Raw genomic sequence first — 57,671 nt, forward strand, 5'->3', positions numbered from 1 at the left:
TATATTCATTGTCGAAAGATTCAGGAGCTACTATGGCACGCCGCGAATTGATTCAATACATCGATGACCTCGATGGAACTCCATTGGAGGAAAAGAACCACCGAGTCGTTCGCTTTTCCTTCCGTGGAAAGAACTATGTACTCGACCTTTCTCAAGATAATGCCGAGAAATTCGAAGAGGTCCTGGAGCCATACCTGAGTAAGGCAACCATCGACCACGAAACAGTCACGGCTCCTCGTCGTAAGGGCGCTTCCAATCCGAATGCGGCACAGTCTCGCGATCGTAACCGCAAGATCCGCATTTGGGCCCGTGAACAGGGCTTTGAAGTCGCTGATCGCGGTGCGCTGCCCAAGGCTATTATCGAGGCATACGAAAACGCCTAAACCGCTAGTTAGCGACAGTTAGAAGGAGTCAGATCTCAATTGGTCCTCTTCGAGCCTTTGGTCTATCTGGTCTCCTTCGTACTGAAGGTCTGGCACCTGCTCCTTTCATCAGTGCTGCAATTGCCGGCCTCCCTTTCGTGGACGGTCTCGATCTTCCTCTTGGTGGTGACAATTCGCTCTGCGATTGTGTATTTCGCGATTCAGCAGTTTGTCTCCAACCGGAAGTCCGCAAATCTGAGGCCAAAACTCCTCGCGGTCCGCAATTACTATTCGCGCAACCTCGACCCCAAGGCACCCGCCTACGCCAGTTTCGCCAGCTCTAGCATTCGGAAGGAGCACGGGCTCAGCACCACAGCCCTGCTCGTTCCCTCATTCATCCAGATTCCCGTATTCATGGGCCTGGTCAGCATGCTGCGGCAAATGCTGGGCTCCGCCGCCGCGCCTGGGCAGCCGGCCCGTTTCGGTGTCGGCTTCTTATCCCAGGAGGAAGTGTCCCAATTCCTCCACGCCACGCTTTTCGGGCGTCCCCTCCCGGCGTATCTAAATATGCGCCCGGACCGCTTCGAGGCACTGGGCATTAGTTACGACTTCCTTTTCGGATTTTGTGCCCCTGCCATTTTCGCCGCGGCTATTTTTACCGCCCTGAATCTGAGAATTTCGGCTAAACGCCTCGGCCGCACACTCGATTATTCGAATAAGGTCACGCTGTTACTGAACCGGTTCCTCAGGGCAATGATTGTTATCGCCCCCATGTCGATTCTCTTTTTCGGCTTCGTCGGCCCCACTGCAGTAGCTCTCATTGCCTATTGGGTGTGCAATAACTTCTGGACTCTGGCCCAGAATTTTCTCCTCACCCGCTACATTGAAGCAAAATATCCGCTTTCGCCGAAGTTTATAGCACTGCAGAATAGCCAGAAAGCCGAGCACAATACGGTTGCCACAGAAAATCGCGCCCTAAAAATTGCCAAACGCAAGGCTAGGCTCGCGGCGATTATCGCCCCTAAACAGACAAGTAGGCTACAGGCCGAATACAGGGCTAAGAAGGACGCCGTGGAGAAGCGTCGGCAAGCGAAGAAAACCCAAGAACACGCTCGAGCATTGAAGATTGCGCAGGCTCGCTGGGTGATTGGGCAGATGCGGCCTGCCGCACAGGATAGCTTCCCCTCGCTAAGCGGCAATGTTCCGCTTCACGACGGCCATGTGCCCTCGATGCCAGGCGCCCAAAGGGCACGAGAGGAAGCGCTGAAGAAGCAGAAGCGGGTGCAAGCCACCCCGAAGCCTCTTCTGATTACGATGATGCTGGCGCAACAAGCTGGCAAGGGGGCCAGGAATAAAATCCGCAAAGTGACGGGTACAGAGCCGTCGAAGTGGAAGCGCTTCCGGGACTAGGGCTCTCGGCGTCTAATACGCTGGCGAGGCAGACTGTTGACGGTTAGCTGGGGAGGTTCGCTAGCGGGGACTAGCTAGTGACAAGATCACGGGCAAGATCGCGAGCCATCTGCAGCGGCGTCAGGTCCTTCGACATTTTAGCCCCAGCCAGGCCACCGTCGAGATAGAGCATCAGCATGTTGGCGTGTGCAGATGGCATCGTACAGCTATTTTCCCCGAGCAGGGTATGCAGCTGCTGCCACATCCAGGTGCGGTGGGCCGCTGCGGTCTCGCGAATTTCTTGCTCCGACTCGGTTTCAGGGCGCGGGTACTCACTCGCTGCGTTCTGAAAGTGCGAGCCGCGGAAATCAATCGCCGGCTGCTCAGCGATGCACTGATCGAAGAAAGCAAGAATCTTCTCCGCTGGGGTGTCCAGCGTGGAGGTGCGCTGCTCCCAAGCCTCACGCCATTTCCGGTCAAGTTCCTCTAGGTAGGCGATTACGAGCTTGTCTTTGGAGCCGAAAAGCGAATAGAGACTCGCCTTGGCTACATCGGCCTCGCGCAGGATGCGGTCAATACCGACGACACGAATGCCCTCCGTAGTGAACAGAGACGTCGCCGACGACAACAAGCGCTCACGCGGGCTCGGCCGATTCCGACGACGCGAGGTAGCACGGCCGCTCTTTGCGCCCTTGCTCGTTGTCGCTTCCGCCACGGCAGTACCTCGTGTCCTCTCAGAATCAAACCGCACAAACAAACCAGTCGGTCTTAGTTGATACAAGCCTAGCTTAGCGCGTGCATTCCAGCCCTACCCAAAGCCCCACCTGTGAAATTTGCGTCGAGTTTCGGGCCAGCGCCGGGCGGGGTGGTGGCTACCGCGGTAGAAAACGCCGTAGAGACGCAAAATCCCGCATGGAAATTCTCATTCCATGCGGGACGCTTGCTGCCTGGGCCGGAAGTCCTTCCAGCCCGGAAAAGCTAGCTGCCTTTAGCGGCGCTTCGTAACCAGGCCGACGATGCCGAGAAGAATCACGGCACCAATCAGGCAGGTGATGAAGCTGAAGATCAGGCCACCGCCAGCAACATCGAAACCGACCAGGGTGAGTAGCCAGCCACCGAGGAAGCCGCCAATAACGCCGACGATAATGTTCAGCACAACGCCCATCTGAGCATCAGTTCCCATAATCTTGGAGCCAATCCAACCGGCGAGGCCACCGATGATGATCCAGCCGATGAAGCCAAGGCTCGGGGCGGAGGATGCTGCGAGAAGAAGCTCGTTCATTTTAAAGTTCCTTTCCTAAGAAAATCTTTCGTATAGAACTCCATTATAGGCTCTATCAAAGAATAGACCAGTTGACCTCGGCCCCAATCCCAAAAATTCGACCCGTCTTCCCCCACCTACGCCACGTTGTAAAAGTGGAATTAACTTCTCAAAACGCGCATAATAACCGCCATTTATGCAGACCCTGGCCATTATTTTGTATATAACAAAACCGGCCACCTGCAGTGCGGTAACCGGCAATGTTCGACTTATAAATATTCGATAACGGTTTCTAGGACTCCGGGCGAACCACCATCATCGGACACGGAGCTGCCTGCAGCAGAGCGCGCGACGTGGAGCCAAGAAGCATGCCCTTGAAGCCGCCGCGACCGTGAGAACCAACGACGAGCAGCTGAGCGCCCTCCGATGCGTCGGAGATTGCGCGGACAGGACGGTCACGGGTAACAACCTTCTTAACCTGAACATCCGGGTACTTCTCGGAGTACTTAGCCAGTCGATGGCCGAGGAGCGCCTTCTGCTCATCCTCCACGACCTGCCACTTATTCTGAGCGGCGGACAGGCCGGCAAGCGAGGCCTGAACCTGCATGTCCATCCAGGTGTGGACGGCAATCAGCTCAGCGCCACGGGCATCAGCCTCGCGGAATGCGTACTCAGTGGCCTTCTCCGAAACATCGGAGCCGTCAACACCGATGACTACCGGACCATACTTGGTCTCCTCCGTAACCAGGTTGTCCTCACGGACGACAACAACTGGGCAGGATGCGTGCGAGACGACAGCCGCGGAGACCGAGCCCATAACCATGCCGGAGAGACCGCCGAGACCACGGGAGCCCATGACAACCATGGTCGCCTGCTCGGAAAGATCGAGCAGCATGTCAATCGGGCTGCCCTCTTCAATCTGGTGGGAGACATCAACGCTCGGTGCGAAAGCAAGCGCAATCTCCTTGGCCTCATTAATCTTCTCTAGCGTCTCGGCCTCGAGGTCATCGTAGAGCTCCTGGGGAGGAACCATGCCCTCCGCGTAGAGGAACTGTGGCATGGAGTAGCTGCTGACCAGGCGCAGCGGCTCACCACGCTTGACTGCGGTATTTGCAGCCCACTTAACAGCAGTCTTCGAAGCTTCCGAACCGTCGATGGCGCAGACTATGATGTTCTGCCTTGGCATTGTCGCCTCCTTGGATTAGGCCCTCTGCAAAAAAGGAGAGCCAAACACGTTTGTTGTTTCACCCTCCACCCTACCCCCAACATGTGTTCCTCAACAGGGAGCAAAGGTGCCAATCTTGTCCGTTTCGCCGTGAGAAAACACTCCCCCGGTTCACAACCCGATTCCCGATCCGGTGTACTTGTTAAAGTCAATTTATGCGCCGTCAACCACTGCCTATTCGCGATGGGCTCAACCCCTCCCGCATCGCTGCCCCGGGCCGTCGGGGCGATGCTCCGACTCGGGCATGGGATCTTCTTTTTGATACTGTGACCGGGCAAAATCGCCGCCATCCGGAGGACGATGAAGTAGCGATTGCGCGTCGTTTTGAGCAGGGCCTGGTCGTCCGCGCCAACTCCCAGCCCTACTCCCCGGATGACATGCTGAAGCCCGGCGCGGAAATGTGGTTCTACCGTACCCCTGCTCCTGAAGTGACAATCGCAGGTCCGATGCCGATTGTCTTTGAGGATGAAAACCTAGTGGTCGTCGATAAGCCTTCTTTCCTGGCCACGATGCCCCGCGGCAGGCATATTACTGAGACTGCGGTGGTGCGGCTGCGGCGTGAGTTGGACAGCCCGGATCTGGTGCCGGCGCACCGGCTCGATCGCATGACCTCCGGGCTTTTGATCTTCACGAAGCGCAAGGAGGTACGCGGTGCCTACCAGGGGCTTTTCGCCTCGAATGGGGTGACGAAACGCTACCATGCGCTGACCTCACCCCGCGCGCTTACTCCCGGCGATTCTCTCCCGGAGGCACCGCTTACTGTCCGCACCCGGCAGCGCAAGATCGCCGGTGAGCTGCAGGCGTACACCCTAGAGGGGGAACCAAACGCACACACGCTCGTCGAGTCCATTTCGCTTGCCGACATCCCCCCTGGCGCAGAAGGTATTGCTGCAACGTTCGCCAAGGTTGCACTGTGGCAGCTGCGGCCCATAACCGGACGGACGCATCAGCTCCGGCTACATCTTTGCGAGCTGGGCTTTCCCATCCTCGGAGACCAGGTCTACCCGTCACTCCTCCCCGAGGAGGCAGAGGATACCGCGGCTCCCCTCCATCTGCTGTGCTCCGAGATGAGTTTCACCGATCCTTTTACGGGGGCGGATCGCACTTTCAAGTCCCGGCGCAGCGTGTTCAATCCGCTTAGTATGCACCTATATGTCAATAGGAAATGAGTTGTCCACCATGTCTGATTCCGGCCCCAAGGCCCATCCCCGCCGTCGCACTGTGGCTACGGCCCCAGTAGCGGCGCATTCGGCGCGGCTTACAAAGCGCTATGGTTCCGGTGATGCGGCGGTGGTGGCGCTGGATGCGGTGAATATTTCCTTTGCGAAGGGCGAGTTCACCGCGATCATGGGCCCTTCCGGTTCCGGAAAGTCGACGCTGATGCATTGCATGGCTGGTTTGGACTCGGCGACGGCGGGGCGCACCTACATTGGGGATACGGAGCTGTCCGGTCTGTCCGATTCTCAGATTACGGCGCTGCGCCGTGACCGACTGGGTTTCGTATTCCAGTCATTCAATTTGGTACCGACTCTCACGGCAGCGGAAAACATCACTCTTCCCGTTGATATCGCGGGGAAGAAGGTCGACCGCAAGTGGTTCAAGGAGGTCACTACTCGGCTGGGACTCGCTGATCGCCTGTCCCACCGGCCTGCCGAGCTTTCCGGTGGGCAGCAGCAGCGCGTAGCCTGTGCCCGGGCGATGGTCAGTCGCCCGGAAATCATCTTTGGAGACGAGCCGACCGGAAACCTGGATTCGAACGCATCCAGGGAGGTTCTCACCATTTTGCGGTCCGCAGTCGACGATATTGGCCAAACGGTTGTGATTGTCACCCATGATGCGACCGCCGCTTCCTACGCTGACCGTGTGGTTTTCCTTGCCGACGGGAAGATTGTCGACGAGCTGCGCAATCCTACCCCGGCGGCGATCCTATCTCGCATGGCCGACATTGAAAATCTTTAGGCGCAGCGGAATTTAGGCAGGTAGGAGATAGAAGTTTCACCATGGCTACGTCGCACGCAGCTCTTCGTAAAGTCGCCTGGAGGTCCACCGCGGCGCACAAGTTGCGCCTTGCGCTGACTGTCTTGTCCGTGGTGCTGGGCACCGCTTTCATCTCGGGAGCTTTCGTTTTTACGGCCTCTCTGGACAAGGCCTTCAAGGGGGCAGTTTCCACAGCATTCGACGGGATCGATGTCGTTGTAACCGCCCCGGCGAAGAATCCCACCGCGCTGAATAGGGATGTCGAAAAACAGCTCGCTGATTTTCCCGGGGTCCGCGCTCTCAACATCGGCGAACCGACCAGCAGCATCACGGCAACCGGTTCAGACGGCAAGCCTATCCAGACCAACGGCGTCCCGTCGATGGGGCTTCCGTACTATCCACCGGAGAAGTCGGTCAACCACACCGTCACCATCAAGCAGGGTTCCGCCCCCAGGGCGCCCGGTGAGGTCGTTATCAATAATTCGACGGCCACTCTCGGAAACCTTCACGTCGGCGACGAGATGAAAATCGTCACAGGGTTTAACCAGGCGACGGTGCATGTGGTCGGCATCGCTGAAACCTCCGGTGACGAAACCGGATGGCTCAGCGTATTTTTCACCGAAGAACAGTGGCGCGACATCTACACGAATGGGCAAAACGTGCAGATGGTGACGTTGGCAGCGGAAGGCAGCGAAGATGTCACGGGTGATTCCGCCACTGCTCTACGAGATGCCGTCGCCAAGCAATTCCCAGATTTAAAGGTCGAATTCGGTGAGGATCTTGCGGACAAAGCATCCGAACGCATCTCCACTGCCCTGAGCTTCGTCAACTACTTCTTGGTGTCATTCGGGCTGATCGGCCTCCTCGTCGGCACCTTCATCATCTCCAATACCTTCTCCATGCTGGTCGCCCAGCGGACCAAGGAGTTCGCACTGCTCAGGGCCCTCGGCGCCTCGCGCAGGCAGCTCTCGCGCTCCGTCCTGTTCGAAGCTCTTATTGTCGGCATCGTTGGCTCCGCCCTCGGTGTCCTCGCAGGCTTCGGCATCAGTGAACTGCTCTATTTGGCGATGAGCGCCTTTGGCATCGACATGCCTGGATCAGGACTGAGCCTTACCACTTCAGCCATCGTGGTTCCGATGGTCGTAGGCGTAATTATCACGATTCTCGCAGCTTGGGCGCCCGCTTCCAGAGCCGGCGCTGTTCCCCCCGTAGAAGCAATGCGCTCGGGGGATCAGACCACCGACCCGCAACTCGGCAAGCGCACCTGGGCCGGTGCAATCCTGGCTTCTGCGGCACTCGCCACGATCATGTGGGCAGTTCAGTGGCACTCGGCGGAGACGACCCCGCGTGCGATACTCGTCGGCATCGGCGCCGTGGCCGCGATTGCCGCCGTCTGGTTGGCCGGCCCTGCTCTATCAATTCCGCTGGTAGGGGCCCTAGGACGTATTTTGGGCGCTCCCTTCGGGGCCGTCGGCAAGCTGGCGGCGACGAACTCACGGAGGAATCCACGACGCACCGCAACGACATCGTTCGCGCTGACCCTGGGGCTTGCGCTGGTGGCGTGCATCGGAATGCTGGGCTCGTCTATGAAAGCCGCGGTCAGCGAGTGGTCCGAGACCAACCTAGCCGCAGATTATGTCCTCTCCCCGCCTCTCACGGCCCATGCGGCCCTCCCTCGCGGAGTGGCGGAGAAAGTCGCAGAGGTCGACGGTGTCACTGACACCGCTACGCTGTCTCTCGGCGGTTTTATGATCGCCTCTCAACAGGAGATCCCCCAGCTTGCCGACGCCATGAACGACGACGATGCATCATTTGGACCTGGTCGGGGAAACGCTACGTTTTTCGACGGCGACATCGGCAAGTGGTATACCACGACTGCAGTTTCGGGATCCATCGCGCTGAACGAACCCGGCTCCGAGGTAGCAGTCAACCAATCTACTGCCCAGCGACGCGGCTGGCGTGTCGGCACCGAGGTGGTTTTGCTCGGGCAAGGGGGCATGTGGCCAATGAAGGTCACCGGCATTTTCGCCGATACCGCTGACCCCGGCCAAGCCATCGTCGTCTCATCCGGGGCAGTGAAAGCTGTGGGTGCCGAGGCCAGCAAGCTCATTCCAATGCAGTTGTATGTCGATGTTGCGGCCACCGACGAGAGTGGCATTGAGGCGATGCGCGGCCCTATCAGCGACGCCGTGTCGGACTTCCTTATCGTACAAGTCATGACCGCTAAGGAGTATGCGGGCGTTGCAAACGCTTCAATCGATGTCATGCTGGGAATCGTCTATGCGCTGCTCGCGCTGGCTGTCATAACTTCGATTCTGGGAATCATCAATACGCTGGCACTCTCTGTCGTCGAGCGACGGCAGGAGATTGGCATGCTGCGGGCGGTGGGACTGCAGCGGGGAGCCATCCGTCGAATGATCCGGTTGGAGTCATTGCAAATTTCAATTTTCGGCGCGGTCATCGGTGTTGGACTCGGCCTGGGGCTCGGGTGGGCCCTTCTCACAGTTCTGGAGAAGGAGGGTCTGGATTCAATCGTGGTTCCGTGGCAGGCGTGTGAGCTTGCGGCCGCCGAGGGAGAAGGAGGGTCTGGATTCAATCGTGGTTCCGTGGGGGCAGATCGTGGCCATGCTCGTCGGTTCAGCGATTGTAGGCATCGTTGCTGCGGTCGCCCCTGGCCACCGGGCTGCTGCTACGCCACCATTGGCCGCCATCGCAGATGACTAGAAACGCACACGGAAAAAGGCCCGGCCCCTAAAGAACATCTCGGGGCCGGGCCTTTGCCTCTGGAGTGAGGATTTTAGGCGCTATGCCTGTGCGCCTGCAGCGGCGCGGGTACGCTCACTGCGCTTAACAGACTTGTTAAGCAGCACAAAGAACCATACGAAGCTGACGGTCAGGATGATATGTCCGAGACCGGCAATACCGGAGAACATCGGACCCCACGCTTCCGGGCCGGAGAGCATAGTGACCGAACCGTTCGCCGCCATGAAACCGGTAGTCCACACAAGGCCGACATTGTGCAAAATGAACCACCCTCCGAAACCTTTATTCGCGCTGAACCCGAATACCTTATCCAGGGCAAGGGCGATGAGGAAGAAGAAAGTGCCAAGCACAAGCAAATGTGTGTGAAGCGTACTCAACTGAGTGGAACCAGTAAAGTCCAAAGCCCGCGAGAATTCGCGATTGAATACACCAGCAATAAGACCAAGACCAAGGTAGACCGCAGCCGCGGTAAATAGTTTGCGCATACCCAGGAGCCTACCCAGAGTTCTGGGCTTTAAACAGTTCTGTCCCAACCTGTAGTCAATCAAAAGTTGCACCGGGTCAGGTGCGGATAATCAATCTAGAGACGAACCAAACGAGCCTTCCACGCTGCCGGAAGGCACTTGGCTAACACCGCAAAAAGCCCGTAGGCACCAGGCGTGACCTCGGCCTTTCCATTCATCGCCGCCCTGACCCCACGCCTTGCGAAATAGCCACTCGACTGCGATGGCATCAGCCTTAGTTTGATTGACCCCGTTTGCTTTACGACGCCCTCCACCGCCTCGGTCCTTACCTTTGCAGGGTGAGCAATAGTTACCGAAATGCCGCGTGGCCGAAGTTCCTCACGAAGTGCGAAAGCCCAGTGCCGGAGAAACGCTTTAGTGGATGTATAAACGCTAAGTCCTGGAGTCGGCACTAATGCAGATATAGAACCAATAATGAGAATTTTGGATTGCGCGCCCATGAAAGGAAGGGATGCGTACACGATACTGACGGTTCCCCAGATATTGGTCGATACCATGGAACGAGTAGCGGCGAAAAAACGAAGATCGTTAACGGAGTCAGAGACCTTGAACGCCTCTGCTACGCCGGCATTGGCGATGAGAAAGGCCACAGTTGCGCCGGATTCGTGCAGCAGCGCGGTAAACTCCGTTTGCGAGTCCGGGCCAGAAATATCTAGGCGAATTTGCCTGATTGGAATGCCTCCGCAAATATTTAAATCCACCTGTAGCGGACTACGCGAGACAACCCATAACTCATCCAAGTCGGGCCCATGTTGCACTAATGCTCGAGTAAGGCATTTACCAATGCCCTTCGAGCCTCCGGTTACGATACCAATTCGCATAATAATAACGCTACCGGTTTAAACATGGGTTATTACTGCAGCCAAAAATTGCGGGAATAACTGCACTTTTCCGTTTGTATATAACGGTCTTTGAAAAGACGGGTATGAAAAAAGGGGGGCGCAGCACCCACCCCACACAGGAATGAGCACCACGCCCCAAACAAAAACAATGCCGGCAGCGACCTACTCTCCCACACCCTCCCGAGTGCAGTACCATCGGCGCAGGTGGACTTAGCTTCCGGGTTCGGAATGGGACCGGGCGTGACCCCACCGCTAACACCACCGACAAAAAACTGGCCAACCCCCACCACACTGGGTAGGCGGTGTCATGCCAGACACTGAACAATAGACGCGAGCAAAACTGTTGATTTAACCAACTTTTTGTGTTGACGTTCGGCCAATTAGTACCGGTCACCTCCACACATTACTGTGCTTCCAGATCCGGCCTATCAACCCCATCATCTCTAGGGGGCCTCAAAAGAAACCTAATCTTGGAACAGGCTTCCCGCTTAGATGCTTTCAGCGGTTATCCCTTCCGTACGTAGCCAACCAGCCATGCCCCAGGCGGGACAACTGGCACACCAGAGGTACGTCCATCCCGGTCCTCTCGTACTAGGGACAGCCTTCCTCAAGTTTCTACGCGCGCGGCGGATAGAGACCGAACTGTCTCACGACGTTCTAAACCCAGCTCGCGTGCCGCTTTAATGGGCGAACAGCCCAACCCTTGGGACCTACTCCAGCCCCAGGATGCGACGAGCCGACATCGAGGTGCCAAACCATCCCGTCGATATGGACTCTTGGGGAAGATCAGCCTGTTATCCCCGGGGTACCTTTTATCCGTTGAGCGACACCGCTTCCACAAGCCGGTGCCGGATCACTAGTCCCTAGTTTCCTACCTGCTCGACCTGTCAGTCTCACAGTCAAGCTCCCTTGTGCACTTACACTCAACACCTGATTGCCAACCAGGCTGAGGGAACCTTTGGGCGCCTCCGTTACTCTTTGGGAGGCAACCGCCCCAGTTAAACTACCCACCAGGCACTGTCCCCAACCCAGATCATGGGCCAAGGTTAGATGCTCAATACGATCAGAGTGGTATTTCAACAACGACTCCACCACCACTGGCGTGATAGTTTCACAGTCTCCCACCTATCCTACACAAACCGAACCAAACACCAATACCAAGCTATAGTGAAGGTCCCGGGGTCTTTTCGTCCTGCCGCGCGTAACGAGCATCTTTACTCGTACTGCAATTTCGCCGGGTCTGTGGTTGAGACAGCAGGGAAGTCGTTACGCCATTCGTGCAGGTCGGAACTTACCCGACAAGGAATTTCGCTACCTTAGGATGGTTATAGTTACCACCGCCGTTTACTGGGGCTTAAATTCTCCGCTTCGACACCAAAAGTATCTAACAGGTCCTCTTAACCTTCCAGCACCGGGCAGGCGTCAGTCCGTATACATCGACTTATCGTCTTCGCACGGACCTGTGTTTTTAGTAAACAGTCGCTTCCCTCTATTCTCTGCGGCCACCACCAGCTCTACTACGTCGTTCACCAGCAGTGGCCCCCCTTCTCCCGAAGTTACGGGGGCATTTTGCCGAGTTCCTTAACCACAGTTATCCCGATCGCCTTAGTATTCTCTACCTGACCACCTGTGTCGGTTTAGGGTACGGGCCGTCAATTCACATCGCTAGAGGCTTTTCTCGACAGCATAGGATCACCAACTTCCCCGCAAACCGGGTACGCATCACGCCTCACCCATCATGTGGAACGGATTTACCTATCCCACGGGCCACACGCTTACACCACGACAACCATCACGTGGCACGGCTACCTTCCTGCGTCACCCCATCACTTGGCTACTACCAGATCAGGTCCCCAGCATCACACACACCAACCAACCCGAAGGAAGGTAACAGCGCATGATCAGGTGGGTTAGTATCACTGATTCACCATGGGCGCGAAAAAACGGGTACGGGAATATCAACCCGTTGTCCATCGACTACGCCTGTCGGCCTCGCCTTAGGTCCCGACTCACCCTGGGAGGATTAACCTGGCCCAGGAACCCTTAGTCATTCGGCGGAGGAGTTTTCCACTCCTCATTCGCTACTCATGCCTGCATTCTCACTCGCGCACACTCCACATGACGGTTACCCGCACGCTTCACAGCAACTACGCGACGCTCCCCTACCCAACCAACAAAACGTTGATTGCCGCGGCTTCGGCGGTGTACTTGAGCCCCACTACATTGTCGGCGCAGAACCACTCGACCAGTGAGCTATTACGCACTCTTTCAAGGATGGCTGCTTCTAAGCCAACCTCCTGGTTGTCTTCGCGATCCCACATCCTTTTCCACTTAGCACACCCTTAGGGGCCTTAGCCGGCGATCTGGGCTGTTTCCCTCTCGACTACGAAGCTTATCCCCCGCAGTCTCACTGCCGCGCTCTGACCTACCCAGCATTCGGAGTTTGGCTGATGTCGCTAAGATGATAGTCCCGCTAAACCAACCAGTAGCTCTACCTCCAGGAGGAAACACACGACGCTGCACCTAAATGCATTTCGGGGAGAACCAGCTATCACGGAGTTTGATTGGCCTTTCACCCCTACCCACAGCTCATCCCCTCAGTTTTCAACCTAAGTGGGTTCGCGCCTCCACAGAGTCTTACCTCTGCTTCACACTGGCCATGGGTAGATCACCCCGCTTCGGGTCCAGGACATGCCACTAAAAAACACACTAGTTAGTATTCGCTTTCGCTACGACTACCCCACAACACGGGTTAACCTCGCGACATGCCGCTGACTCGCAGGCTCATTCTTCAAAAGGCACGCCATCACCCCAAAAAAAGGCTCTGACGGATTGTAAGCACATGGTTTCAGGTACTATTTCACTCCCCTCCCGGGGTACTTTTCACCATTCCCTCACGGTACTATCCACTATCGGTCATAGCAGGTATTTAGGCTTACCGGGTGGTCCCGGCAGATTCACAGCAGATTCCACGAGCCCGCTGCTACTCGGGAAACACAACAACCACACACCAGAAAGATTTCATCTACCGGGCTCTCACCGTCTACGGCAGGACATTCCAATCCACTTCAACTATCCCCTGATAACGCGGCGCAAGGCTGGCAGACCCCACACATTGCATCCCCACAACACCACACACGCAACCCCTGCCAGGTATCACACGTGACGCGGTTTAGCCTCATCCACGTTCGTTCGCCACTACTAACGGAATCACAATTGTTTTCTCTTCCTACGGGTACTGAGATGTTTCACTTCCCCGCGTAACCACCAACCAGACTATGAATTCATCTGGCAGCGACCGCTCATAACAACGGCCAGGTTTCCCCATTCGGACACCCTCGGATCAACGCTCAGTTGGCAGCTCCCCGAGGCCTATCGCAGCCTCTCACGTCCTTCATCGGCCTACTATGCCAAGGCATCCACCATGCGCCCTTACAACACAACACAAATAACTAAGAACAAATCAAACAATCAAAAAACTGTTTTACTCGAACTTACAGAAAAACAAGATGCTCGCGTCCACTATCCAGTTCTCACACAACACCCACACCAACCACCACCAAGACAAAACCACTCAGCAGGGCCAGCATAGCCACACGGGACAAACCCACACACCACCACAACAACAGCAGCAGCAGCATGCACACAGTGCCATCCCAGACACCCAACAGCGCACCAACACACAAACCTTCTACAACAGTGACAATCACCAACCACGCCAGAACACCAACCACCGGCGCCCTGCAGCAGGATGTATCCACCCTCAAAAACAAAAAACAGCCACCCACACCAACACGATGCAAAAAGTGACTACAGAAAAATAAACTCCTTAGAAAGGAGGTGATCCAGCCGCACCTTCCGGTACGGCTACCTTGTTACGACTTCGTCCCAATCGCCAATCCCACCTTCGACAGCTCCCTCAAAAGTTAGGCCACTGGCTTCGGGTGTTACCGACTTTCATGACGTGACGGGCGGTGTGTACAAGGCCCGGGAACGTATTCACCGCAGCATTGCTGATCTGCGATTACTAGCGACTCCGACTTCACGGGGTCGAGTTGCAGACCCCGATCCGAACTGAGACCGGCTTTAAGGGATTAGCTCACCCTCACAGGCTCGCAACCCACTGTACCGACCATTGTAGCATGTGTGAAGCCCTGGACATAAGGGGCATGATGATTTGACGTCATCCCCACCTTCCTCCGAGTTGACCCCGGCAGTCTCTTACGAGTCCCCACCACAACGTGCTGGCAACATAAGACAAGGGTTGCGCTCGTTGCGGGACTTAACCCAACATCTCACGACACGAGCTGACGACAACCATGCACCACCTGTATACAAGCCACAAGGGAAACCACATCTCTGCGGCGATCCTGTATATGTCAAGCCCAGGTAAGGTTCTTCGCGTTGCATCGAATTAATCCACATGCTCCGCCGCTTGTGCGGGCCCCCGTCAATTCCTTTGAGTTTTAGCCTTGCGGCCGTACTCCCCAGGCGGGGCGCTTAATGCGTTAGCTACGGCACGGATCCCGTGGAAGGAAACCCACACCTAGCGCCCACCGTTTACGGCATGGACTACCAGGGTATCTAATCCTGTTCGCTCCCCATGCTTTCGCTCCTCAGCGTCAGTTACTGCCCAGAGACCCGCCTTCGCCACCGGTGTTCCTCCTGATATCTGCGCATTTCACCGCTACACCAGGAATTCCAGTCTCCCCTACAGTACTCAAGTTATGCCCGTATCGCCTGCACGCCCGGAGTTAAGCCCCGGAATTTCACAGACGACGCGACAAACCACCTACGAGCTCTTTACGCCCAGTAATTCCGGACAACGCTCGCACCCTACGTATTACCGCGGCTGCTGGCACGTAGTTAGCCGGTGCTTCTTCTCCATCTACCGTCAGAAACCCTTCGTCGATGGTGAAAGGAGTTTACAACCCGAAGGCCGTCATCCCCCACGCGGCGTCGCTGCATCAGGCTTTCGCCCATTGTGCAATATTCCCCACTGCTGCCTCCCGTAGGAGTCTGGGCCGTGTCTCAGTCCCAATGTGGCCGTCCACCCTCTCAGGCCGGCTACCCGTCGACGCCTTGGTAGGCCATTACCCCACCAACAAGCTGATAGGCCGCGGGCCCATCCCACACCGAAAAAACTTTCCACCACACCCCTACAATGTGGTCCTATCCGGTATTAGACCCAGTTTCCCAGGCTTATCCCGAAGTGCAGGGCAGGTCACCCACGTGTTACTCACCCGTTCGCCACTCGTGTACCCCAGCAAGCTGGAGCCTTACCGTTCGACTTGCATGTGTTAAGCACGCCGCCAGCGTTCGTCCTGAGCCAGGATCAAACCCTCCATAAAAACCTTCAAATAAGAAGAACAAAGAAAGGCCCAAAAACCTGACAAAAAACTAGAACAAACAAAAACCACCACACCACCACACACAAACGCGCAGCACCATGATGACCTCTGGCAAAAATGATCTAGAAAAAACAGCATCACCGCATCAACCGACGAGGAAAAACTACGATGACACCAAAAACAGTTATTCAACCACTAAACAATGATCAAACACCAACAGTAAACAACCAACGCCTACCATCAGCACAACCACCATCAGCAGAAGCACTCACGAACCCACAACAGGCCCGGAGGCACCCCACCAACAAACGCAGCGCACCAAAAAGCACACGATGATCATCACCAAAAAATAAAAAGTAAGTACATCGGCACACTATTGAGTTCTCAAACAACACACACCCACAACCAACCACACCCACCAAGAGCAGGCCGCCGTGAGCAGCAGGAAGAAACAATACCACACCCACCAACCGAACACCAAACAAACACTCAGTGAACAATCAATGAACAAAAAGGAATGCTTCCCCCACACCAACACCAACCAGAACACCACCCTCAGTGGCAACCCCCGGTCGCGCTGACTCCGAATACATTACACACACCCCACCAACAAACACAAAACCCCAGGCCAACACACACAAACAACGTTACCCCACAACAAGCCACACACCCACTACCGGCGCGTACCCGACCAGGCAGCAACAGATGCCAACCCCATCAACACCCCTGCACCAACGAAAATGCTCGACGTCCCAACTAACGTCGCGCCCACTCCCGCAACCGGCGGCAACAACACCTGCGCCAACCGATTGCCCATAAGCCGGACCGACAGAGCCTGAGCTCGCGCGCCTGATTCAATAAGGGTGCTTACCCATGTCATCGACATTGGCATTACAAAACCCCACGCCAGCCCACAGATGCCGGTCGCTACGACCAACATCCACGTTTCAGTTAGCCACGGCATCAGCAAAAGCGGCACGACCCCCAACGCGACGGACGCTAAAAGAACTCGATCCCTATCCAAGCGTCGCAAGACGGTGGGCATCGCCGCACGGGACAGTACCGCCATGCCACTTCGGGCACTCAAAATCGCCGTCACCTCCCCCACTGACAAACCGATCTCTCTACCAAGCACAGGCACATAAGCGGTAAGCAGGTCGATAGCCACAATTACCGCTATAGAAACGGACATTGCGGCAGGCATACCCGCGCGAGACAAAATGCTCCGCACCGCCGCTTTCTGTGCGGTCTTCTCATTCGCGGCCTCCTTAACCACCGCATCCTTAACCACCGCATCCTTAACCACCGCATCCTTAACCGCCGCGCTCCCAACCACGGCCCCATCTTCGCGCGATGCCGCTGCGGCAGCTTCGAATCGTCGATAAGCGCGAGCGATAGGCCAACCGCAGAAAAGGGCGACCGCGCCGACGGCGGCCATCCCCCACAGAGCGGCGGTGGTGGAGACGGATGCGGCATCGGACTGAGCAGTCAGCAGGCCGGCCACGACTATCCCCAGGAATTGCCCCACGGAAATGCCCAGCGTGAAGTAGGCGAAGAGACTATCGAGGCCCGCGACGCTGCCACGCAGGTGCGACACCATCCCCTGGGCAGCAATCAGCGTAGTCATATGGGCAAAACCCAAGGCGGTATAGCCGATTAGCAGCACCGGCAGGTTCGTGGAAAGTGCCATCACCGCCGACGCGACCACGGTGGAAATAAGGCCAGACTGCATAACCTCGGGGGCTCGACTCGAATCGACAAGTCGGCCGGCGGGCATCGCGATGAGGAGCGGGACAAGCGAAAACGCAGCGGTGAACCAGCCAATCGTGGCGGCGTCACCCCCAAAGTCGAGCACTCGCCACGACAGCAGGACACGACCGCCGTTGAAAACCGCCTGCCCCAGCACGGTCACAGCCACCAGTGCCCCGAACCAACGCCTCATTTCCCCTACCGACTCCTGACCACCACATCGCGAGACTCTCCCACGTCCCCACCAAAGCCTGCCTGACGACGGAAAAAACGACCCCGAAACACGGCGGCGGGGTTCGGTTCATTAAGGATAGTCTCTGAAATTCCTCATCTTCAGGGCTTACAATAAATTATTCGGGCATCCTTGGAGATGTACCGAAATGCTTATTTAGTTACAAAGAAACGGAAATTAGGAGCCATGCTTGAACGCACACTGGTGTTCGTCGATACGTCTTACCTTTTGGCGAGCTTTTACAACTCGTGGGAAACCGGAGCCCGCGGGCAATTAGAAATTGACCTTAGAGAAGTAGTTACAGTCCTAGACCGCATGATTTCCCAGCAGCTGAACCAGCCGGTTCAGCGACAGCTCTGGTACGACGGCATCCCGGAGTCCGGGCCACACCGCTACCAGCGCTCCCTCCGCACCATCGATGGCGTCCAGCTTCGCGCAGGTCAGCTCATTGAATGGGGAGATCGCCGTACCCAAAAGGCAGTTGATACCCGCCTTGTCGCCGACATGGTTGTCGCAGGTCTGCGACACCAGGTCTCCGATATCGTGCTCGTCTCCGGAGATGCCGACATGCTGCCGGGTGTTGCCGAAGCCGCTGCCGCCGGCGCGCGAGTTCACCTCTACGGATTCGGCTGGGATTCCATGTCGGGCGCGCTCCGCCACGCCTGTGACACCACCACGATCCTCGACCCGCGCGAGGACTTCGCTGACGCAATGCAGCTAAACGTCCTCGAAGGCCCCATCCCGCCGGTTGTTCGCCCGAATAAGCCCCTGGGAGACGCCGAGCCCATCGAGGACCTCGGCGCCACAAAGATTCCGGACACCCGAATCACCCCGCCCGGCGAGGACAAAGAAGAGGACAGCACCTCTCCTTCCCCTGCCGACGGCGCCTCGGTCGCCGACGCCGCCGCTCCGCAAGCTACGCCCGCGCCCCCCGGCGCAGCTGGCACCCCCGAGAACAATTCGGAAAGTGGCTACGACGTCCTGCCGCGCGACGAACGTGTTATCCCGGCCGAGCCGGGACACGTCGATGCCGAGTGCTACCGCCGCGACCTCGCCGCAGCCACGCCGACCGCGAAGGCGGACTCGCCGAAGTTCCACGAGGTGGAGCACGCCGCGAAGATGGGCGCCCGAGAAATTCCGGCGCAGGCAGAACACCGCGCTGAGGTCGAGAGAAACTCGGCCGGTGATAGAAATGGCGGCGTCGCCAAGCCCTCCGCACCCGAGTCCACGGTAAGCCCCGCAACGACAGCTCCTGGGCAGAGTGAGCAGTCGGGGGCGCGGGAGGCGTCGGCAAGCGAACAGGGTGAGCAGGGCGGACAGCCCGGCGTGACGAGCAAAGCTGCCCCGGATGAAAACAACAGCGCGGCCACGGCGGAGGAGAAAGAAGGCGACGCGGCACCGGCTTCGGCACCGAAGCCTTCGCCTCGCCCGAACCCCTCTATGATGGCGCCGCGTAGGAAACTGCGCAGCCGCTACGTGCCTCTGCCGAACGAGGTGTGGGCATCGGCGGGTTTCCAGACCCCATTCGATGTCGGCCAGCAGTACGCGAACTGGTGGTACGAGAACATCGCCACGGAGCAGGCACGCGATACCGCGCACTTGCTCTCCGGAGGAGGACTCCCGGCGGACATCGACAGGCCACTGCTGCAGTTCGCCTGCGAGACTCTGCACGAGTACACGCTGACCGAGACGCAGCGCGTGAACCTGCGCGACGGTTTCCACGCGGGTATCCGCGGGGTGCTTCTGGCCAGGAAAAACAACAACCTGGACTAAAGGCTTCGGCTAGGTTCGCCCGGCCGGGCGCGGCCACGCAGGTGAGCCCGGAGGTCACGAGGGATTGCGCCCCCCAGTGGCCTCCGGGCTTTTGTCTGCGGTTGTCTGCGCTGTGAGCGCTGCCCGCACTGTGCGCTAAAGTACCGTCTTCGCTTTAGGCGCCTTCGGTACCCTTGGCTCCCTTTCCTTCCCCTTCACCTGGCTCCAGCTCGGCCGGGACCTCCTCGGCCTCGTGCTTGCCGGACTCCAGGGCGGCGTTTTCCTTGCTCATCTGCGCGCGGATCTCAGCCAGGCGCATATCCGCGCGGGCATCTGCCCCCGAAGCCTCAATCTCAGCCATACGACCCTGGTGGGACGAAGCCGCGAGCTCCTGCGCGCCGAGAGCATTAGCGTAGCGACTCTCGATCTTCTCGCGGACCGAGTCGAGGGTCGGGACGTTCGGATTATCCGTGATTCCCTGCATGCCCTGCAGCGTATTCGAGGTCGTCTCCTGCATTTTCGCCTGGTCAGCCTGAGACTCGAGCTCGCGGATCTCGGTCTTCATCTGCTCGTAGCGGACCTGCGACTGCTGCGCCTGCTTCTGGGCCTCTTCCGCCGCCGAAACCGCCTGCGCGTGCAGCTGCGTGGTCTGCTCAAGCTCATTTTCGATGCTGACCAACTGAGAGGCGAACACTTCAGCGGTGTTCTCCATCTTCTGCGCAGTCGCCTCATCGCCCGATGCGCGGGCGGCATCCGCCTGCTGAAGCGCCTGGCGAGTATTCACCGTCAGCTTCTCGCGCTCCTTGTTCAGTCGCCCCAGCTGCATCTCCAGCTGGTTACGATTTCCGATTACCGCAGCGGCCTGCCGCTGAATCTCGTTATGGCGCTTGCGCTCGGCCTCTGCTGCCTGGGCGATCTGAACCTTCGGGTCAGCATTATCATCAATCTTCTTATCGAAAGAAGACATCATGTACTTCCAGCCTTTAGCAAAAGGATTAGCCATCTCGCATTCGACCCTTTCCGACGAAAATTCGGCGACGTATCGGATACACATCGACCTTCTGCTTGAAAATTGTACGTAAAACCAAAAATTCCCTCGACTGCAACACTTCAGCAGCAAGCGTTGTAAAGTCTTTATCCATGGCCCATCCCCCTTCAGACTCAAGGTTTGGCAGCGTTCGACACGCAATTTCCCGCCGAGGCGTAGCCCTGTGCATCGCCGCGGCTTCCCTCACTGTGTCAGCTCCTGCGATCGGACCTTCCTTGGCAGAGGACGCACAGGCGCAGGCGACGTCTACTCCGGCGAAGCCCAGCTCCTCCTCGCGCTCCTCGACCTCCTCGGAAAAACCTTCGGCAAAGAAGGAAAATGCTGAGAAGGGGAAGAAGGAGGAAAAGAAAGAGGAGACCACAAACTCCACCACCGCTGAATCCTCTTCCGCCAAGACTTCCGCTACGGCGACTTCCACGCTGAAGCCAGAGGCAAAGTCCGAATGGGGCCAGAGCGTCCAGGAACGCATGGATGCCGTAACCGAAGAGCTTGAATCGGGACGCAGCAAAATCGGGATTGGCATTTTGGACAGGAAGACGGGCGAATTCCTGTGTAACTCCCACTGCAACGATTCCTTCGAACTGGCTAGTCTGTCGAAGATGTTCGTTGCGGACGTCGTCGCGTACACCAACTACACGCGCCCAAAGGGCAAGGACATCGAGGCTGGCTCGGGAGACATGCCCGTCGACGGCAATCAGGACGCGATGGCCCGCGACGATATGATTCGCTATTCCGACAACGAGGCCACCGACCTTCTATGGTCCGGGTACGGCGGCACTGCCATTGTCGAAAACATCAAGGAGCGCTACGGACTCTCCGAAGCCACCCAGGCGAACCCCGACTGGGGCATGACCCAGAGCTCAGCCGCCGACATGGTCGCCTACTTTAACGGCATGCTCTCCGAGAAGGGTGGGCTTTCCGACGTAGAGACTCGCTACCTCCGGCAACTCATGTACTCCCTGCCGCGTTATTCCTACGGCGACGCGGACCAGAACATTGGGCTCAAAGAGGCCCTTCCCAAAGAGATGGTTGCCAATAAGTCCGGCTGGTTTGATCCCGAAATACGCACGACCGCGGGATTCTTTGGCGACGATGACCGTTACGTCATTGCAGTCCTGGGTTCCTACATCGAAGCGGAGGACCTGACCAAGGCAGTCACCGAGATCTTCCCCGACGGCGAGGCCTCCACGGAGGACGATTCCACGGTGCGCAACCAACCAATCATCTCGTCATCGTCGAATAGCTCGAAGACCAACCCGGCGATTTGGGCAATTCTCGCAGCGATTGTCGGATTCCTACTCGGCTGGATTGTCCGCAAGCAAACCTCCGAATAGTCCAATACGGAGAAACAGGAAGCCGGGGCAGGCGCAACATCGTTGCGACCCTGCCCCGGCTATTTCAGGGTAATCCCCTCACACCCGGACTAGTCCTCCTGGCCGTCCTGCGCTGCCTGCTCAGCAATCTGACGACGGACATCGTCCATATCCAGCGCGGATGCCTGCTGAACCAGCTCATCCAGAGCGGTCTCCGGCAGTACGCCGGAGTGCTGGAACAGGAGGATTCCCTCGCGGAATACGAACAGGGTCGGAATCGACTGGATACCGAGTGCAGCCGAAATCTCCTGGTTCGCGTCCGTGTCAAGCTTGGCGTAGGTAACCTCCGGGTGCTTCTCCGAGTTCTTCTCGAAGATCGGCGCGAACTGACGGCACGGTCCGCACCAGGAAGCCCAAGCATCGACCAGAACGATATTGCCCTTCTGGATGGTGTCCGCAAAAGTGTCGTTCGTAACGTCGATAGTTGCCATGAGTAATGCCCCTTAAAAATAATTTCACTGTCTCTGGCTACGAATCCATGAAAACGTCACTCGGATTCGCGCCACTTGTTTCCCTTCAACGCCCGGGAGCTGAAAAACATTCCGCCAAGAGTCCTAGCCCCCTTGTGGGATTGCTTCGGACGGCCCCTTTAAAGGACTTCCCCGCGCCAATAGCGCTGGCAGCGCCGACTGCACTGGTTCTCTAGCGGTTTACTCGGATAGTGTTCCGTTGCCTGCCGAGCCCCTCAATTTCGATAGTGATTTCCTGCCCGTCCTGCAGGTAGACGGGCGGATTCATGCCGTGGCCAACACCTGCTGGCGTTCCCGTGGAAATTACATCACCCGGGTTTAGCTGGACGAACTGCGAAATATAGGACACCAATGCCGCCGGTGAGAAGACCAAGTCCGCGATTGGCGCATCCTGCCGGAGCTCGCCGTCAACCCACGTGCGCACGCGCGCCACGCTCGAATCGAATTGCTCTGCAGTCAGCATCCAAGGGCCGAAAGCCGACGCGCGCTGCAACGTCTTTCCCTGAAGCCACTGCTCCGTCGCGTATTGGCGGTCTCGCTGGGTGAAGTCGTTCATAATCGCGTACCCGGCGATGGCCTTTCCCGCCTCAGATTCGTCGACCTGCAGGCACGTCGAGCCTACGATGACAGCCAGCTCTCCTTCGTAGTCCAGCTTCGCCGCGCCATCGCGAGGAACTCGAATATCGTCCTTGGCGCCAGCCACCGCATCCGCAAACTTCGCAAATAGCGTGGGAACCTCGGGGCGCTCATGCCCCATCTCCTCGATATGCGCCGCGTAGTTCAGCCCCACGCAGACAATCTTGCCCGGGCGGGTAATCAGCGGCGCGAAAGCCCACGCGGACTCCGCGACAACGTTGTCTGGGTTCTCCGCCGCCCCCTCGAGTAGCTCCTGCGCTTCACGACGCCACGTCGGACGTTCCAGAATGTCCCCAAGACACGAATCTGGAAACAGGACAGCCGAGCCGTCACCGAGAACGGCTGCGCGGGTTCCACCCTGATGCCGCAAGGTTGCAAGACGCATTGAGATACTCATTTCCTCATCATCGTTTGGGACTAAACACAATCTACCGCTCACTGCGCGCTGCGCTGAAAGACCCTCTGTCCCGGGGTGGTCAGGCGGACAACCCACGCAGGCCGGACAAAGAGCCACTTGGCTCCCGCCGCCAGAAGAAGCTTATGCAACCCCAGGCAAAGAATCGCGGCGATGATAGTCACCAACGGCGTCATGATGACCAGTTGCGGATCCGACGGCAAGATCAAGTCGAAGACGATCATGACCAATACCAGCATGGGGATATGCATCAGGAAGATGGGCAGCGTCCGTCCACCCACCTTTTCAAAGGGCGCCACCAAACGGGTGCCCTGGAGCAGAGCCATCAGATTCACCGCCGCTAAAGCGCCAACCGTAGACAGATAGAGCCGCATGAAGCCGACATTTCCATCATTGAAGCTCGGGTACGTGAACTGAACCCACAGTGCCCCCGACAGGAAGGCAGCCATAGTGACACCGAGGAAGAGGATGTTCCGACGCTGCACCATGCTGAATAGCCACGGCGCACCGTGCATACCCAACAGGTAGAAAAACAGCATCTTCGTGATGAAATCCCACGACCAGCTGACTGGCTCAAAAGGCGCAAAACCACTGAGAAGTCCCGCCGCTAGCAGCTGTACTGCCGGATGGACGCGTCGGAAAGCTCGGGTGAACACCGCGAACATGGCCAGCGCCCACAAGAACCACAGGTATGAGGTGGGCTCCACTATCGCGTGCAGCGTGTTGTAGATACGCGGCTGCCAGGACGAAGTGTCCATGATGGACGGTGGGTAAACTATTCCGTCGGCCTCGACGTGAGTGTAAGGCATTAGGAAGAGCACAAAATCGCGCAGCGGCACCCACAGAACATACAGGTAGACCATCACCCAGATGCGACGATTGGCCAACTTGTGCCACGACTCCGACAGCGCCTTACCGGCAAACAACCCGGAGAGAAGGAAAAAGAGGGGCATGCGGATTGGTCCGAGGAAGAAGTTGAACTGCTCCCAGCTAGCCGTGTAATAACCGTGCGCCTGCAGCTCGGTGATTGCGTGGCCGAGAACAACCAGCAAAATGCACAGCCCCTTGGCGGCATCGACCCAGCCGACACGCTGTTTACTACCGCGGGGCCCTTTAGAGCGCTGCTTGGAGGTCGGCGCCAGCGCGGAGGTCGCGACGGAGGCTTCCGCTTTTCCCGAAGAATTACTGGCGGGGTTTGCAGCCATGGGCATGGTCTTTCAACCCCGCTTTCTTCAAGTCCCGAAATCTGGCACCCATAGGGCTGCAGGGCACCAGACTCTCCGATTTAAATACAGTACATTCGAGAAGTTTACTAGGCAGCGCTCACACCGTGAGCCTTTAGGCTTCCTTCGCGATGTTGGCGAACCGGGAAAAGTGCAGCTGGTGCGCTACCGCGATACTGCCCGTCGGACCACCACGATGCTTCGCGACGATGATGTCGGCCTCACCCGCACGCTCGTGCTCCGCCTCCTGGGAGTCCGGGCGATAAATCAGCATGACGATATCGGCGTCCTGCTCCAGCGACCCCGACTCACGGAGGTCAGCGACCTGTGGCTTCTTGTCATTACGGGACTCCGGGCCACGGTTTAGCTGCGAGATAGCGATCAACGGCACCTCGAGCTCCTTAGCCAACAGCTTCAGCTGACGCGAGAATTCCGAGACCTCTTGCTGTCGCGATTCGACTTTTTTACCCGAGCTCATCAGCTGCAGGTAGTCGACCACAATGAGCTTTAGGTCGTGCTTCTGCTTCAGCTGACGCGCCTTAGCGCGAATCTCCATCATGGTGAGGTTCGGCGAATCATCAATAAACAGAGGCGCGTCACGGATGCGGTCGCCGACCTCAACCAAACGGCCCCAGTCGCGCTCGTCCAAATCGCCGGAACGCAGCGACGCCATATTGATCTTCGCCTCCGCCGACATGATGCGCATCATGATTTCGTTTCGCGACATTTCCAGGGAGAAAATCGCGCTGGTCTGACCATGCTTAATCGAAGCCGAACGCATGAAGTCCATCGCCAGCGTCGATTTACCCACACCGGGACGGGCGGCAATGATAATCATCTGCCCGGCGTGCAGGCCGTTGGTCAGCTTGTCCAGGTTGGTGATGCCCGTAGGAACGCCCTGCGCCAGACCACCATTCTGGCTAATCAGATCGATCTCCTCGAGGGTATTGTCCAGGACCTCGGCGATTGGCACGTAATCGTTCTTGGTGTTCTCGCGCCCAACACTGAAAATCAGCTGCTGCGCCTCGTCCACGAGGGTCTCAGGCTCCACATCCTCGGCGCCTGCGTAGCCGATCTGTGCAATCTTCGTGCCGGCCTCGACGAGGCGCCGGATTGTGGCCTTTTCCGCCACGATGCGCGCGTAGAACTGGGCGTTCGCGGCCGTCGGCACGCGGGAGGTGAGCGTGTGCAGATACAGCGGACCACCAACCCGGTCGAGATCACCAGTTCGATCCAGACGGCCGGCCAGGAGGATCGGGTCGATCTCTGAGGATTCGCCATACAGGTGCAGGATCGCGGAATAGATAGCCTGGTGGGCCGGACGGTAGAAATCCTCCGGTGTCAGCTGCTCGTAGACATCGGCGACAACCTCAGAGTTCAGCAACATCGCACCGAGCACACTCTGCTCCGCATCAATGTTGTGGGGTGGTGTGCGCTCGAACGTCGCACCGGAGGCCACAGATGCGCGCGAACCGCGCTTGCGATCCCGGTCCCAGCTACCAGAACGCTCCGACCTATATTCCTCCGGAGGGCCCGGCTCTAGCGGCGGCTCCTCCGGAAGAGGAATGTCATCGAAAGAATCGTCAAAAGAAGCCTCCGCTGAATGAGACGAAGCGCCATTTCCTCCTGAGTACTCGGCGTCGGACGCACCGCTACTAAAGGCCTGACTCACTGTTACCCTTCCTCCCCGCTGCCCCGACCGGCTCTCGCCCGGTCGAGCCCACGCTCACTTACTCTCGACTAACTACTATGGCCCATCGGCCGGATTCATTGAACCGGACTCGGCTCCGCATCGCCCCCTACCGCCCCAGCGGACGAGGGGCTTGGCGAGCTGGCGTTTCCAGCCATAATCCACGGCTTATACCCAATGTTATCCACAGGTCCTGTGGATAGACCTGGGGAGTACTTGTGCACAAACCGGAAATACCCAGGTAAACTCAGCGCAACCTTAAATGCAAGCTTCAAAGTTGACAGATTTACAACTACTCTGACCAGCACTTTCTCTATTTATGCTGGTAGGAAGGTAAATTGATGAATCTCGATTCATGGCCTTTACATTTGCAAAGCGGTTGAAGTCAACTTATGGAAACGTATTTTGTTACCGAATTTTTACCTAAACCATAGTCGTATCCACAAGTTTTCCACTGCACTCCCCAGTTTTCCCCACAGGTTTATCCACAGGGGCAGAAAACACATTCACAACACTGCGTCAAAAACCACGAAAAGCCCCGAGCCCCACAATCGAACTATCGAAGTGGAAACTCAGAGCTTTTCGTGTGCTGTTGTCATTGGGCTAAGACACCAACGACGGATACCATGCCGTCGAGCGCCCAGCCGCCGTCAAAAGTAAAAACTTAAAACCGGGAATTAACCGGCGACGACCTCTACGGAAACATGCGCGGTGATCTGCGGGTGCAGCGCGATGTCAACGGTGTGCTTACCAAGGGACTTGATCTGGCTCGGAGCAAGCACGACTGCGCGCTTGTCGATAGCCTGACCGGAAGCCTTACGAACTGCAGCGGCAATGTCACCTGCGGTGACGGAGCCGAACAGCTTGCCATTGTCCGCTGCCTTAACAGCAACGGAAACGTTGTCGAGCGAGTCAATGCTCTGCTTGACTTCACGTGCATGGTCGAGGTCGCGGATAGCGCGAGCCTCCTGGGCACGACGAATGCCCTCGATCTGCTTTTCTGCGCCGCGGGTGGCAACAATTGCCAGACCGCGAGGAAGCAGGTAGTTACGTCCGTAGCCGGCCTTGACCTCGACGATGTCGCCTGCGACACCGAGCTTGTCAACGTCGGCGGTGAGGATCAGCTTCATGATCCCTGCCTTTCGCTGGATATGTCTTTAAAAAATGAGAATTGTGGATGCTAAATCTGCTGCAACTAAAGCAATATGCGAGAAAGTGCCGGCCTAGAACGGAGGCTCATCGCCGCCGCTGAAACCGCCACCAGCCGGAGGCGCCGAGTTCCACGGATCTTCCGCGGGAGCTCCGCCACCGAAACCGCGGTTGCCCTGATTACTCTGACCACCCTGGTTGCCGCCGAAGCCGCCACCAAAGTTTCCTCCGCCATTGCCGCCGTTTCCACCCTGGCCACGGTTGCCGCCGCCATAGTTTCCACCGCCGGAACGCGGGGTCCGAGTTACCTGAGCACGGGCAAACTTCAGAGAAGGGCCAACCTCATCAACCTCAACCTCGAAGACCGTACGACGCTCGCCCTCACGGGTCTCGTAGCTGCGCTGGCGCAGACGGCCCTGGACGATAACGCGCATGCCCTTAGAAAGACTCTCGACGACATTTTCCGCCGCCTCACGCCAGAGACTGCAGGAGAGGAACATGCCCTCGCCATCAACCCACTGACCGTCGCGGTACACACGAGGCGTAGACGCCACGCGGAAGTTAGCCACCGCAACGCCATTCTGGGTGTACTTAAGCTCCGGATCGGCAACGAGGTTGCCAACCACCGTGATTTGTACGTCTCCCTGAGCCATGCTTGGTTCTCCTAGATTGAAATCCTGTGGGACTGGCCTCGACCGAGGCCTATTGCCCGCTATCCTACGGTTCTCGCACTATCGGCGCGCCTTTTCTAGGCGCTGACTTCAAATGCGTGAAGGCGCAGATTAACGATCAGTCCGCAGCACCTTGGTGCGCAGGATGTTGTCGTTCAGATTCAGACGACGGTCGAGTTCCAGCACGGTTGCGGACTCGCACTCGAGGTCGACGACAATGTAGATGCCGTCTTCCTTCTTGTTGATCGGGTATGCGAGGTGGCGCTTACCCCAGATGTCCACCTTCTCTACCTTGCCGTTCTCCTTGCGGACAACGTCGAGGTACTTTTCCAGGGACGGGCCTACGGTGCGTTCATCCTGTGACGGATCGAGAATGATCATTACTTCGTAGTGACGCACGGACCTCATCACCTCCTATGGTCTAGTTCTTCGTATTTCGGCCACGTGGCGTATCGCGCTGGCACTGTCTTTCGTGCCAACCGCCGCGTAGCAGGAGGGTCGTTGCGTCAGGCAACCCTGCCAGGCTACCGCAGCTGTGGTCGTTTGTCCTAATCGAACGCAAAAAGGCACCGAGGGGCGATCTAGTGATCACTCCCTCGGTGCCTTCGCCGACAGCCCACTCGTTTCCGTCAGGCCTGTTATGAATTTATCTCACCTTAATCCGGGGCCACCCATCGCTTTACGACGACGTCATTGCCGTCGGCAAGCGGAGGAGCTCTCCCCTGCCACGATCAGGCGGGCGCGGAGGAGGCGTACCCCAGTGCGACGATCACCGGAATGACAGTCGCAAACAGGAATGCGCCAAGGCACAGGGCCCAAACGATTCCCGCGCGCCATTTACGCATGAACCCGACGAAAGCGGTGCCGAAGAGGAGGAAGCCCACGGACACCGAAACAATCGTGACTATGACCCAGGTGTCCACTACTGACCACCCGTTCCCGGATTGGGATTCGACTGCGGCTCAGCGCCACCGCCCGGCGCGGGTGCGGGAACCGCTCCCGGATTGCCACCGTTACCGCCGTTGGCTCCGCCACCCAAGCCCGGGATGAGATCCTCGAGCGCCGGCAGGCCGCCCTGATTGCCACTATTGGACGACGACGATGACGGAGGTTCCGAACTCGGCTCAGAGGAGGACTCGGACGTCTCTTCCTTGTAGGTCTCGGTGTAGGTATAGGTCTGCGGAGCCCACTGCGGAGCGCCCGCCTGCCCACCGATTGCCTCCGGAGCGGTGAAGTACTCGAAGTCCTCGTTCGCAAGAGCACCGTTCATTGTCGTGCGCCAGAGGTCGCCCGGCGTGTTCGCGCCGTACATAACTCCGCCACCCGGTGCCATCAGGGCCGACCCGTCGACGTTGCCCATCCACACTGCGGTGGACAGCTGCGGGGTCGAACCAATCATCCAGGCATCCTTGTTGTTGCCGGTATCGCCCAGCTGGGTGGTACCAGTCTTGGCTGCGGACGGACGCCCACCAGCGAGCGGCTGGTTGCTGTACGCGGCAATAGGCTGCATGGCACTGATGACGTTAGTTGCTACGGCCTTGGAAACACGGCGGTCACCCTGCTCGGCCTTGCGCTCGAAGAGCACCTCTCCGGTAGCGGTCTCAACCTTTTCGACAAAGTGGGTCTTCTGGTAGACGCCATCGTTGGTCAGAGTCGCCAGACCGACTGCCATATCGAGCGGACGAGACAGGTACTGGCCGAGCGTGACGCCGTCCTGGGAATGTCCGTTGTCCTCCATCAGAGTCTTTTCGATCCCCGGAATCGACTCTGCGACGCCCAGGCGGTGCGCCATGGCAGCGGTGTCATCGGGACCGTTCTTCAGGTCTCGCTGAAGGCGAATGAACGGAGTATTGAGAGACTGCTTCAGTGCCTCCGAGATTGGGAGGACTCCACCGCCTGCGCCGTCCGAGTTGTACAGGGTTGCGTCACCGGACTGCACCGGAGCCGAGGAGTACTGAGCGCTTAGCGGAATCTTCTGGTCCAGCGCTGCCGCCAGGGCGAAGATCTTGAAGGTCGATCCGGTCTGCAGACCGCTGTTGGCGTAGTCCCAACCATTCGGATCGTCACCGCCGTAGTAGGCACGGACGGCACCTGTCTTCGGCTCGACTGAAACGATTGCAGCGCGCAGGCCCGTCGACTGATCGACATAGTTCTCCATCGCGTCTAGCGCCGCCTTCTGCGCTGTCGGGTCAATGGTGGTGGTGATACGCAGACCGCCGGTGTTGACCTCCTGCTCGGAGATGCCTTCGCGCTCAAGCTCCTGCAGCACCTGGTTCTTAATCATCGCGGCAGGGCCCGGTTCCGGGGCCTGCTTCGGGGCCAGGGCCGGGTCGATGGTCGCGGGGTACTGCATGCCCGCTCGGTCCGATGGCTGGAGCACATTCATCTCAACGAGGCCGTCGAGAACATAGTTCCAGCGCTGCTCTGCCTCCTCGCGGTTAGTCCACGGGTCCAGAGCCGACGGTCGCTGAATTGAAGCGGCCAGCACCGCGCCTTCCTGCGCGTTGAGCTCGTTGACCTTCTTGCCGAAGTACGCCTCCGACGCAGCCGCGATGCCGTAGGCGTTGCGGCCGAAGTAGATGGTGTTGAGGTAGGCCTCGAGGATTTCATCCTTGGTCCACTCACGGGCCATCTTCGCGGACATGACCAATTCCTTGGCCTTTCGCGCGATGGTCCGTTCGTTGCCGACCACGGCGTTCTTCACGTACTGCTGCGTGATGGTCGAACCACCGCCGGCACTGGCGTTACCCGTGAGCACGCCCAGCGCCGCACGAGCGTAGCCTGCCAGCGAGAAGCCCGGGTTGGTGTAGAAGTTGCGGTCCTCTGCGGCCAAAACCGCGTTGCGAACCGCATCCGGCACATCGTCAATCTTCACATTTCGACGGTTGCCACCCTCCGGAACTATACGGGTGATTTCCTTCTCGCCGCTGCGATCGTAGATAACTGCGATCTGATTGTTGGCGAGCTCCTCTGGCTCCGGCACATCAGTCGACACGTAGGCGACACCGAAAATCACTATTGGCAGCATGATTACCAGCACCGCGGCGAGACCGAGCCACGCCAAAATCCGACGCTTGTTATCGCCGGCACTGCCCTCTTCAGACATTTGGTCTTCCTCTTCGTGGTTGTCAGGGGCATCTGCCATGAGAGCAGCTTCGTCCGCTACCCCGCCTTCATCGACACTCGTATGAGCCGTTTCAGCATCCGCGCGCGGCACCGAAGCACCGCTTTCCGACGGCCCCTCCGAGCTTCCTGCGACTGCGGCATTATCTTCCGCATCGGAAGGCCGATCCCACCACTCTTCCCCAGTGCCGGAATCGTTGCCACCCCGCGGGTCTTTGGGGTCGCCGACGCCACCTGGTCGATCTTTACTCACGGGCGCTCTCCCTAACTTTCTGACTCTTCTCGAACAGCCTGCAGCGTTCTCACCAGAAAACTCCACCGGCAGTCGGGGCACACCTCAACTTCTTTGACGGTGCATGAACCATAATCATCAACTATTGCCGATAACTCGATTTCACCACAAGCAGTACCGGAGCGGCGGCCCAAATTTTCTCCGAATACCCAGAATACGAGCCGAAGGTTGTCTTTGCGACACACGGGACATCTGACCTGGGCTTTCCTGCCGTGAAACTTGGCTGCAGCGACCAAGCGCGCGTCTGCATCACAGAGGGCTTTTCGGGGCACTTGGCCATCGCGCCATTGGTCCAGTTGTTGCCTGCGTAACAACGCATGGTCAATCTCGCCCTGCCACCTCATCACCGAAGAAGCGTATCAGCTTTGGGACCCGAACTTTCACCCCCACTTGATCGGTACATAGATGCCCCCTACTGGTGTGCTCACAGTCGATAAATGGATAAAGGTATAGCGTCACGCTCGTTGCGTTCGGCCCAACACAAAACACGTGGCCGAGGAATACACGCATCACCGTACTTACAAGGAGAAGCATTTAAATGAGTTCGATTCGCGTCGCCATCGTGGGCGTCGGTAACTGCGCATCCTCCCTGGTGCAAGGTGTCGAGTTTTACCGCGATGCACAGCCGGACGAGACCGTTCCCGGCCTCATGCACGTAACCTTCGGTGACTACCACGTTTCCGATGTCGAATTCGTCGCTGCCTTCGATGTTGACGACAAGAAGGTCGGCAAGGACCTCTCCGAAGCAATCAACTCCTCGGAGAACTGCACCATCAAGATTGCCGACGTCCCCACCCTCGGCGTCGAAGTGCAGCGCGGCCCGACCCTGGATGGCATCGGCAAGTACTACGCGCAGTCCATCGACGAGTCCCCGGCCGAGGCTGTCGACGTTGTCCAGGCGCTCAAGGACGCCAAGGTGGATGTCCTAGTCTCCTACCTTCCCGTCGGATCCGAGCAGGCCGATAAGTTCTACGCCCAGTGCGCCATCGATGCGGGCGTCGCGTTCGTCAACGCCCTGCCTGTCTTCATCGCTTCCGACCCGGAGTGGGCCAAGAAGTTCGCCGACGCCGGCGTCCCGATTGTCGGTGACGACATCAAGAGCCAGGTCGGCGCCACCATCACCCACCGCGTCATGGCGAAGCTCTTCGAAGACCGCGGTGTCCGCCTCGAGCGCACCCTGCAGCTCAACGTCGGCGGTAACATGGACTTCAAGAACATGCTCGAGCGCGAGCGCCTGGAGTCGAAGAAGATTTCCAAGACTCAGGCCGTCACCTCGAACCTGTCCGGCCCGCTGGCCGGCAAGATCGACGACCGCAACGTCCACATCGGCCCGTCGGACTGGGTGGACTGGCTGGACGACCGCAAGTGGGCTTACGTCCGCCTCGAGGGCAAGGCCTTCGGTGAGGTTCCTCTGAACCTTGAGTACAAGCTGGAGGTCTGGGACTCACCGAACTCCGCCGGCATCATCATCGACGCTGTCCGCGCCGCGAAAATCGCCAAGGACCGCGGCATCGGTGGCCCCGTCTACGCCGCCTCCTCCTATCTGATGAAGTCTCCGCCGAAGCAGCTTGGCGACGACCAGGCACGCGCCCAGCTCGAGGACTTCATCGCTGGCAAGTGACCTCCCTCAGAAGGTAGGAACCACCGTCGATTAGACGGAACCCTTTGGCGCCCCATCGCCTGAAATGGACGACTGCATCCCCGTGCAGTTGCTACTGGCGGTGGGGCCTTTTGATGCCTGCAACGGCCGTCGGAAAGCGACAGACAGAGAGGACTTGGGCGAGAAAAGGGATGTTTTCACTTCCCCTAAAAGTGACACTTTCGCGATTCTTCACAGACCCCAACACCAGCGTTACAGAACCACAATTATACCTTTTTACCTGCAGATATCTGCGTTCCACACTTTTTCCTCAGGTGCTTTTTTACGTAAAAACAGCAGTTTTACTTTAATAAATAGGACCTCAAATCAATTTCGTATTGGCAACTAGCGCGATGCGGATATACCATCAGCGCTATGACTGAAAACCAGGGCACCATTGGCAACCCCGACGCCGTAACCCCCCTCTCGCTCGCGAAGCGCCTTCGCCCGCTCCTAACGCGCGCCGAGCTACTCTACAGCCGACGCTCCACAGAGTCGCAGCTAAGTCGCGCGCAGCTGTCCATCATGATGACTCTGGACACGCTCGGACCGTGCCGTATCAGCCAGCTCGCGGAGGCCGAGGCGATTCGCATGCCAACCGCCTCCAACGCAGTCCACCACCTGGAGACCGCCGGGATGGTCGAGCGCGTCCGCGATAGCCAGGACCGCCGTGGTGTCCGAGTCGAGCTGACCGCGAAGGGCCGCGACGAGCTGCACCGTGTTTCCGACGAGCGCGACCAGCAGATGGCGGAGATGTTCGGCAACCTCTCCCAGGAGGAGCTGGAGTTCGGCGCAGGGCTCGAATCCGTGCTGCGCAACATTCTGGGCACTTACCCGACCCGCGAGAACGGCTAAGCACAGCACACTTTCAGCCGAACAGGGCGCTGTGGGTTTTCAAGCATTACATCGATAGGTTTAGGTATTGCAGCCCGTGCAAGTAGGCTAGGTGTTTGAGTATCCCCCATCAATGACTGTGTTGACCCGGAGGTAAGCAATGGGTACACGCCCGCTCCGAATCCTGATTGCGTGGCGCCCTGGCGAATACGGCACCGAAACTCTCGCCTACGCCGCCTGGCTTTCACGCACCACTAAGGTGCAGATTCGCGTGGTCAGTGTTCTTTCGAGGGGATGGCCGCTGACCTCCCTGGCGCGGCTTTCCTCTAACGATTCCTGGGTTGCGAACGAGACCTCGACCCTGGAGTCAATCATCAAGTCCGAGCTGAAGCTGGCGGGCCTGCGTAAGGGAATGCTTGACGACGACGCGGTCAGGGTCATCGAGACTTCCAGCGAGTCCACCACAATTTGCCGAGAGGCAGAGGATTTCTCTGCGGATCTCGTACTGCTTGGCACCCGCCGCAACAATGCCCAGGATTGGTCCTCCCTGAGCAAGAGCGGATTCGTGATGGGATCCACCTCTGACGCGCTGCTTCATTACTCGCCGGTGCCACTGGCGCTTGCGGTTCCCAGCGCGAAGCTGTCCAAGCATGGCGTGACCCGCATAAGCGTCTGCTACATCGATACCCCGCAGTCCCACAGCGCGCTGAATAAGGCGGCTGACCTGGCCCACCGCTGGGAAGTCCCGCTACGATTGGTGTCGTTCACGCCCCGTGGTGCGACTATGTACCCGACCGAAAACGGGTATGGCACCTCCTCGGACCTGATGGTCGAATGGCGCGAGCAGGCCATGGCTTTGCTTGATCGCGGTGTCGACCGGGCGCACACTCGCTACCCGGAGCTGAGCATCGACAGCGAGGTCGCATCCGGCAATGGCTGGGAGGAGGCCATCAGTTCCATCAAGTGGAAGAAGGGCGACATGCTCGTCCTGGGCTCTTCGACGCTTGGCCCATTCGGCCGCGTGTTTATCGGCTCTTCAACGAATCACATCGTTCGACACAGCCCGGTGCCGATGCTGATTACTCCGGCGTAAAGAGGGAAGTGGGGAAGCGGCATATGGCCATCGACTCGGACGATCCCTTAGAGCGTCTCGAACGTCGTATGTACTCCGGTCGGCCGGCGTACGTCTATACCTGCGCGGTTATCGTTGCAACGCTGGTCGCGGGGCTTCTTGTCGGCATTGCCGGTTATCTGTCCGGGGGCCCGACATGCGACGCGGGCAAGTCAACGTTCATCTGCTCCCGAACCTGGGAGATCGCCTTCCCCGTGATTCCGGCGGCGGTTTCCCTATTCGGATGCCTCGGGGGATTCTGGCGCACCTATGTCGAGTGGAAGCATTTCCGCAACTGGCGCCCGTGGCTGGCCATGTGCTGGGTGCTGATGCCTTTCACCCTGATGTGGATGGTATCTACCTTCGGCATCCTGATTCTGGGCATCAAGTAACGAATTTGCCAGCTTTTTGTAGGAAGTAAGGCCAAATTCGCGGTTACTTCCTACAAAAAGCTGGCAAAAATCGCGGAACAGTGACGTGGCACCGCAAAATGGCACCACCGGGCCACCGCGCCACCGGGCCGCAGAGCGACCTACTTCTTAACCACCAGGTTGACCATCTTGCCCGGCACGACAATCACCTTAAAGATGCTGCCACCAGCGTTTTCAACGGCGGCCTGGACCTTTTCATCGGCACGCGCGATTGCCTCGACGTCCTCACGGGAAGCATCGGTGGCCACGTCAATGCGGGCGCGGACCTTGCCGTTGATCTGGACCGGGATTTCGATGGTGTCGTCGACAAGCCACTTCTCGTCGACTGCCGGCCACGGCCCGTGGGCCAGCGACTCTGCGTGGCCCAAACGCGACCACAGCTCCTCCGCGATGTGCGGGGCGACCGGGCCGAGCATCAGCGCCAGCGGCTCGACCGCAGCGCGCGGGGCGCCGGTGGAACCGTAGGTCTTGGTCAGGTAGTTGACGTACTCGATCAGCTTGGCCACAGCAGTGTTGTCGCGCAGCTCAGCGTAGTCGCCGGTAACCCCGTCGACGGTGCGGTTCAGGGCCTTCAAGTCGTCGTCGGAAAGCGCGGCGTCGGTAACGCAGAGCTCACCGGTGGTCTCGTCGACCACCAGTCGCCAGGCGCGCTGCAGGAAGCGCTGCGAGCCGACGAGGTCCTTAGTCGCCCAGGGGCGGGAGGTATCGAGCGGGCCCATCGCCATTTCGTAGACGCGCAGGGTGTCGGCGCCGTAGTTGTCGCAGATGTCGTCGGGGGAGACAGCATTCTTCAGGGACTTGCCCATCTTGCCGTATTCCTGGAAAACCTCCAGGTCGGAGCCGTCTTCACCCGCACCCGGGATGAAGAACTTGCCGTCGCGCTCGACGACCTGCTCTGCCGGCTGGTAGACGCCACGGGCATCGGTGTAGGCGTAGGCCTGAATGTAGCCCTGGTTGAACAGGCGGCGATACGGCTCGACGGAGGTGACGTAGCCGAGGTCGAAGAGAACCTTGTGCCAGAAACGGGAGTACAGCAGGTGCAGCACGGCGTGCTCGACACCGCCGACATAGAGGTCCACGCCACCCGGATCCTTCGCGCCGTGGGTCTCCGGGCGCGGGCCGGTCCAGTAGCGCTCATTTTCCAGGTCGACGAACTTCTCCGAGTTATTCGGGTCGATGTAGCGCAGCTGGTACCAGGAGGAACCGGCCCACTGCGGCATCACGTTGGTGTCGCGGTAGTAGGTCTGCTTACCGTCGCCGAGGTCCAGTTCGACCTCGACCCAATCGCGGGCCTTGGCCAGCGGCGGAGCGGGCTCGGAGTCGGCGTCGTCCGGGTCGGCGGTTACCGGCTTGTAGTCCTCGACCTCGGGAAGCTCCACCGGGAGCATGGACTCGGGCAGCGCGTGGGCGTGGCCGTCGGCGTCGTAGACGATGGGGAAGGGCTCGCCCCAGTAACGCTGACGGGCAAACAGCCAATCGCGCAGCTTGTACTGGATCTTTTCCTCGCCGGCACCCTGGCCCTGCAGCCACTCGATGACGGTGGCAATGGCCTCGGCCTTCTCCATACCGTTGATGTCCAGGCCGGAGTCGTTCGCGGAGTTCACGCGCGGGCCATCGCCGACGTAGGCAGCCTCGGCGATGTTGCCGCCGGAGACGACCTCACGAATCGGCAGGCCGAAGACGTTTGCGAACTCGTAGTCGCGCTCGTCGTGCGCGGGCACCGCCATGATGGCGCCAGTGCCGTAGCCGATTAGCACGTAGTCGGAGATGAACACCGGCACCTGCTCGCCGCTGACCGGGTTAGTGGCGTAAGCCCCCAGGAAGATGCCGGTCTTTTCCTTGTTCTCCTGACGCTCCAGGTCCGACTTCGACGCGATTGCCGCGCGGTAGGCGGCAACGGCCTCAGCCGGGGTGGACTTGCCATAAGTCCAGCGCTCGTCGACTCCCTCGTAGGAGCCGGAACCGGCATCGACCAGGGCGTCGACAAGCTCATGCTCAGGGGCGAGCACCATGTAGGAGGCGCCGAAGAGGGTGTCGGGGCGGGTGGTGAACACGCGGATCTTAGTGGAGACCTTCGGGCCGATCTCGGCGGTGAAGTCGACCTCGGCGCCTCGGGAGCGGCCGATCCAGTTGCGCTGCATGGCCTTGACCTTGTCGCTCCAGTCGAGAAGCTCCAGGTCGTCGATGAGGCGGTCTGCGTAGGCGGTAATCCGCATCATCCACTGCGACAGCTGCTTGCGGAAGACCGGGAAGTTACCGCGCTCGGAACGACCGTCGGCGGTGACCTCCTCGTTCGCCAGAACGGTGCCCAGGCCCGGGCACCAGTTGACCATCGACTTGGAGCGGTAGACCAGGCGGAATTCGTCGATTGCCTCGCGCTTTTCGGCCTCCGACAGCTCGGAGTAGACGCGGCCGTCCTTGGTGGCCATCTCGCCGGACTCGAGCAGCGGCAGCAGCTCCTCGATGCGGCGTGCCTTCTTCTGCGACTCGTCGAACCAGGCGTTGTAAATCTGCAGGAAGATCCACTGCGTCCACTTGTAGTAATCGGTGTCCGTGGTGGCGACGACGCGGCGACGATCATGGCCAAGCCCCAGGCGGCCCAGCTGTCGCTCCATGTTGGCGATGTTCGCCTCGGTGGTCACGCGCGGGTGCGTGCCGGTCTGAATCGCGTACTGCTCGGCGGGCAGACCGAAGGCATCGTAGCCCAGCGTGTGCAGCACGTTGGCGCCCTGCATGCGGTGGAAACGGGCGAAGACGTCCGTCGCGATGTAGCCCAGCGGGTGGCCTACGTGCAGGCCGACACCGGAGGGGTAGGGGAACATATCCTGAACGAAAAGCTTCTCGCCCGGAATCTCGGCACCGTCGGCTGCCGCGAGATCGCCCACCGGGTTGGGGGCGTGGAAGGTGCCGTTGTCATTCCAGAACTGCTGCCACTTGCCTTCGAGCTGTGCTGCCAGCTCGGGCGAGTAGCGGTAGTCGTTGGCTGCTGCCGAGGACGAGGACTTTTCGCTGTTGGTCATGCTGACACAGTTTAGTAGCTGGGTTTGGCACGTGCCCAACCACCTATATAAATTGGAACCATGATTGCTATCCCCGTAATTGCGCTGGTTGTGGCTATTTGTGTGGCCGTGGTTGCGGGACTCGCCTGGTCGGCGAAGCTCCCGGGCAACAACTGGATTGGTATTCGCGCCCCCGAGGCTCGGAAGTCGCAGGAAAACTGGGATATTACGCACCGCGTCGCTGGCCCGCCGTGGGCTGTCTCGGCCGTCGCCTTCCTCGGCGCCGCCGCACTAGGCTTCCTGGCGGTTCGCCCGGAGGCTTCCGGCTGGCTGTGGCTCTGGTTCGCCGTGGCCGTACTCGGTGGCGTTGCCATGCTGGGCGTGGGTGCTGCGATTGGCTCGCACACAATCGCGCTTTACGACGCCAAGGTCGGCGCCGATTCCTCCGACTCCGGCTGTGGCTGCGGTGACGGCGGCTGTAGGGATGTCGGCGGCGATGACGGCGCAGGCGCTTCCTGCTCTGATCCGGCGGCAGACTGCGGTGTGGCCGGCGGTTGCTCCTCCTGCGGTCTGGAGGGAATGTGCACGGGAGGTGCCGGTACTGCCACCGGTGCCAGTGCCGGGGTCCCCAAGGAGGTAGACCTCGACGCTCTGCGCAAGGCCGCGCAGCAGCAGAAGTAGGACTCGAAAGTAACCGCGCGACTGCGGTAGTCGCGCAACTGCGCCAAACTCTCAAACGTGGCCCAGGTCACCCACTAGACTGAGTCCCTATGTGGCAACGAATTGTGAACTGGCGCCCTGACCCTCTCATCGTCGGTATCGTCGCTGCGGCGATACTGGCGATTATTTTTCCTGCTAGCGGCGGATTTGCCGTGGCGTTTTCGTGGGCGACAAAGATCGCCATCGGCTTTTTGTTCTTCCTCTACGGCGCGAGGCTCAGCCCGCAGGAGGCCCTCAATGGTCTGAAGCACTGGAAACTGCACTTGACCATTTTGGTGTTCACATTCGTGCTCTTCCCGGTCTTGGGTCTTGTGATGAAACCCCTGGACTGGGTTTTGAGCCCCGGCCTCTACCTGGGAATTTTGTACATGACGCTGGTGCCGTCCACGGTGCAGTCCAGCGTTAACTTCACCTCGATTGCCAAGGGCAATGTGGCCGGTGCGATTGTCAGTGCATCGGCGTCGAACCTACTTGGCATCGTGATTACGCCTGTGCTGGTCATGCTCTTGATGGCGACTGGCGGGGGAGTGAAGATCGACTCGTCGGTCTTCCTGGACATTTCCCTGCAGCTTCTGCTTCCGTTCACCATCGGCCAGCTGACCCGCCGCTGGACGTTTAAGTTTGCCGCTGCAAAGACGACGAAGAACGTCGACCGCATCTCCATTGCCATGGTGGTCTACGCCGCGTTCTCCGAGGGCATGGTTCAGGGGATTTGGTCCAAGGTCCCGGTGCTCGACATTCTGATTCTGATTGTCCTGTCCGTCGTCCTGGTCGAGTTCCTGCTGCGCCTGTCCGGTTTCGTCGCCACGAAGATGGGCTTCGACCGCGGCGACCGCCTGGCCATTCAGTTCTGTGGCTCGAAGAAGTCCCTGGCCACCGGGCTCCCCATGGCCGCTGTGATTTTCGGCGCCAGCGCCAGCCTCTACATTCTGCCGCTGATGATCTTCCACCAGATTCAGCTGATGATTTGCGCGGTCTACGCCGCCCGCTGGGGCAAGCAGGCCGAGCAAGAAAGGCAGGGCGAGCAGGGCGTGGCTGCATAGAGCGCGCCCTCCGCTCACCGCTGAACGCCCTGACCTCCAGCCACACATTCACCGACCGCCGGCCTCCTGCACAGGGGGCCGGCGCTCTATACTTGGGCGTCATAGAAGGACAGATACATCTATCCACGAAAGCGTGATTGCCTCATATGTCGAATCCCAATGCCCCGCAGTCGGACAATCAGCCGAACCCCGCGGCCCAGTCGCCAGAGTCCGCTGAGCAGCGCCAGCAGGAGCTAACGGCCATCAATGAGTTTTGGGCATGGTGGAATTCCTTCGGCGCCGATTCCCTCGATGCGATGTTCGCCCTGCAGCTCGGTGGTGAGGACGCACCGCAGGCCTCCGATGTGGAACTGATTGATATTCAGCAGGAGGTGGGTGGCCGCATCGCCGCGATTAATCCACGTCTCATCTGGGGTTTTGAGTCGGGGGCTCCGTACTCCCGCCATCTTTTCACCGTCAGCGCCGCGGGCGACCCGGAGCTGCGTCCGACTGCGCGCCGCTGGCTTGAGGCGGCGCCTGACGACAGCGCGGTGTGGTCTTTCACTGATCTCCGCCAGGCGGATCCGACGCTGAAGTTGGCTCTTGGTGAGGTTGCCTCCGCTCTTATCGCTTCCGGCGCACTCGATGCCGGGGCGCCTGCAGAGGTGGATCCAGCCGATGCCCGCGTCTCGGTAGCCCGTGGTCACGGCGCCGTGGATGTCCGCCTGTTCCACCCGCTATTCCCGGCGATTGCGCAGTTGGAGGACGGCGAGCGCTTGGTCGCTCAGTTGGGCTTCACGCTGCTGCAGCTCGCTCTTGGCGAGGAGGATTTCGGCCTGTGGCTGCGCGGTTTCGCCTTCGCGGGTGAGGAGCCGGACGGCGCCATCGGCCTGTCGGAGCTGAAGGGCGTCATCGAGGAGCTCGCTGAGAACTGTCCGGAGTGGCTGACCGTCGAGGCCGAGGCCAATGGCCAGCCGGTCCGCGTCGCCACCCGCGCTCCGATCACGCAGATGATTGCACCGACTATGACCCAGCATGTTCTCGTCCAGCTGATGCTCGCCCACCTCGATGATCAAGGCTTGCCGACGGATGCGTCCAAGGCTGCCATCGCGGAGTTCAACTCTGCGGCGGCCGAGGTCCTCGGCGAGGATAAGGGCATCTTCGTCGCTACCGAACACAGCGATGGCATGGCGCTGATGCACTTCTTCATCGACCCGGTTTCGGATGCCGAGGGGGGACTGCGGGCCGTCGCCGCGAAGTGGACAGAGGGCGAGCATGTCGTCGACATCGCCTACGATCCGGCCTGGCAGCGCGTCGGCCACCTGCGGGTCTAGTCGTCGCCCTCGCTCGACTGCTGTTCCTTTTCGGCCTTGCGGTACGCCCGCTCGGCAACGTTGAGGTCAAGCACAATTTCAAAGTTGTCCTTGACCGCCTCGGCGAATTGCTCGGGGCTGGCCAGTTCCCGTTCCCCCTCGAGCCCACGGAGCGTCAGGCCGCTCAAGGTGACCTTTTCGTCGTCAGTGTGAAGCGCATGACTGGCTGCTGCGTAAAGAAGTGGTCCGGGTGCTCTGAGTTGAAGAAGTTCGCCATCTCGATGTCGGCCTACGGCATGGGGTCCGTGCCGAAGCCCGCATCAATCAAGTAGTAGCCGTCGACGTCCACAGCAACCGCTCTTGCGGCTCCGCAGCCCGGCTGAATCCACAGGGCGTCATCGAAGCGCCTTGCGCACGCAGATTAGCTTCAACCACACAGCAACGGGTTTTCACGCGGGGGACGGAGAACGAGAATGAGACGCGGCCCGGGCTTTCGATCGTGAAGCTCTACATTGCCGACTACATGTTCAAGCACGGCAGCCCGGAAAACAAGGCGAAGGCCACCCAGATGATTCGCACCCCCGATGACGCAATCGCACCCTCCATCGGGGAATTCCTGCCCCTTGGCTAGACCCGAACCGGGAGCTGGCGGCGCTTGACTTGGTAGGCCGCCACTGCCAGGACAATTACCAAGCTAATCACCGCGAGCGTCGGCATGCCCCACGTCGTGACGACCGGGCCCGACAGGATGCCGCCGAGGGCACCGGCAATGTTCATCACCAGGTCAGAGCGGCCTTGGTACTTGGGGGCATCCCCGTCGGGGGCGGCGTCGGTAAGCATGGCTGAGGAGGTCACCAGCGCGGCGGACCAGCCCAACCCGAGCGCGACTAGGGCTATGATGACGGCGAGCTGATTGCCTCCGACGAAGATGAGCAGAAGCGTCGAGGCGATCAGTAGGGCAGTGCCGATGCGCAGCGTGTTCATGCGGCCGATCTTGTCGGCGAGCATGCCGAAGACGGGGGAGAGGCCGTACATTCCGAGGATGTGCAGACTGATGGTCAGGCCGATAATCTGCAGCGCAACGCCGTGGCCCTTCATGTGCACCGCGGTCATCGACATCAGCGCCACCATGGTGAAGTGTGCGGCCGCGAGGAAGACAATCGGATACGCGGTACCCGGAGCGAAGTCGTCTCCGAAGCTACGTAGCGACGCCCATAGCGAGGGTTTGGCCGCGCCCTTGTTGGCGGCGCCGTCCGGGCGCGGGATGCGAAGTCCGAAGGCGATAATCGCCAGGGCGATAACCTGGGCGATAAGCACGATGACATAGGTGCCGGAGTAGTCACTAAGCCCCAGCGCGCGGCCAGTCTCGGAGCCGAGCGGCAGGAGGTTCGGGCCGGCGACCGCACCAATCGTCGTCGACCACACGACGAGTGAGATGTTGCGGCCGCGATTAGCCACCGTGGACACATCGGCGGCAGCGAAGCGCACCTGGAAACCCGCGGCGATGGACGCGCCGATGAACACGAATGCGCCCAGAAGAAGTGCGAACTGGGCCGTTTCGGCCGCGACAATTGCAAGCGCCGCGCCGACGATGGCAATTACGGTGCCCAGGCTCAAGGAGAAAACGCGCCCTCGAGTGCCGACCATTTTCGCCAGCGGGATTGCGAAAATCGCCGCGCCGACCGTGCTCATGGTCGCGCCGAGCCCGCCTGCGATTTGCCCTCCCAGCTGTGCAGCAATCAAACTGCCGATGGCGATAGTGGAGCCATTGGCAAGGCCCAACATGATTTGCAGTGCGATGAGCGCCCAAATCACCTGCCGGATCTTTCTCTGATCCAGTTTTTGCACTTTTTACTTCCTTATTTGCCCGAATGCGAAAATTGTTACGTTGTCAACAAAAGCGTTAACAACGGGCACAACGCGGAATTAATGGCACTCATTCCCAATTTCGAGAATGCCTAGCGCGGAGGGCACATCCTGAAGGGGGGCCAGGCTCACCCCGGGGCAGGCTCAAACTCGGAGAGAGATCAGGCCTGTTCGATGAGATCCGCAACTCCGTTAATGCCCACGTCGGTGAGGTGGAAGTAAATCTCGTTTTCCGCCGGGACATCGATGCCCGCTGCGACCCAACGTTCGGCATCGGGGCCGCAGGAGTTCTTACCTGCGCTTGCAGCGCGGGCGTCGACTACTCCAAGCCCCTTCGCCTCGGCGACCTGCCGGGCGCGCGCCTCAAGGCGATCCTCGGCCAGTTTCACGGGAAACGCGGGAATCGTCATCGGCATCTTCGAATCCGGGGCGACGCGCAGTGGACACACCAGCCCCAACGGCCCCTCGGCGATGACAGGGTAGGTGACCATGGAAATCTTTGCGCCCGGCGCGATGGAGCGAATCTTATCGATCTGCTCCGATACCTGCGCCACGTAATCGGCGTCCTTGCTGGCCGGAAGGTTCTCCGGCGAAGCCACATCGTTGAAACCTATATTGATGAAGACCCGCGAGTTATCGGATACGCGCCCCTGCGCCACGAGCTCGTCAACCTGCTCGTTGAGATCTTCAATGCGGTCTTGCTTCTTCAGAATTCCCGCACCGGCGCAGGTGAAGTCGTAGACCTCGTGGCCGCGACTCTGCAGGGTCGCCCCGACTGTGTTTTCCGAGTGCGCGCAATTGGGCAGATACTCCGAGTTCATCGGCGCCTGAACTGACTCGGTACCGGGGCTCGCAGCCAGGCCGGGCACCGGGCCGAATCCCTTAGTCAGAATCTGGGCGTAGGCGGGGTTTGCCAGCACGGAGTCTCCGAGGAGCACAATCGACCCCTGCTCGGTAGCAGCTGATGCCTCCGGAGCCGCCTGACCTCCAGCCTGGATGAGCGCGGATGCGCTGAATACGGCCGCGAGGGCAATGGATGCGGTACGGGTACGGTTCTTCACGGGAGTTCGTGGTGCCTTCCGTCGGGAGTACTTCTATGTGCTCACGTCAACAACATCGGAGAGCGCCCCCAAGCATGACATATGTGAAGCCCCACCACGAATCAATTGGGAAAACAGCCACTATTGCCCTCCCCGCGTCGGCACCGGCTAAGCCATCACCACACCAGGTTGACCAGCACCATATAAAGGGCTGTTCCGACGAAAATCGACAGAACCGCGTTTCGCCGCCACCAGTGCAAAAATACAGTCACTACCAGTGCCAATGGCGCGGCCCAGACCGCCCCGGGATCACCCTGCCCACCTGATAGCCCCACCCGGCCAAAAACCGTGTAGACGACCAGCGCCACCATCACCCCCACAGGCATGGTCACCCCGAGGAATTGAAACAGCGTCGAACCTTTCAGAACCCGCACGAAGGTGAACGGCAGGGCCCGCAACGTCACCGTTACTGCACCCATCACCAATAGCGCCACCAGAACGTATCCGGCCGAAGGTATCGCCGTCATCGCGCATCACCCGCGCTTTCGCCAAAACCCGAGCCCGCTCTCCGCCCGCTTGCCGACGCCATGCGCAACGCATTATCCACCTTCGGCGACCAGACCCGCACAAGGAGCAAAGCAAAGTAGAGCACGAGGCCGATCACCAGCATCTGACCTGGATTGACGAGCCAGCCAAGCAGGGTGCACGCAATTGCGGAAATAGGCAACGACCAGTCGCGGGAGGTCTCAAATGCGTCCATCGCCAACACTGCGAAAAGGGCGACCAGAGCGAATTCCGCGCCCTTTATGCCCTCCGGCAACGCGGCCCCTGTGACGGCGCCGACGATGCCCGACCCGACCCAAAGAACCTGGCACAGCAACTGAATAGTCAGCAGACGGACGCCCGTTATTTTCTCCGCGGGACCAGTCGCAGAGACGATGGCATACGACTCGTCGGTAAGCGCGTAGGTGGAGTAGGCGCGGCCGAGGCGGGAGCGGACCAGGTGCCGGGGGAAGGTCAGCCCATAGAAGATGTGCCGGAAATTGACCATGAAAGAGGTCACGGCGGCACCGATCAGGCCGGTATGCGCCATGACCAGGCCGACGGCGAGGAACTCCATGGAACCGGCGTAGACGATCACCGAGAAGATCGGCGCCCACCACCAGGCGAAGCCAGTCTGCGCGACGAGCAATCCGAACGCCAAGCCCAAGGGGACGAGCCCCATTCCGACGGGCAGCGTCTGGCGGATTCCAGCAGCGATGTCGTTCTTCGTATCCAAAAGCGAGTTGTTCCTGGTCTGGGTTAGTTGTCGCGCACGTCCACCGGGTAGGTGCCGTAGAGGGGCAGCGGCCAGGGCTGGCGGCGCAGGCAGTCGCCCCAGATGTCGGCGGCGGCTGGAGCGAGCACGTCGGAGGGCAGCGCGGGGGCGACATACCAGTCGCCGCGGTCAATCTCCTCGTCGAGCTGTCCGGGCTCCCAGCCCGCGTAGCCCGCGAAGATGCGGGCGCCGTCGAGGCTGCCCTTGACCAGCTCCGGCTCAATGCCCAGGTTGATCAGCGCGAAACGGTGGGCGATGCGCTCCATGAAGGGCGCGCCAGTGACATCGTCGGTGCCCTCGGGAAGCTCCGCGCCGCCGCGCACCACACCCACGCAGATGGGCTGGTTTTGGTTCAACGGCCCGCCGATGTAGAGCACCGGGGGCTTCGACATCAGCGGTGCCCACGGCTCCAGCACGTTATGCACCGGGGTCTGCGAGCGCTGTGTCAGGTCGACGCCCAGGGTGCCGTGCTCGTCGTGCTCAACAAGGAAGATGACCGAGCGGGCGAACTCCGGCGATGCCATTCCCGGCGCCGCGAGCAGCAGCATGCCGGCCGCCGGGGTGCCGCGCTCCAGGCTGGAAAAGAGCCTGTCACCGTAGAGATTCTCGGGGTTAAGCGCCATCGTGCTGCTCCTTTTCCTCCTGCTCGTGCCACCACTTCTTCAGCGCCAGAATCGCGTCCTCGCGCTCCATCGGCCCGGACTCCAGCCGCAGTTCCTTCAAGTAGTTCCACGCCTGGCCAACCTGCTTGCCGGGCTGGAGGTCGAGAATCTCCATGATCTCGTTGCCGTCGAGGTCCGGCCGCACGCGGGCGAGGTCTTCCTTCTCCGCAAGCTCCACGATTCGCTCTTCCAAGCTGTCGCAGGCCCGGGCCAGTCGCGCTGCTTTACGACGGTTCCTCGTTGTGCAGTCGGCGCGCACGATTTTGTTCAGTCGCTCCAGCAGATCGCCTGCGTCGGTAACGTAGCGGCGAACGGCGGAGTCCGTCCACTTGCCCTCACCGTAGCCGTGGAAGCGCATGTGCAGGTAGACCAGCTGCGAAATCTCCTGAATCGTCTTCTTGGGGAACTTCAGCTTCTTCAACCTGCGCCGAACCAGCTTCGATCCGACAACTTCGTGCTGGTAGAAGGTCACGTTTCCCTGCTCGTTGTAGGAGCGCGTCGCGGGCTTGCCACAGTCGTGCAGCAGCGCTGCCCAGCGCAGCACCAGGTCCGGCTCGCCGGGCGCCTCCTGGTCGATGGCCTGCCGCATGACCTGCAGGGAGTGCTGGTAGACGTCCTTGTGCTGGCGGTGCTCGTCCTGGGTCATCTTCATATCGGAAATCTCCGGGATGACCAGGTCGGCCAGCCCGGAATCGACCATGAGGTCGATGCCGCGGCTGGGATCTGCGCCGCCGATAAGCTTGTTGAGCTCCACGGTGATGCGCTCGACGGTAATCCGCTCGATTTCGTCGGCCATCTCGTTCAGCGCCTCACGCACCCGTGGCGCCACGTCGAAGCCGAGCTGGGAGGAAAAGCGGCAGGCGCGCAGCATACGCAGCGGATCGTCGCCGAAGCTGACCTCCGGCGCGCCCGGGGTGTCGAGCACTCCGGCCACGCAGTCCTCGAAGCCGCCCAGCGGATCGAGGAAGGTGCGGCTGCCGTCGCCGTGCAGCTCGACGGCGATTGCGTTACAGCGGAAATCGCGGCGTACCAGGTCTCCCTCGAGGGTGTCGCCGAAGGTGACTTCGGGGTTGCGGCTGACCTGGTCGTAGGTGTCCGCGCGGAAGGTCGTGATTTCTACCTGGCGGCCGTGCCGCTCCGCGGAGAGCGTACCGAACTCGATGCCGGTGTCCCAGACGACATCCGCCCATGCATCCAGAATCTCGCGAGTCGCCTCGGGGCGGGCATCAGTGGTGAAGTCCAGGTCCTCGCCCAAGCGCCCGAGCAGCGCGTCGCGGACGGACCCTCCAACGAGGTAGAGGTGGTAACCCGCCTCGGAGAACGCGGCGGCCAGCGAGTCGAGGATATCGGACTCCTTGCCGATGGCCTGGTCCGCGGCGGCGAGCATGGCCATCCTGCGGACCTTCGGATCAACCGCGTCGGCGCCACCCGTGGCACCCTGCGGCCCCACGCCTTCCGGCTGCCGGTCGCTTGCTGATGAAGGAGTCGATTGTGTCACGCTGGACACAATACCCGCTTATACCTATACAACCGGTAGTCTAAGGGGAATGAGCAACGTGGAACGCAAAGACAATTCGGGGGCACAGGGTCGCCGCCGCCGTCGGCGTCCGCGCAGAAGGGGAGGGGCATCCTCCGCAGCCAGCAATAAGATTGCGGCGAACAGCGAAAACACCAATTCGCAGGACACCTCGTCCTCCTCGCGAAACTCGAAGCAGGCGAAACCGAACAAACCAGGTAAACCGGTTAAGCAGTCCTCGAAATCCTCGGGGTCGAAATCATCCCGCTCGAGCTCGTCTCGCTCGAATGCGTCCCGTTCGGCAGGTTCACGTTCCGGGCGCCCGAACCGTCAGGGTGGCGCGGGCCGCTCAGGGCGCCGTCGTAACGCACAGACCCGCAAGCCGAACAATCGCCGCCAGTCGGGGGCGAGGTCGCAGGCGTCGGCACCTACCTACACCTCGATTGAGACCTCGGCGGGCGGACTTGTGGTGTCGGGCCTGGCCGAGGCGGTGCGACAGGAAGACGTCGACCTCTCGCGCATCTACGTGGCCCTCATCGGTCGGCTCGACCGGCGCGGCAGGCTGCTGTGGTCCATGCCGAAGGGACATGTGGAGCCGGGCGAGGCGTTCGACTCGACGGCCGAGCGCGAAGTGTGGGAGGAAACCGGTGTCCACGGCGAGGTCATCGAGGAACTCGGTGTCATCGACTACTGGTTCATCTCCGACGGAAAGCGGATTCACAAGACTGTGCACCACCACCTTCTGCGCTTCGTCGACGGAGACCTAAACGACGAAGACCCCGAGGTCACAGAGGTGATGTGGGTCCCGGTGGACACCCTCGTCGAGCGTCTGGCGTACGCGGACGAACGCAAACTGGCCCGGCGGGCCCTTGGGATGATTCCTGATCTCGCACGCGCGGAAAAGGCGACCGGCCGCGCCACCCCGAGGTGATTCGCCATGGCAGCACAGCGCCTGAGAAGGAAGGCCCTCGCGGCAACGATTGCCGCTCTCGTGTGCGCTCCGGCGTTCGCCCCGACTGCGGGGGCGCAGTCTTCGGAGACTTGGGGCATCGAGTCCAACCGTATCGGCACTGACTCCCCCGTCAGTGCGTCGATTTCGCAGGTCACACCCCAGGTTCCCCGCCTGGATGGCACCTTGCGCATCCGGCTGCAGGTCCGCAACACCTCCGAGCGGGATGTCTCTAATCTCGTGCTGCGAATGCAGCGGGCTAAGGCGCTGTCCAGCGCCGCTGAAGCCCGCACCGCTCTCGCTGAGCCAGAGGCCGCATACGATGTCGCGGGCGACTTCAGCGAGCCTATCGACCTGAAGCCCGGCGAGGTCCGCGATATCACGCTGTCCACGCCCGTTTCGGCTCCCGCGCCCGAGGGCCTGGGCATCACCGAGCCGGGGACTTACCCGCTGCTCATTAACGTCAATGGTCAGCCCGCCGACGATATCGATCGCCTGCTGAAGGAGACGCGCATCCTCCTTCCGGTCGGGGCCGCGCCCGAATCTCCCGAATCTCCCGGGTCTCTCGCCCCCGCTGACCCTGCTGACTCTTCCGACTCCTCCGAGCCAGATTCGCTTGCCGACGGCACGGACAACACCCCCGAGCCGACGAAGCCGGTGCCCATGTCACTGATCTGGCCCATCAGCCAGCCAGTACCGCTGGTCGGCGGGGAGACCGGCGACGCCCCCGGCGCCCCGGATCTTATTCTCACCAACGATTCCCTGGCCGATTCGCTGCGCCCAGGCGGCCACCTCGATGGCCTGGTGTCCTCCCTGGAGAAGGGTTTTTCCACGGCGACGGGGCCTCAGCTGCGCAGCTCGACGTGCATTGCTATCGATCCGGAGACTCTCGATGCCGTGGCTCGGATGACCCACGACTACTGGATTGGCGTGGAGCGCCCAAGCCCGGTCCAGGCTTCGCAGCGCCTCCGCGATTCCTGGGGCAGCAATACCGATATCGATTTGCGCAAGGTGTCCGCCAGTCAGGACGCGGCGAAGTGGCTGGATCGACTGCGTGCGCTCGCGGCCGACACCTGCGTCATCTCTCTGCCTTGGGCCTCTGCGGACGTCAGCGCCATAGCGAGGGTCGGTGACGAGGACCTGGCAATGGAGGCGCTCGCAGCAGGCACAGAGACGATTCGCAATCACCTCTCGGCGGAATCGCTGCCGGGTGTGCAATTGCCGCCGGAGGGCTTCGTGACGTCGGAAAGCGTGCCCCTGTATGCGAGGGCGAGCGCGCAGACTCCGCTGAGCACAGATGCGGCCTTCGAGCAGCGGCTGCAGTCAGGGAGTACGAGCGCAACGGTTCCCCCGGCGTCGGCCGACGCGACCTTCGCTATGGTGGCGAATAACACCTTAACCAGGCAGGACGGCGCTCCTCTTGCGGCCGGAGAGTCGGGGGCCATGCCGGGCGGGGGACGCTCCTTCGCCCTTCCAGGAGCCCTCACCGCGGCACTGGCCGCGACGGGAGACGACCCGCAGACGGCCTCGTACAGCAATGTCATCGGCCGCCACGATTTCCGTGCGGACTCCGGCATCGCGCGCATGCAATCGGCCGTCGGCACTCTCTACCAGGAGCTTTCCGACGCCTCCCGCTCCCCGGAGTCCGGCGCGATTGTGGCCTCGCCGCCGGCGGGCTGGAACCCGTCTCCGGCGGAGGCCGCAAAGTGGATTGAGGCTGTGCGCACAGCGATGGATTCGCCCGAGGCCGACGGCATCGCGCTGAACCAGGCCTTGGCCGACTCGGCAAAGCACAATGATGCCGGCCCGGTGCAGCTGACCCCACCCTCTGCGGATCCCGCTCCCGTTTCGGATTCCGACATCGAGACGGCCCAGTTGGCCGCCCGCGAGATTTCGGATCTGACGAAGATTATGGCCAACGATCCCTTCGTTGCCCTGACTCGCTATGGCTTCACGCGCCCGCTGCGCCGCGACGTGCTGCGTTCGCTCACCACACAGGGGCGCCGCAGTATCGCCCTGTCGTCTCAGGTACAAAAGCGCGGCGAGGACCTGCGCAACGCCGCCCTGACGATGACTCGGCGCCTGCGCAATTCGGTGACACTGGTGGCCCCGGGCGGTGTCTACACCCGGGCAACCGACCTGTCGCCCGTTATTGTCCTGGCCCGTAACGGGCTGCCCCTGCCTGTCCCCTCGTTCGTCCGGGTCGCCGCGGGCGACGTCGTGATGGAGGAGAAATACGAGGCATCGATTCCAGCTAAAGGGTCGGTGACCGTGCAGTTGAGCCCCGCTGGCAAGGGCGAGGATGCTAAATCGGACTCGGGGGCGGTATCCGCCGCGCGCTCCGCGCACCACCTGACGCTGTGGCTGGAGTCGCCAAGCGGACTTCCGATTTCTCAGTCCGTGAAGATTTCCGTGCAATCGGGCGTCTCGGTCGGCTTTTTGCTTATCGCGACGGTCGGCGTCGTCGCTGTTGGAGGATTTTTTGCGGCGAAACGTTCGCGCACCTTTCGGAAGTAAGCCTCCTTATAGGCAACAATGGATGTGTGACTGATTCAGAAGCGCATAAATCTGGACTTCGCGGGCGCATACGAAGGCCCGCTCCGCCGGCCCCTGTGCCGGCAGCTCGCCGGTCCGCGGAGTCCGAGCCTGCAGAGTCGGCGCCCGACCTCACCTCGGTGAGGAATCGCGTACGGCGCAAGCCCTCACCGGATGCCGGCCCGACTGATCCGAAGGCTGCCGGGGCGGCTCGTACTGCCGGGGCAGTCGCGACGTCCGGTGCGGCATCCAGCTCGACGGCCACGGCTGCAAGGGGGGAGAAGGGACAACAGTCCGACTCCGATGTGGTCGCCTCCACCGGTTCAATGGCGATTGCGACGCTAATCTCCCGCATCACCGGATTTTTGCGCAACCTTCTCATCGGCGCGACGATGGGTCCGGCTATCGCCTCGGCCTTCAACGTCGCGAACACGCTGCCTAACCTCATCACCGAAATCGTTCTCGGCGCGGTCCTGACCTCTCTCGTGGTGCCGGTTCTGGTCCGCGCAGAGAAGGAAGACCCGGACCGCGGCGCCGCGTTCATCCGAAGACTTTTGACAGTGTCCCTGTCGCTGCTGGCGGTGGTCACCATCGCCGCCGTAATCGGGGCACCTTTCCTTACGACGCTCAGCCTGAACGAAGATGGTAAGGTCAACGTCCCCCTGGCCACTGCGTTCGCCTTCCTTTTGCTGCCGCAGATTATCTTCTACGGCATCTTCGCCCTGCTCATGGCGGTGCTCAACACCAAGGGCATCTTCAAGCCAGGAGCCTGGGCGCCGGTGGCCAACAATGTCGTCGCAATCACGACCCTCCTGCTCTATTGGCAGCTTCCCGGCAGTATTCCCACCGATTCCGCGGGCGTCCTGACCGACCCGCACATTCTGCTTCTCGGTCTCGGTACGACGCTGGGCGTGGTCGTACAGGCCGTAATCATGATTCCGTACCTGCGCAAGGCGGGCATCGACCTGCGACCGCTGTGGGGGATCGATGACCGCATCAAGCAGTTCTCCGGAATGGGCATCGCCATTGTCACCTACGTGGCAATCTCCCAGGCCGGCTACTTCATCACCACCCAGATTGCGTCCTCGGCTTCCGAAGCCGCCCCGACAATCTACCAGCAGGCCTGGCTCCTACTGCAGGTCCCGTACGGCATCATCGGCGTAACCCTGCTGACCGCGATTATGCCCCGGCTTTCCCGCAATGCCGCCGATGGTAACGACAAGGCTGTGGTCCGGGACCTTTCCGTCGGCACGCGCCTAACCATGATCGCCCTGGTTCCGATCGTGGCTTTCTTCACCGCATTCGGCCGGCCCATCGCAATTGGCCTGTTCGCGTACCTGGAGTTCCCGCAGCACACTGCCGAGATTCTCGGCTGGACGCTTTCCTTCTCCGCGTTCTCGCTGATTCCTTACGCAATTGTGCTGCTGCACCTTCGCGTGTTCTACGCCCGCGAGGAGGCGTGGACGCCGACGTTCATCATCCTCGGCATCACCATAGTCAAGGTGATTCTTTCCTACCTGGCGCCGATTCTGGCCTCCAACCTGGAGACGGTAGTCGTGCTGCTCGGCGCGGCCAACGGCTTCGGTTTCGTCGCCGGCGCGATTATCGGCTTCCTGCTGCTGCGCCGCCAACTCGGCCACCTGGACAGCAAGGCGACCATCAAGACGGTGGCGTGGTCACTTGGCGCCTCGCTGGCCGGCGTGTTCGTGGCCACCCTCGTCTACATTTTCACCGACTCTGCGGTGTTCGACTTCTTTGGCTCCTTCGGCTTCTTCCTGCGCACCTGCATCACGGGCGTTGTCTTCCTCGTCGGTACCGGCATTGTCCTGGCACAGGCACCGCTTGCCGAAGTCCGCGTTCTCGGCGGTTTCCTCGGCCGCATTCCGGGCCTGCGCCGTTTCGCCCCGAAGCCGCACGCGGCGGACGACGCTATGGAGGACCGCGAGGCCATGGAGCGCGAGCAGGGCTTCGCAGCCGACGCGTTCTCCATCTCGCCGGCGAGCCTCATCGGCGAGTCCACTGGTCTCGCCAACGAGGGCTTCACTGCCTCGCCGCTGCTGCCTCCGATGCCGACCGAAGGCTCCCGCCCCGTCCGCTACGTTCCGGGCGAGATGGTCTCCGGCGGTCGCTTCCGCCTGCGTTCCGAGGTCGCCACTTACCCAGGTCTGCGCCTGTGGCGCGCCATGGACATGGGCGATCCCGACCACGGCGATGTCGCCCTCATTTTCGTCGACACCATCACGCTGCCGTACCGTGGAGGATTGCCCTCTGACGCTGCAGCGAAGATCGCGAATACCACCAACGAGCTGCGCAGTCTCGCCGGCACCGGTATGTCGCGCATCCACAGTGTCGCCAAGACCCGTACCGAGGTGCTCATCGCCGCTGACTGGACCTCGAGCGTCGGCGCTAACCTGCTCGAGCAGGCCGCCCACCCGGATGCCCTCGCGCTTGCGGCGGTTCACCTCGCCGAGGTCGTCGCCGATGCCCACGAGTCCGGCCGTGTCCTCGGCCTCGACGACAAGCCTGAGCGCCTGCGCATCAGCGGCGACGGCCACCTCTTCGACGCTTTCCCCGTCGTGCTTCCCGACGCCTCCCGCGCCTCCGATTACCGTGCGCTCGTCTCCGCCACCGCCTCGCTTTTCGACGGCATCTCCCACGTCCCGCAGGACATCCGCGACGCCATTGCGAAGGCGCGTGCCGCGGACCCGGACAACCCGAATTCCGAGGTGTCCCCGGCTCGCACGCTCGCCGAGGACCTGCGGCGCGCTGCACTGGGCCCGGAATCCTCGGAGTTCCCGACCATCCGTACCGACGGCTCCTCCGACGACGGCACCTCTGCGGGCTCGAAGCCGGGCCTGGTCCGCCGCGTTGCGGGCCGCACCCGGGCTTTCAGTACCGGTGCAATGGTTGTCGGTGTCGTGATTGTCGGCGCCGTCGTCGCCGGTGCCGTCTTCGGTCTGGTCAATCGCTCCTCCGATGCCCCGATTACGCCCGACTCTGTTCGCCGCGGTCCGGCGGCCGCGCAGAAGGCCGCCGAGGGACTCGGGGCTGCGCTGCCAATCCGCGCCGCGACTGAGTGGCAACCGGACACCCCGAATCCGGAGGCCGGACCGGATAATCCGGATAACGCCAAGCTGACCATCGATAAGGACCCGAATTCCTTCTGGGCCACTTCTACGTACCTGTCCCAGTTCGGCACCGAACCAACCGCATTCAAGCCGGGAGTGGGCATCCTCGTCAGCTTGTCCGATCCGTCCAGTCCCCATCACGTTCAACTCGTCGCCACGCGCGGCGCGAAGTTCGAGATTAGGGGTCTGAAGGACCCGTCGTCCACAAACCTGGATGACACCGTTGTCCTTGGTTCGGGCACAATCGGCGCGGGTACGACCACGATTCCCGTCGATTCGAAGGGGCAGAAGTGGACGGAATTGGTCATCTTCGTCAAGGAGATGCCGAGGGCTCGTGACTCTTTGCGCGACCTTTCCGTCGACGAGATTAATGAGGGTCGAAAGGACGCCCTCGTCGGTGACTCCGATCTCGCCGATTCCGCGCCGGATCAGTTGGTTCCGGTCGCGATTGGCAACATTGAGGTGCTGGACTAGCGGCCTCTGAGATCCGGAAAACTGACATCGCCGAAAAGCAGCCGGGGGTTGTGGTTATCCACAGCCTCCGGTCTTTTTGTCCCCTTTTTAAAATTCATCCACAGCTGCTTGGCTCACCGCAGTTTTGCGATGGCGCACCCTTTGGGCGCGTGCTTGAGTATGTCCCATGAACTTTGGGGGAAGAAATAATCAGAAGTTGATTCAGCAGTCCTGCAACATCGACTCGGCCAGGGGAGGGGATCGGAAAGGACAGCCAACACCGGTCCGACTGGAACGGGAGAAAGAGGATCTCGCTCTGTTGCGGGCACACGTCGCCGGAGACAGTCGGGCATTCGGCATGCTGGTGGCGCGACACCGCGCCATGCTGCTCAATGTCGCGAGGCGTCACTGTGACGCTCCGCTTGATCCGAACGATTGCGTACAGGAAGGTCTTCTTCGGGCTATGAATGCGGCCCGGGGCTTCCGGGGCAATTGCTCAGTGGCGACGTGGCTTTCGCTCATTATCAAGCACGCGTGCATGGACTACTACCGAGGTCGCTTCGGCCAGGCCCCGGTTTGCGAGGATGAGGAGACTTTCGCACGCAAGATTGACAGCCTTTCCACGGAAAAGAACGATGTCACTTTGCGTATCGTTATGTCCGATGCGCTGGCGAAGTTGCCGAAGGATCAGCGGGACGCTCTTTTGTACCTCGACATCTTCGGATACTCCATTACGGAAACTGCACGCAGTACCGGCCATCCAAGCGGGACTCTAAAATCTCGCCGCGCCCGGGCTCGCACATTCCTCCGCCGTCGGCTTAGCGACGTGTTGGCGGCCTAGCGTAGCCGGTGACCTCAGGCGGGGAATATCCCCGGTTAGAATCGCGTTGGCTGTAGGAGAGGCTTCGGGTAGTTTCAGTCCCGGAGTTTTTATATTCCGATTAAACAACTTATGAACGCGTTAGTGGAGGAATTTCATGAGCGACACCGTACACGACCTCATCATTGTGGGTTCTGGCCCTGCCGGCTACACTGCCGCAACTTACGCTGCTCGCGCAGAGCTGAACCCGGTTGTGTTCGAGGGTATTGAATTCGGCGGTCTACTCATGACCACCACCGAAGTGGAGAACTACCCCGGATTTTCCGAGGGCATTATGGGCCCGGAGCTCATGGATCAGATGCGTGCCCAGGCCGAGCGCTTCGGTGCCGACCTGCGCATGGAGATCGTGGACAAGATGGATCTATCCGGCGATATCAAGTCCGTCTGGGTAGGGGAGGAGGAGCACAAGGCCCGCGCCGTCATTCTGGCGATGGGCGCCGCACCTCGTTACACGGGTGCCATGGGCGAGCAGCAGCTGCTGGGTCATGGCGTCAGCGCCTGCGCTACTTGTGACGGTTTCTTCTTCCGCGATCACGACATCGCCGTCGTCGGCGGCGGCGATTCCGCAATGGAAGAAGCTACCTTCCTGACTAAGTTTGCAAAGTCGGTCACCATCGTCCACCGCCGCGATGAGTTCCGCGCCTCCAAGATTATGGTCGAGCGCGCTGCCGCAAACGAGAAGGTTCGTTTCGCGACCAACAAGGTTGTCTCGAAGGTCCTCGGCGCGGAAGAGGGCAGCGTCAAGGGCCTTGAGCTTGAAGACACTGTGACTGGCGAGAAGTCCGTGCTCGATGTGACTGCACTGTTCGTCGCTATCGGTCATGAGCCTCGTTCTCAAATGGTTGTCGATCAGGTTGAATGTGACGAGGCCGGGTACGTAAAGGTGGCTTCCCCGTCCACTCAGACTTCACTGAAGGGCGTCTTCGCAGCCGGTGATTTGGTGGACTCGCACTACCAGCAGGCAGTCACCGCGGCGGGATCTGGCTGTGCCGCCGCTCTGGATGCCGAGCACTACCTCGCATCACTTTAAAATCTTAAACTTTCAGTAAAACGCCCACTAACTGCAGTTATTGCAATATAGTGGGCGTTTTCCTTTTATTGGTAATAGCCAACTATCACCGTCTCCCAACTTTAGGAGTTTTTGATAATTACTGTTTCAAACTATCGGCTTATGCCAATGGATAACCTCTGCCACCCCCAAAGTCTGCAAACTTTCGACGTGCTCGAGTCCGACCCGACACCGCTTCCGACAATTAAAAAAACCTAAATTAAAACGAGTATTGATAGTTTTACCCGTCGAGCGCTAAACTGATATACAAAACGAACACGCAACCACTCCCGTGGTCTCCTAAGCCTCGTAATCGAGTACTTAAGAACTAGTCCGGACTCCATGAGAGCGAGCGGAAAGGATTGAAATGTCTACAGTCAACGTTACCGCCGATACCTTCAAGTCGACCGTCCTCGAATCCGATAAGCCAGTCCTCGTTGACTTCTGGGCGGAGTGGTGCGGTCCTTGCAAAAAGGTCTCCCCGGTGCTCGATGAGATTGCCGCCGAGCTCGGCGACAAGGCCGTCATTGCCAAGGTAAATGTCGACGAGCAGCGCGCGCTAGCCGGGATGTTCCAAATCATGTCGATTCCGACTTTGCTCGTGTTTAAGGACGGAACCAAGGTAGAGGAACTTGTCGGCGTGCGGCCGAAGTCTGAAATCCAGGGCAAGATTGAGAAGCACTTCTAAGA

48 protein-coding genes and 3 rRNA genes are annotated in these 57,671 nt (G+C 60.1%); 23 read left to right on the top strand and 28 right to left on the bottom strand.

Translation table 11 applies throughout. The features are described 5' to 3' along the window. The first annotated feature begins 32 nt into the window (after window positions 1-32). Window positions 33-383 carry a histone-like nucleoid-structuring protein Lsr2 gene (locus tag CLAC_RS11860; RefSeq protein WP_053413089.1) on the top strand — a complete coding sequence of 117 codons (351 nt, stop codon included), beginning with the start codon at window positions 33-35 and terminating at the stop codon, window positions 381-383. 39 nt (window positions 384-422) lie between these two features. Further along, entirely contained in the window at window positions 423-1,772 is a 1,350-nt protein-coding gene (gene yidC, locus CLAC_RS11865; RefSeq protein ID WP_053413090.1) for a membrane protein insertase YidC, read from the top strand. A gap of 70 nt (window positions 1,773-1,842) precedes the next feature. Here the strand turns inward: yidC and CLAC_RS11870 are convergent, their stop codons facing one another. From CLAC_RS11870 to CLAC_RS11880, 3 genes are all read right to left on the bottom strand, one after another. Continuing rightward, the gene (locus CLAC_RS11870) at window positions 1,843-2,466 is read right to left on the bottom strand and encodes a TetR/AcrR family transcriptional regulator (protein ID WP_053413091.1); all 624 of its coding nucleotides are present in this window, start codon (window positions 2,464-2,466) and stop codon (window positions 1,843-1,845) included. Window positions 2,467-2,739: 273 nt separating this feature from the next. Further along, window positions 2,740-3,033, bottom strand: coding sequence for a GlsB/YeaQ/YmgE family stress response membrane protein (locus tag CLAC_RS11875; protein ID WP_053413092.1), 294 nt, complete (start codon window positions 3,031-3,033; stop codon window positions 2,740-2,742). Between the two features lie 271 nt (window positions 3,034-3,304). Next, complete coding sequence (locus CLAC_RS11880; RefSeq protein ID WP_053413093.1) at window positions 3,305-4,198, bottom strand: universal stress protein; 894 nt, start codon at window positions 4,196-4,198, stop codon at window positions 3,305-3,307. A gap of 194 nt (window positions 4,199-4,392) precedes the next feature. On the opposite strand from CLAC_RS11880, the gene CLAC_RS11885 reads away from it, so the two are divergent. The 3 genes from CLAC_RS11885 to CLAC_RS11895 are packed head-to-tail and all read left to right on the top strand — an operon-like array spanning window position 4,393 to window position 8,934. After that, window positions 4,393-5,406, top strand: coding sequence for a pseudouridine synthase (locus tag CLAC_RS11885; protein WP_053413094.1), 1,014 nt, complete (start codon window positions 4,393-4,395; stop codon window positions 5,404-5,406). 10 nt (window positions 5,407-5,416) lie between these two features. After that, window positions 5,417-6,196, top strand: coding sequence for an ABC transporter ATP-binding protein (locus tag CLAC_RS11890; protein ID WP_053413450.1), 780 nt, complete (start codon window positions 5,417-5,419; stop codon window positions 6,194-6,196). 41 nt (window positions 6,197-6,237) lie between these two features. Beyond that, window positions 6,238-8,934, top strand: coding sequence for an ABC transporter permease (locus CLAC_RS11895; protein WP_245621896.1), 2,697 nt, complete (start codon window positions 6,238-6,240; stop codon window positions 8,932-8,934). A gap of 84 nt (window positions 8,935-9,018) precedes the next feature. Here CLAC_RS11895 and CLAC_RS11900 read toward each other — a convergent pair whose 3' ends face one another. The 4 genes from CLAC_RS11900 to CLAC_RS11915 form a co-directional block, all read right to left on the bottom strand. Next, a complete protein-coding gene (locus tag CLAC_RS11900) occupies window positions 9,019-9,462 on the bottom strand; it encodes a DUF2871 domain-containing protein (protein WP_053413095.1) in 444 nt (147 codons plus the stop codon). A 95-nt stretch (window positions 9,463-9,557) separates the two neighbouring features. Beyond that, window positions 9,558-10,322: an SDR family NAD(P)-dependent oxidoreductase gene (locus CLAC_RS11905; RefSeq protein WP_082313430.1), complete on the bottom strand. Its 765-nt coding sequence runs from the start codon at window positions 10,320-10,322 to the stop codon at window positions 9,558-9,560. Window positions 10,323-10,492: 170 nt separating this feature from the next. Beyond that, a 5S ribosomal RNA gene (gene rrf / locus CLAC_RS11910) occupies window positions 10,493-10,609 on the bottom strand. 93 nt (window positions 10,610-10,702) lie between these two features. Next, a 23S ribosomal RNA gene (locus CLAC_RS11915) occupies window positions 10,703-13,790 on the bottom strand. 62 nt (window positions 13,791-13,852) lie between these two features. Here CLAC_RS11915 and CLAC_RS12770 point away from each other — a divergent pair. Then, the gene (locus tag CLAC_RS12770; protein ID WP_156324857.1) at window positions 13,853-14,167 is read left to right on the top strand and encodes a hypothetical protein; all 315 of its coding nucleotides are present in this window, start codon (window positions 13,853-13,855) and stop codon (window positions 14,165-14,167) included. Window positions 14,168-14,176: 9 nt separating this feature from the next. Here the strand turns inward: CLAC_RS12770 and CLAC_RS11925 are convergent. Together CLAC_RS11925 and CLAC_RS11930 are read right to left on the bottom strand one after the other, a co-directional pair. Beyond that, window positions 14,177-15,694 (bottom strand): 16S ribosomal RNA (locus CLAC_RS11925). Together the 16S, 23S and 5S rRNA genes form the textbook arrangement of a ribosomal RNA operon. 673 nt (window positions 15,695-16,367) lie before the next feature. Next, on the bottom strand, window positions 16,368-17,636 hold the full coding sequence (locus CLAC_RS11930) for an MFS transporter (protein WP_053413098.1): 1,269 nt from the start codon (window positions 17,634-17,636) through the stop codon (window positions 16,368-16,370). 225 nt (window positions 17,637-17,861) lie between these two features. Between CLAC_RS11930 and CLAC_RS11935 the strand changes: the two genes are divergently transcribed. Continuing rightward, entirely contained in the window at window positions 17,862-19,448 is a 1,587-nt protein-coding gene (locus CLAC_RS11935; RefSeq protein ID WP_053413099.1) for an NYN domain-containing protein, read from the top strand. Between the two features lie 154 nt (window positions 19,449-19,602). Here the strand turns inward: CLAC_RS11935 and CLAC_RS11940 are convergent, their stop codons facing one another. Continuing rightward, complete coding sequence (locus CLAC_RS11940; protein WP_053413100.1) at window positions 19,603-20,430, bottom strand: PspA/IM30 family protein; 828 nt, start codon at window positions 20,428-20,430, stop codon at window positions 19,603-19,605. Window positions 20,431-20,690: 260 nt separating this feature from the next. Between CLAC_RS11940 and CLAC_RS11950 the strand changes: the two genes are divergently transcribed. After that, window positions 20,691-21,809, top strand: coding sequence for a serine hydrolase (locus CLAC_RS11950; protein WP_169750348.1), 1,119 nt, complete (start codon window positions 20,691-20,693; stop codon window positions 21,807-21,809). Between the two features lie 89 nt (window positions 21,810-21,898). Here CLAC_RS11950 and trxA (CLAC_RS11955) read toward each other — a convergent pair whose 3' ends face one another. The 10 genes from trxA (CLAC_RS11955) to CLAC_RS12850 all read right to left on the bottom strand — a co-directional run bounded on the left by trxA (CLAC_RS11955) (window position 21,899) and on the right by CLAC_RS12850 (window position 31,861). Further along, complete coding sequence (gene trxA, locus CLAC_RS11955; RefSeq protein ID WP_053413103.1) at window positions 21,899-22,279, bottom strand: thioredoxin; 381 nt, start codon at window positions 22,277-22,279, stop codon at window positions 21,899-21,901. Between the two features lie 211 nt (window positions 22,280-22,490). Beyond that, entirely contained in the window at window positions 22,491-23,339 is an 849-nt protein-coding gene (locus CLAC_RS11960; RefSeq protein WP_053413104.1) for a fumarylacetoacetate hydrolase family protein, read from the bottom strand. A 50-nt stretch (window positions 23,340-23,389) separates the two neighbouring features. Continuing rightward, window positions 23,390-24,574, bottom strand: a complete 1,185-nt coding sequence (locus CLAC_RS11965) for an acyltransferase family protein (protein ID WP_053413451.1) — start codon at window positions 24,572-24,574, stop codon at window positions 23,390-23,392. A 133-nt stretch (window positions 24,575-24,707) separates the two neighbouring features. After that, entirely contained in the window at window positions 24,708-26,159 is a 1,452-nt protein-coding gene (gene dnaB, locus CLAC_RS11970; protein WP_425388825.1) for a replicative DNA helicase, read from the bottom strand. 800 nt (window positions 26,160-26,959) lie between these two features. Further along, window positions 26,960-27,412 (bottom strand): 50S ribosomal protein L9, encoded by a 453-nt coding sequence (gene rplI / locus CLAC_RS11975; protein ID WP_053413106.1) that lies wholly within the window; start codon window positions 27,410-27,412, stop codon window positions 26,960-26,962. A 93-nt stretch (window positions 27,413-27,505) separates the two neighbouring features. After that, a complete protein-coding gene (locus tag CLAC_RS11980; RefSeq protein WP_053413107.1) occupies window positions 27,506-28,084 on the bottom strand; it encodes a single-stranded DNA-binding protein in 579 nt (192 codons plus the stop codon). A gap of 129 nt (window positions 28,085-28,213) precedes the next feature. After that, window positions 28,214-28,501, bottom strand: a complete 288-nt coding sequence (rpsF, locus tag CLAC_RS11985) for a 30S ribosomal protein S6 (RefSeq protein ID WP_211255358.1) — start codon at window positions 28,499-28,501, stop codon at window positions 28,214-28,216. A gap of 332 nt (window positions 28,502-28,833) precedes the next feature. Continuing rightward, window positions 28,834-29,025, bottom strand: coding sequence for a hypothetical protein (locus tag CLAC_RS11990; RefSeq protein WP_053413109.1), 192 nt, complete (start codon window positions 29,023-29,025; stop codon window positions 28,834-28,836). Then, entirely contained in the window at window positions 29,025-31,478 is a 2,454-nt protein-coding gene (locus tag CLAC_RS11995) for a transglycosylase domain-containing protein (RefSeq protein ID WP_082313434.1), read from the bottom strand. Before CLAC_RS11995 ends, CLAC_RS11990 begins: the two co-directional genes overlap by 1 nt. Window positions 31,479-31,489: 11 nt before the next feature. Beyond that, on the bottom strand, window positions 31,490-31,861 hold the full coding sequence (locus CLAC_RS12850) for a DUF5318 family protein (RefSeq protein WP_245622047.1): 372 nt from the start codon (window positions 31,859-31,861) through the stop codon (window positions 31,490-31,492). Between the two features lie 194 nt (window positions 31,862-32,055). On the opposite strand from CLAC_RS12850, the gene CLAC_RS12000 reads away from it, so the two are divergent. The 4 genes from CLAC_RS12000 to CLAC_RS12015 all read left to right on the top strand — a co-directional run bounded on the left by CLAC_RS12000 (window position 32,056) and on the right by CLAC_RS12015 (window position 35,493). Continuing rightward, window positions 32,056-33,138: an inositol-3-phosphate synthase gene (locus CLAC_RS12000; RefSeq protein WP_053413110.1), complete on the top strand. Its 1,083-nt coding sequence runs from the start codon at window positions 32,056-32,058 to the stop codon at window positions 33,136-33,138. A gap of 393 nt (window positions 33,139-33,531) precedes the next feature. Continuing rightward, window positions 33,532-34,011, top strand: a complete 480-nt coding sequence (locus CLAC_RS12005) for a MarR family winged helix-turn-helix transcriptional regulator (protein WP_053413111.1) — start codon at window positions 33,532-33,534, stop codon at window positions 34,009-34,011. Between the two features lie 139 nt (window positions 34,012-34,150). Next, a complete protein-coding gene (locus tag CLAC_RS12010; protein ID WP_053413112.1) occupies window positions 34,151-35,083 on the top strand; it encodes a universal stress protein in 933 nt (310 codons plus the stop codon). Between the two features lie 23 nt (window positions 35,084-35,106). Next, entirely contained in the window at window positions 35,107-35,493 is a 387-nt protein-coding gene (locus CLAC_RS12015; protein WP_053413113.1) for a hypothetical protein, read from the top strand. Window positions 35,494-35,633: 140 nt separating this feature from the next. Here the strand turns inward: CLAC_RS12015 and leuS are convergent, their stop codons facing one another. After that, entirely contained in the window at window positions 35,634-38,552 is a 2,919-nt protein-coding gene (gene leuS / locus CLAC_RS12020; RefSeq protein WP_053413114.1) for a leucine--tRNA ligase, read from the bottom strand. A gap of 60 nt (window positions 38,553-38,612) precedes the next feature. On the opposite strand from leuS, the gene CLAC_RS12025 reads away from it, so the two are divergent. The 3 genes from CLAC_RS12025 (at window position 38,613) to CLAC_RS12035 (ending at window position 41,607) form a co-directional block, all read left to right on the top strand. Next, window positions 38,613-39,212 carry an SdpI family protein gene (locus CLAC_RS12025; protein WP_053413115.1) on the top strand — a complete coding sequence of 200 codons (600 nt, stop codon included), beginning with the start codon at window positions 38,613-38,615 and terminating at the stop codon, window positions 39,210-39,212. An 89-nt stretch (window positions 39,213-39,301) separates the two neighbouring features. Then, complete coding sequence (locus tag CLAC_RS12030; protein ID WP_053413116.1) at window positions 39,302-40,294, top strand: bile acid:sodium symporter family protein; 993 nt, start codon at window positions 39,302-39,304, stop codon at window positions 40,292-40,294. A 146-nt stretch (window positions 40,295-40,440) separates the two neighbouring features. Beyond that, window positions 40,441-41,607 (top strand): DUF695 domain-containing protein, encoded by a 1,167-nt coding sequence (locus CLAC_RS12035; protein ID WP_053413117.1) that lies wholly within the window; start codon window positions 40,441-40,443, stop codon window positions 41,605-41,607. Here CLAC_RS12035 and CLAC_RS12775 read toward each other — a convergent pair. Then, entirely contained in the window at window positions 41,604-41,774 is a 171-nt protein-coding gene (locus tag CLAC_RS12775) for a hypothetical protein (RefSeq protein WP_156324858.1), read from the bottom strand. The genes CLAC_RS12035 and CLAC_RS12775 overlap by 4 nt on opposite strands. Window positions 41,775-41,795: 21 nt before the next feature. Here CLAC_RS12775 and CLAC_RS13080 point away from each other — a divergent pair, with 21 nt between their 5' ends. Together CLAC_RS13080 and CLAC_RS13105 are read left to right on the top strand one after the other, a co-directional pair. Further along, window positions 41,796-41,918, top strand: a complete 123-nt coding sequence (locus CLAC_RS13080; protein WP_281175554.1) for a hypothetical protein — start codon at window positions 41,796-41,798, stop codon at window positions 41,916-41,918. Between the two features lie 167 nt (window positions 41,919-42,085). After that, complete coding sequence (locus tag CLAC_RS13105) at window positions 42,086-42,217, top strand: hypothetical protein (RefSeq protein WP_342669457.1); 132 nt, start codon at window positions 42,086-42,088, stop codon at window positions 42,215-42,217. On the opposite strand, the gene CLAC_RS12040 is transcribed toward CLAC_RS13105, so the two are convergent. The 6 genes from CLAC_RS12040 to CLAC_RS12065 form a co-directional block, all read right to left on the bottom strand. Then, complete coding sequence (locus CLAC_RS12040) at window positions 42,214-43,434, bottom strand: MFS transporter (RefSeq protein WP_053413118.1); 1,221 nt, start codon at window positions 43,432-43,434, stop codon at window positions 42,214-42,216. The genes CLAC_RS13105 and CLAC_RS12040 overlap by 4 nt on opposite strands. Before the next feature lie 179 nt (window positions 43,435-43,613). Then, window positions 43,614-44,513, bottom strand: coding sequence for a GDSL-type esterase/lipase family protein (locus CLAC_RS12045; protein WP_053413119.1), 900 nt, complete (start codon window positions 44,511-44,513; stop codon window positions 43,614-43,616). 155 nt (window positions 44,514-44,668) lie between these two features. Further along, complete coding sequence (locus CLAC_RS12050; RefSeq protein ID WP_053413120.1) at window positions 44,669-45,019, bottom strand: branched-chain amino acid transporter permease; 351 nt, start codon at window positions 45,017-45,019, stop codon at window positions 44,669-44,671. Then, window positions 45,016-45,717, bottom strand: coding sequence for an AzlC family ABC transporter permease (locus tag CLAC_RS12055; protein ID WP_053413452.1), 702 nt, complete (start codon window positions 45,715-45,717; stop codon window positions 45,016-45,018). The genes CLAC_RS12050 and CLAC_RS12055 overlap by 4 nt, the downstream gene beginning before the upstream one ends. Before the next feature lie 77 nt (window positions 45,718-45,794). Beyond that, window positions 45,795-46,433, bottom strand: a complete 639-nt coding sequence (locus CLAC_RS12060; protein WP_053413121.1) for a YqgE/AlgH family protein — start codon at window positions 46,431-46,433, stop codon at window positions 45,795-45,797. After that, window positions 46,423-47,859: a CCA tRNA nucleotidyltransferase gene (locus CLAC_RS12065; RefSeq protein ID WP_053413453.1), complete on the bottom strand. Its 1,437-nt coding sequence runs from the start codon at window positions 47,857-47,859 to the stop codon at window positions 46,423-46,425. Before CLAC_RS12065 ends, CLAC_RS12060 begins: the two co-directional genes overlap by 11 nt. A gap of 160 nt (window positions 47,860-48,019) precedes the next feature. On the opposite strand from CLAC_RS12065, the gene CLAC_RS12070 reads away from it, so the two are divergent. The 6 genes from CLAC_RS12070 (at window position 48,020) to trxA (CLAC_RS12095) (ending at window position 57,669) form a co-directional block, all read left to right on the top strand. Beyond that, window positions 48,020-48,919, top strand: coding sequence for an NUDIX hydrolase (locus tag CLAC_RS12070; RefSeq protein ID WP_211255359.1), 900 nt, complete (start codon window positions 48,020-48,022; stop codon window positions 48,917-48,919). A gap of 6 nt (window positions 48,920-48,925) precedes the next feature. Next, window positions 48,926-51,454, top strand: coding sequence for a hypothetical protein (locus CLAC_RS12075; protein WP_053413122.1), 2,529 nt, complete (start codon window positions 48,926-48,928; stop codon window positions 51,452-51,454). A gap of 26 nt (window positions 51,455-51,480) precedes the next feature. Beyond that, entirely contained in the window at window positions 51,481-55,074 is a 3,594-nt protein-coding gene (locus CLAC_RS12080; RefSeq protein WP_053413123.1) for a murein biosynthesis integral membrane protein MurJ, read from the top strand. 196 nt (window positions 55,075-55,270) lie between these two features. Beyond that, complete coding sequence (locus tag CLAC_RS12085) at window positions 55,271-55,894, top strand: sigma-70 family RNA polymerase sigma factor (protein ID WP_245621897.1); 624 nt, start codon at window positions 55,271-55,273, stop codon at window positions 55,892-55,894. A 136-nt stretch (window positions 55,895-56,030) separates the two neighbouring features. Beyond that, complete coding sequence (gene trxB, locus CLAC_RS12090) at window positions 56,031-56,963, top strand: thioredoxin-disulfide reductase (protein ID WP_053413124.1); 933 nt, start codon at window positions 56,031-56,033, stop codon at window positions 56,961-56,963. A gap of 385 nt (window positions 56,964-57,348) precedes the next feature. Then, on the top strand, window positions 57,349-57,669 hold the full coding sequence (gene trxA / locus CLAC_RS12095) for a thioredoxin (RefSeq protein ID WP_053413125.1): 321 nt from the start codon (window positions 57,349-57,351) through the stop codon (window positions 57,667-57,669). Window positions 57,670-57,671: the final 2 nt, after the last annotated feature.

It is taken from the genome of Corynebacterium lactis RW2-5, assembly GCF_001274895.1.
GTDB lineage: Bacteria > Actinomycetota > Actinomycetes > Mycobacteriales > Mycobacteriaceae > Corynebacterium > Corynebacterium lactis.

What these genes read in the sequence shown, in the direction of transcription:
- CLAC_RS11860 (WP_053413089.1), top strand. Translation starts at nt 33, where the DNA reads ATGGCACGCCGCGAATTGATTCAATACATCGATGACCTCGATGGAACT.
- CLAC_RS11875 (WP_053413092.1), bottom strand. Translation starts at nt 3,033, where the DNA reads ATGAACGAGCTTCTTCTCGCAGCATCCTCCGCCCCGAGCCTTGGCTTC.
- CLAC_RS11880 (WP_053413093.1), bottom strand. Translation starts at nt 4,198, where the DNA reads ATGCCAAGGCAGAACATCATAGTCTGCGCCATCGACGGTTCGGAAGCT.
- CLAC_RS11885 (WP_053413094.1), top strand. Translation starts at nt 4,393, where the DNA reads ATGCGCCGTCAACCACTGCCTATTCGCGATGGGCTCAACCCCTCCCGC.
- CLAC_RS11890 (WP_053413450.1), top strand. Translation starts at nt 5,417, where the DNA reads ATGTCTGATTCCGGCCCCAAGGCCCATCCCCGCCGTCGCACTGTGGCT.
- CLAC_RS11895 (WP_245621896.1), top strand. Translation starts at nt 6,238, where the DNA reads ATGGCTACGTCGCACGCAGCTCTTCGTAAAGTCGCCTGGAGGTCCACC.
- CLAC_RS11900 (WP_053413095.1), bottom strand. Translation starts at nt 9,462, where the DNA reads ATGCGCAAACTATTTACCGCGGCTGCGGTCTACCTTGGTCTTGGTCTT.
- CLAC_RS11905 (WP_082313430.1), bottom strand. Translation starts at nt 10,322, where the DNA reads ATGCGAATTGGTATCGTAACCGGAGGCTCGAAGGGCATTGGTAAATGC.
- CLAC_RS12770 (WP_156324857.1), top strand. Translation starts at nt 13,853, where the DNA reads ATGCTCGCGTCCACTATCCAGTTCTCACACAACACCCACACCAACCAC.
- CLAC_RS11930 (WP_053413098.1), bottom strand. Translation starts at nt 17,636, where the DNA reads ATGAGGCGTTGGTTCGGGGCACTGGTGGCTGTGACCGTGCTGGGGCAG.
- CLAC_RS11935 (WP_053413099.1), top strand. Translation starts at nt 17,862, where the DNA reads ATGCTTGAACGCACACTGGTGTTCGTCGATACGTCTTACCTTTTGGCG.
- CLAC_RS11940 (WP_053413100.1), bottom strand. Translation starts at nt 20,430, where the DNA reads ATGGCTAATCCTTTTGCTAAAGGCTGGAAGTACATGATGTCTTCTTTC.
- trxA (WP_053413103.1), bottom strand. Translation starts at nt 22,279, where the DNA reads ATGGCAACTATCGACGTTACGAACGACACTTTTGCGGACACCATCCAG.
- CLAC_RS11960 (WP_053413104.1), bottom strand. Translation starts at nt 23,339, where the DNA reads ATGCGTCTTGCAACCTTGCGGCATCAGGGTGGAACCCGCGCAGCCGTT.
- CLAC_RS11965 (WP_053413451.1), bottom strand. Translation starts at nt 24,574, where the DNA reads ATGGCTGCAAACCCCGCCAGTAATTCTTCGGGAAAAGCGGAAGCCTCC.
- rplI (WP_053413106.1), bottom strand. Translation starts at nt 27,412, where the DNA reads ATGAAGCTGATCCTCACCGCCGACGTTGACAAGCTCGGTGTCGCAGGC.
- CLAC_RS11980 (WP_053413107.1), bottom strand. Translation starts at nt 28,084, where the DNA reads ATGGCTCAGGGAGACGTACAAATCACGGTGGTTGGCAACCTCGTTGCC.
- CLAC_RS12850 (WP_245622047.1), bottom strand. Translation starts at nt 31,861, where the DNA reads ATGAGGTGGCAGGGCGAGATTGACCATGCGTTGTTACGCAGGCAACAA.
- CLAC_RS12000 (WP_053413110.1), top strand. Translation starts at nt 32,056, where the DNA reads ATGAGTTCGATTCGCGTCGCCATCGTGGGCGTCGGTAACTGCGCATCC.
- CLAC_RS12005 (WP_053413111.1), top strand. Translation starts at nt 33,532, where the DNA reads ATGACTGAAAACCAGGGCACCATTGGCAACCCCGACGCCGTAACCCCC.
- CLAC_RS12010 (WP_053413112.1), top strand. Translation starts at nt 34,151, where the DNA reads ATGGGTACACGCCCGCTCCGAATCCTGATTGCGTGGCGCCCTGGCGAA.
- CLAC_RS12015 (WP_053413113.1), top strand. Translation starts at nt 35,107, where the DNA reads ATGGCCATCGACTCGGACGATCCCTTAGAGCGTCTCGAACGTCGTATG.
- leuS (WP_053413114.1), bottom strand. Translation starts at nt 38,552, where the DNA reads ATGACCAACAGCGAAAAGTCCTCGTCCTCGGCAGCAGCCAACGACTAC.
- CLAC_RS12025 (WP_053413115.1), top strand. Translation starts at nt 38,613, where the DNA reads ATGATTGCTATCCCCGTAATTGCGCTGGTTGTGGCTATTTGTGTGGCC.
- CLAC_RS12030 (WP_053413116.1), top strand. Translation starts at nt 39,302, where the DNA reads ATGTGGCAACGAATTGTGAACTGGCGCCCTGACCCTCTCATCGTCGGT.
- CLAC_RS12035 (WP_053413117.1), top strand. Translation starts at nt 40,441, where the DNA reads ATGTCGAATCCCAATGCCCCGCAGTCGGACAATCAGCCGAACCCCGCG.
- CLAC_RS12050 (WP_053413120.1), bottom strand. Translation starts at nt 45,019, where the DNA reads ATGACGGCGATACCTTCGGCCGGATACGTTCTGGTGGCGCTATTGGTG.
- CLAC_RS12055 (WP_053413452.1), bottom strand. Translation starts at nt 45,717, where the DNA reads ATGGGGCTCGTCCCCTTGGGCTTGGCGTTCGGATTGCTCGTCGCGCAG.
- CLAC_RS12060 (WP_053413121.1), bottom strand. Translation starts at nt 46,433, where the DNA reads ATGGCGCTTAACCCCGAGAATCTCTACGGTGACAGGCTCTTTTCCAGC.
- CLAC_RS12065 (WP_053413453.1), bottom strand. Translation starts at nt 47,859, where the DNA reads ATGCTCGCCGCCGCGGACCAGGCCATCGGCAAGGAGTCCGATATCCTC.
- CLAC_RS12070 (WP_211255359.1), top strand. Translation starts at nt 48,020, where the DNA reads ATGAGCAACGTGGAACGCAAAGACAATTCGGGGGCACAGGGTCGCCGC.
- CLAC_RS12075 (WP_053413122.1), top strand. Translation starts at nt 48,926, where the DNA reads ATGGCAGCACAGCGCCTGAGAAGGAAGGCCCTCGCGGCAACGATTGCC.
- trxB (WP_053413124.1), top strand. Translation starts at nt 56,031, where the DNA reads ATGAGCGACACCGTACACGACCTCATCATTGTGGGTTCTGGCCCTGCC.
- trxA (WP_053413125.1), top strand. Translation starts at nt 57,349, where the DNA reads ATGTCTACAGTCAACGTTACCGCCGATACCTTCAAGTCGACCGTCCTC.